Source organism: Pseudomonas sp. P4_B3, from assembly GCF_056402295.1.
On record NZ_JBFUHR010000010.1, the window covers coordinates 171,535 to 229,205 of the forward strand.

The 57,671-nt window shown below is 59.5% G+C and carries 46 protein-coding genes and 1 pseudogene (2 of these 47 only partly in view); 26 read left to right on the forward strand and 21 right to left on the reverse strand.

Annotation, left to right across the window (positions count from 1 at the left end):
- The 7 genes from AC1DWG_RS13810 to tauD form a co-directional block, all read left to right on the forward strand.
- Nucleotides 1-1,694, forward strand: partial view of a Tex family protein gene (locus AC1DWG_RS13810; RefSeq protein ID WP_477763766.1) — the 3' portion only. The gene continues 631 nt to the left of window position 1, outside the view; only the last 1,694 of its 2,325 coding nucleotides appear in the window; its start codon lies beyond the left edge, outside the window; its stop codon occupies nt 1,692-1,694.
- Complete coding sequence (locus AC1DWG_RS13815; protein WP_477753116.1) at nt 1,694-2,077, forward strand: PaaI family thioesterase; 384 nt, start codon at nt 1,694-1,696, stop codon at nt 2,075-2,077. The genes AC1DWG_RS13810 and AC1DWG_RS13815 overlap by 1 nt, the downstream gene beginning before the upstream one ends.
- Nucleotides 2,078-2,309: 232 nt before the next feature.
- Entirely contained in the window at nt 2,310-3,893 is a 1,584-nt protein-coding gene (gene gshA, locus AC1DWG_RS13820; RefSeq protein WP_477753115.1) for a glutamate--cysteine ligase, read from the forward strand.
- A gap of 226 nt (nt 3,894-4,119) precedes the next feature.
- Nucleotides 4,120-5,097, forward strand: coding sequence for a taurine ABC transporter substrate-binding protein (tauA, locus tag AC1DWG_RS13825; RefSeq protein WP_477753114.1), 978 nt, complete (start codon nt 4,120-4,122; stop codon nt 5,095-5,097).
- A gap of 15 nt (nt 5,098-5,112) precedes the next feature.
- The gene (tauB, locus tag AC1DWG_RS13830; protein WP_477763765.1) at nt 5,113-5,907 is read left to right on the forward strand and encodes a taurine ABC transporter ATP-binding subunit; all 795 of its coding nucleotides are present in this window, start codon (nt 5,113-5,115) and stop codon (nt 5,905-5,907) included.
- On the forward strand, nt 5,904-6,737 hold the full coding sequence (gene tauC / locus AC1DWG_RS13835; RefSeq protein ID WP_477763764.1) for a taurine ABC transporter permease TauC: 834 nt from the start codon (nt 5,904-5,906) through the stop codon (nt 6,735-6,737). Before tauB ends, tauC begins: the two co-directional genes overlap by 4 nt.
- A 132-nt stretch (nt 6,738-6,869) precedes the next feature.
- Nucleotides 6,870-7,706 (forward strand): taurine dioxygenase, encoded by an 837-nt coding sequence (tauD, locus tag AC1DWG_RS13840; protein ID WP_477763763.1) that lies wholly within the window; start codon nt 6,870-6,872, stop codon nt 7,704-7,706.
- 117 nt (nt 7,707-7,823) lie between these two features.
- On the opposite strand, the gene mgrA is transcribed toward tauD, so the two are convergent.
- The 3 genes and pseudogenes from mgrA to AC1DWG_RS13855 all read right to left on the reverse strand — a co-directional run.
- Complete coding sequence (gene mgrA, locus AC1DWG_RS13845) at nt 7,824-8,861, reverse strand: L-glyceraldehyde 3-phosphate reductase (protein WP_477763762.1); 1,038 nt, start codon at nt 8,859-8,861, stop codon at nt 7,824-7,826.
- Nucleotides 8,862-9,019: 158 nt separating this feature from the next.
- Entirely contained in the window at nt 9,020-9,484 is a 465-nt protein-coding gene (locus AC1DWG_RS13850) for a type II toxin-antitoxin system HicB family antitoxin (RefSeq protein WP_477753109.1), read from the reverse strand.
- Nucleotides 9,481-9,555 (reverse strand): annotated as a pseudogene (locus tag AC1DWG_RS13855) (type II toxin-antitoxin system HicA family toxin); the annotation flags it as partial. The pseudogene AC1DWG_RS13855 and the gene AC1DWG_RS13850, both read right to left, overlap by 4 nt.
- 239 nt (nt 9,556-9,794) lie before the next feature.
- Here AC1DWG_RS13855 and AC1DWG_RS13860 point away from each other — a divergent pair.
- Nucleotides 9,795-10,055: a hypothetical protein gene (locus tag AC1DWG_RS13860; RefSeq protein WP_477753108.1), complete on the forward strand. Its 261-nt coding sequence runs from the start codon at nt 9,795-9,797 to the stop codon at nt 10,053-10,055.
- A gap of 24 nt (nt 10,056-10,079) precedes the next feature.
- On the opposite strand, the gene betT is transcribed toward AC1DWG_RS13860, so the two are convergent.
- Together betT and epsC are read right to left on the reverse strand one after the other, a co-directional pair.
- Nucleotides 10,080-12,035, reverse strand: a complete 1,956-nt coding sequence (betT, locus tag AC1DWG_RS13865) for a choline transporter BetT (RefSeq protein ID WP_477753125.1) — start codon at nt 12,033-12,035, stop codon at nt 10,080-10,082.
- A gap of 376 nt (nt 12,036-12,411) precedes the next feature.
- Nucleotides 12,412-13,338 (reverse strand): serine O-acetyltransferase EpsC, encoded by a 927-nt coding sequence (gene epsC / locus AC1DWG_RS13870; RefSeq protein ID WP_477753107.1) that lies wholly within the window; start codon nt 13,336-13,338, stop codon nt 12,412-12,414.
- Between the two features lie 190 nt (nt 13,339-13,528).
- Between epsC and AC1DWG_RS13875 the strand changes: the two genes are divergently transcribed.
- From AC1DWG_RS13875 to AC1DWG_RS13925, 11 genes are all read left to right on the forward strand, one after another.
- On the forward strand, nt 13,529-14,521 hold the full coding sequence (locus tag AC1DWG_RS13875; RefSeq protein ID WP_477763760.1) for a D-cysteine desulfhydrase: 993 nt from the start codon (nt 13,529-13,531) through the stop codon (nt 14,519-14,521).
- Between the two features lie 296 nt (nt 14,522-14,817).
- Nucleotides 14,818-15,618, forward strand: a complete 801-nt coding sequence (tcyJ, locus tag AC1DWG_RS13880) for a cystine ABC transporter substrate-binding protein (protein ID WP_223457337.1) — start codon at nt 14,818-14,820, stop codon at nt 15,616-15,618.
- The gene (tcyL, locus tag AC1DWG_RS13885) at nt 15,618-16,283 is read left to right on the forward strand and encodes a cystine ABC transporter permease (protein WP_046040764.1); all 666 of its coding nucleotides are present in this window, start codon (nt 15,618-15,620) and stop codon (nt 16,281-16,283) included. The genes tcyJ and tcyL overlap by 1 nt, the downstream gene beginning before the upstream one ends.
- 4 nt (nt 16,284-16,287) lie before the next feature.
- Nucleotides 16,288-17,043, forward strand: coding sequence for an L-cystine ABC transporter ATP-binding protein TcyN (gene tcyN / locus AC1DWG_RS13890; protein WP_477753105.1), 756 nt, complete (start codon nt 16,288-16,290; stop codon nt 17,041-17,043).
- Nucleotides 17,044-17,526: 483 nt separating this feature from the next.
- Complete coding sequence (locus tag AC1DWG_RS13895) at nt 17,527-18,291, forward strand: hypothetical protein (RefSeq protein WP_477763759.1); 765 nt, start codon at nt 17,527-17,529, stop codon at nt 18,289-18,291.
- Nucleotides 18,292-18,586: 295 nt separating this feature from the next.
- Nucleotides 18,587-19,819, forward strand: coding sequence for an SfnB family sulfur acquisition oxidoreductase (locus AC1DWG_RS13900; RefSeq protein ID WP_477787908.1), 1,233 nt, complete (start codon nt 18,587-18,589; stop codon nt 19,817-19,819).
- A gap of 23 nt (nt 19,820-19,842) precedes the next feature.
- Complete coding sequence (locus tag AC1DWG_RS13905) at nt 19,843-21,036, forward strand: SfnB family sulfur acquisition oxidoreductase (RefSeq protein WP_477787909.1); 1,194 nt, start codon at nt 19,843-19,845, stop codon at nt 21,034-21,036.
- Nucleotides 21,036-22,394, forward strand: coding sequence for an LLM class flavin-dependent oxidoreductase (locus tag AC1DWG_RS13910; protein ID WP_477787910.1), 1,359 nt, complete (start codon nt 21,036-21,038; stop codon nt 22,392-22,394). The genes AC1DWG_RS13905 and AC1DWG_RS13910 overlap by 1 nt, the downstream gene beginning before the upstream one ends.
- A gap of 119 nt (nt 22,395-22,513) precedes the next feature.
- The gene (locus tag AC1DWG_RS13915) at nt 22,514-23,323 is read left to right on the forward strand and encodes a MetQ/NlpA family ABC transporter substrate-binding protein (RefSeq protein WP_477763755.1); all 810 of its coding nucleotides are present in this window, start codon (nt 22,514-22,516) and stop codon (nt 23,321-23,323) included.
- A gap of 2 nt (nt 23,324-23,325) precedes the next feature.
- Nucleotides 23,326-24,447 carry a methionine ABC transporter ATP-binding protein gene (locus AC1DWG_RS13920; protein WP_477763754.1) on the forward strand — a complete coding sequence of 374 codons (1,122 nt, stop codon included), beginning with the start codon at nt 23,326-23,328 and terminating at the stop codon, nt 24,445-24,447.
- Nucleotides 24,437-25,081, forward strand: a complete 645-nt coding sequence (locus tag AC1DWG_RS13925) for a methionine ABC transporter permease (protein ID WP_108216106.1) — start codon at nt 24,437-24,439, stop codon at nt 25,079-25,081. Before AC1DWG_RS13920 ends, AC1DWG_RS13925 begins: the two co-directional genes overlap by 11 nt.
- Here the strand turns inward: AC1DWG_RS13925 and AC1DWG_RS13930 are convergent.
- Nucleotides 25,078-27,738 (reverse strand): RHS repeat domain-containing protein, encoded by a 2,661-nt coding sequence (locus AC1DWG_RS13930; RefSeq protein WP_477787911.1) that lies wholly within the window; start codon nt 27,736-27,738, stop codon nt 25,078-25,080. The genes AC1DWG_RS13925 and AC1DWG_RS13930 overlap by 4 nt on opposite strands.
- Nucleotides 27,739-28,244: 506 nt before the next feature.
- Between AC1DWG_RS13930 and AC1DWG_RS13935 the strand changes: the two genes are divergently transcribed.
- Entirely contained in the window at nt 28,245-28,601 is a 357-nt protein-coding gene (locus tag AC1DWG_RS13935) for a DUF6124 family protein (RefSeq protein WP_477763752.1), read from the forward strand.
- A 173-nt stretch (nt 28,602-28,774) separates the two neighbouring features.
- Entirely contained in the window at nt 28,775-29,404 is a 630-nt protein-coding gene (locus tag AC1DWG_RS13940) for a class I SAM-dependent methyltransferase (protein WP_477763751.1), read from the forward strand.
- Between the two features lie 205 nt (nt 29,405-29,609).
- Here AC1DWG_RS13940 and AC1DWG_RS13945 read toward each other — a convergent pair whose 3' ends face one another.
- From AC1DWG_RS13945 to AC1DWG_RS13955, 3 genes are read right to left on the reverse strand one after another with little or no spacing between them, the layout of a single operon-like run.
- Complete coding sequence (locus AC1DWG_RS13945; protein WP_477763750.1) at nt 29,610-32,660, reverse strand: efflux RND transporter permease subunit; 3,051 nt, start codon at nt 32,658-32,660, stop codon at nt 29,610-29,612.
- On the reverse strand, nt 32,657-33,721 hold the full coding sequence (locus AC1DWG_RS13950; RefSeq protein ID WP_477763749.1) for an efflux RND transporter periplasmic adaptor subunit: 1,065 nt from the start codon (nt 33,719-33,721) through the stop codon (nt 32,657-32,659). The genes AC1DWG_RS13945 and AC1DWG_RS13950 overlap by 4 nt, the downstream gene beginning before the upstream one ends.
- Complete coding sequence (locus AC1DWG_RS13955; protein WP_477763748.1) at nt 33,718-34,821, reverse strand: efflux RND transporter periplasmic adaptor subunit; 1,104 nt, start codon at nt 34,819-34,821, stop codon at nt 33,718-33,720. Before AC1DWG_RS13955 ends, AC1DWG_RS13950 begins: the two co-directional genes overlap by 4 nt.
- A gap of 175 nt (nt 34,822-34,996) precedes the next feature.
- On the opposite strand from AC1DWG_RS13955, the gene AC1DWG_RS13960 reads away from it, so the two are divergent.
- A complete protein-coding gene (locus tag AC1DWG_RS13960; protein WP_477763747.1) occupies nt 34,997-36,193 on the forward strand; it encodes an AAA family ATPase in 1,197 nt (398 codons plus the stop codon).
- A gap of 112 nt (nt 36,194-36,305) precedes the next feature.
- Here AC1DWG_RS13960 and AC1DWG_RS13965 read toward each other — a convergent pair whose 3' ends face one another.
- From AC1DWG_RS13965 to AC1DWG_RS14010, 10 genes are all read right to left on the reverse strand, one after another.
- Nucleotides 36,306-37,088, reverse strand: a complete 783-nt coding sequence (locus tag AC1DWG_RS13965) for a MetQ/NlpA family ABC transporter substrate-binding protein (RefSeq protein ID WP_477755447.1) — start codon at nt 37,086-37,088, stop codon at nt 36,306-36,308.
- A 178-nt stretch (nt 37,089-37,266) separates the two neighbouring features.
- Nucleotides 37,267-41,973 (reverse strand): RHS repeat domain-containing protein, encoded by a 4,707-nt coding sequence (locus AC1DWG_RS13970; RefSeq protein ID WP_477787912.1) that lies wholly within the window; start codon nt 41,971-41,973, stop codon nt 37,267-37,269.
- A 32-nt stretch (nt 41,974-42,005) separates the two neighbouring features.
- Nucleotides 42,006-43,070 (reverse strand): hypothetical protein, encoded by a 1,065-nt coding sequence (locus tag AC1DWG_RS13975; protein ID WP_477763745.1) that lies wholly within the window; start codon nt 43,068-43,070, stop codon nt 42,006-42,008.
- A 195-nt stretch (nt 43,071-43,265) separates the two neighbouring features.
- Nucleotides 43,266-44,192 carry a sigma 54-interacting transcriptional regulator gene (locus AC1DWG_RS13980; RefSeq protein WP_477755162.1) on the reverse strand — a complete coding sequence of 309 codons (927 nt, stop codon included), beginning with the start codon at nt 44,190-44,192 and terminating at the stop codon, nt 43,266-43,268.
- Nucleotides 44,193-44,247: 55 nt separating this feature from the next.
- Nucleotides 44,248-44,829 carry an alpha/beta hydrolase gene (locus AC1DWG_RS13985; protein WP_477755163.1) on the reverse strand — a complete coding sequence of 194 codons (582 nt, stop codon included), beginning with the start codon at nt 44,827-44,829 and terminating at the stop codon, nt 44,248-44,250.
- 269 nt (nt 44,830-45,098) lie between these two features.
- The gene (locus AC1DWG_RS13990) at nt 45,099-45,500 is read right to left on the reverse strand and encodes an ExbD/TolR family protein (RefSeq protein WP_477755164.1); all 402 of its coding nucleotides are present in this window, start codon (nt 45,498-45,500) and stop codon (nt 45,099-45,101) included.
- Between the two features lies 1 nt (nt 45,501).
- Nucleotides 45,502-46,227 (reverse strand): MotA/TolQ/ExbB proton channel family protein, encoded by a 726-nt coding sequence (locus tag AC1DWG_RS13995; protein WP_477763744.1) that lies wholly within the window; start codon nt 46,225-46,227, stop codon nt 45,502-45,504.
- Nucleotides 46,228-46,271: 44 nt separating this feature from the next.
- A complete protein-coding gene (locus AC1DWG_RS14000) occupies nt 46,272-47,081 on the reverse strand; it encodes an energy transducer TonB (protein ID WP_477787913.1) in 810 nt (269 codons plus the stop codon).
- Nucleotides 47,082-47,097: 16 nt separating this feature from the next.
- Nucleotides 47,098-49,458 carry a TonB-dependent receptor gene (locus AC1DWG_RS14005; RefSeq protein ID WP_477787914.1) on the reverse strand — a complete coding sequence of 787 codons (2,361 nt, stop codon included), beginning with the start codon at nt 49,456-49,458 and terminating at the stop codon, nt 47,098-47,100.
- Between the two features lie 134 nt (nt 49,459-49,592).
- Nucleotides 49,593-50,513 carry a TauD/TfdA dioxygenase family protein gene (locus AC1DWG_RS14010; protein WP_477763741.1) on the reverse strand — a complete coding sequence of 307 codons (921 nt, stop codon included), beginning with the start codon at nt 50,511-50,513 and terminating at the stop codon, nt 49,593-49,595.
- A 183-nt stretch (nt 50,514-50,696) separates the two neighbouring features.
- On the opposite strand from AC1DWG_RS14010, the gene AC1DWG_RS14015 reads away from it, so the two are divergent.
- Nucleotides 50,697-51,617, forward strand: coding sequence for a LysR family transcriptional regulator (locus AC1DWG_RS14015; protein WP_477763740.1), 921 nt, complete (start codon nt 50,697-50,699; stop codon nt 51,615-51,617).
- 78 nt (nt 51,618-51,695) lie between these two features.
- Here the strand turns inward: AC1DWG_RS14015 and AC1DWG_RS14020 are convergent, their stop codons facing one another.
- A complete protein-coding gene (locus AC1DWG_RS14020) occupies nt 51,696-52,709 on the reverse strand; it encodes an ABC transporter substrate-binding protein (protein WP_477787915.1) in 1,014 nt (337 codons plus the stop codon).
- Nucleotides 52,710-53,102: 393 nt separating this feature from the next.
- On the opposite strand from AC1DWG_RS14020, the gene AC1DWG_RS14025 reads away from it, so the two are divergent.
- From AC1DWG_RS14025 to AC1DWG_RS14035, 3 genes are read left to right on the forward strand one after another with little or no spacing between them, the layout of a single operon-like run.
- A complete protein-coding gene (locus AC1DWG_RS14025; protein ID WP_477787916.1) occupies nt 53,103-54,701 on the forward strand; it encodes an ABC transporter permease in 1,599 nt (532 codons plus the stop codon).
- Nucleotides 54,698-55,513, forward strand: coding sequence for an ABC transporter ATP-binding protein (locus AC1DWG_RS14030; protein ID WP_477787917.1), 816 nt, complete (start codon nt 54,698-54,700; stop codon nt 55,511-55,513). The genes AC1DWG_RS14025 and AC1DWG_RS14030 overlap by 4 nt, the downstream gene beginning before the upstream one ends.
- A gap of 15 nt (nt 55,514-55,528) precedes the next feature.
- A complete protein-coding gene (locus AC1DWG_RS14035; RefSeq protein WP_477787918.1) occupies nt 55,529-57,139 on the forward strand; it encodes an arylsulfatase in 1,611 nt (536 codons plus the stop codon).
- Between the two features lie 90 nt (nt 57,140-57,229).
- Here the strand turns inward: AC1DWG_RS14035 and AC1DWG_RS14040 are convergent, their stop codons facing one another.
- A protein-coding gene (locus AC1DWG_RS14040; RefSeq protein WP_477787919.1) for a fatty acid desaturase crosses the window boundary here: on the reverse strand, nt 57,230-57,671 show its 3' portion. 632 nt of this gene lie beyond the right edge of the window; the window shows 442 of its 1,074 coding nt (coding positions 633-1,074); its start codon lies beyond the right edge, outside the window; the stop codon is at nt 57,230-57,232.

The window sequence follows — 57,671 nt, forward strand, 5'->3', positions numbered from 1 at the left end:
AACCGCTCAAAAGCATGCCGTCGCACCGCGCCCTGGCGATTTTCCGCGGCCGCAACGAAGGCATTCTCAGCTCCGCGCTGAAAGTCGGCGAGGAACTGCCGGGCACCATGCACCCGTGCGAAGGCATGATCGGCCAGCAATTCGGCATCCAGAACCAGAACCGCGCCGCCGACAAATGGCTGGGCGAAGTGGTGCGCTGGACCTGGAAGGTCAAGCTCTACACCCATCTGGAAACCGACCTGCTGGGCGAGCTGCGCGATGGCGCGGAAACCGAAGCGATCAACGTATTCGCCCACAACCTGCACGACCTGCTGCTGTCGGCCCCGGCCGGCCCGCGCGCCACTCTGGGCCTCGACCCGGGCCTGCGCACCGGTTGCAAGGTCGCCGTGGTCGACTCCACCGGCAAGCTGCTGGATCACGCCACGGTTTACCCGCACGTTCCGCACAACAAGTGGGACCAGACCCTCGCCGTGCTCGCCGCCCTGTGCGCCAAGCACTCGGTGGACCTGATCGCCATCGGCAACGGTACCGCCAGCCGCGAGACCGACAAGCTGGCCGCGGAACTGATCAAAAAATACCCGGCCATGAAAATGACCAAGGTCATGGTGTCCGAGGCCGGTGCATCGGTTTACTCGGCATCGGAGCTGGCTTCCAAGGAATTCCCGGACCTCGACGTGTCGATCCGTGGCGCCGTGTCGATTGCCCGTCGCCTGCAAGACCCGCTGGCTGAGTTGGTGAAGATCGATCCGAAATCCATCGGCGTCGGCCAGTACCAGCACGACGTGTCGCAGCTGAAACTGGCCCGTGGCCTGGATGCGGTGGTCGAGGACTGCGTGAACGCCGTCGGCGTGGACGTGAACACCGCGTCCGTGGCGCTGCTGGCACGGATCTCCGGCCTCAACGCGACCCTGGCGCAGAACATCGTCAGCCACCGCGACGAGCACGGCGCGTTCAAAACCCGCGCTGCGCTGAAGAAAGTCGCCCGCCTGGGTGAAAAAACCTTCGAACAGGCCGCCGGCTTCCTGCGCGTCATGAACGGCGAAAACCCGCTGGACTCGTCGGCGGTTCACCCGGAAGCCTATCCGCTGGTTCAGCGCATCGCCGCCGAAACCGACCGTGACATCCGCTCGCTGATTGGCGATGCCACGTTCCTCAAGCGTCTCGATCCGAAGAAGTACACCGATGAAACCTTCGGTTTGCCGACGGTCACCGACATCCTCCAGGAACTGGAAAAACCCGGCCGCGATCCGCGTCCCGAGTTCAAGACCGCCGAGTTCCAGGAAGGCGTCGAAGACCTCAAGGACCTGCAACCGGGCATGATCCTCGAAGGCGTGGTGACCAACGTGACCAACTTCGGTGCCTTCGTCGATATCGGCGTTCATCAGGACGGTTTGGTGCACATCTCCGCACTTTCGGAGAAGTTCATCAAGGATCCACGGGAAGCGGTGAAGGCCGGTGACGTGGTGAAAGTGAAGGTCATGGAAGTCGACATCCCGCGCAAACGCGTGGGCCTGTCGATGCGCATGAGCGACACCCCGGGCGAGAAAATCGACGGCGCTCGCGGCGCGCGTCCGGGGTCGGCTCCACGCCAGTCCCAGAACACCGCACCGCGCAAGGAAACCACGGCGGCAGCACCGGGCAACAATGCCATGGCTTCGTTGTTCGCCAATGCCAAGCAGTTGAAGAAACGCTGATGGACATTCCCGCCGGGCTGACCGAAAGCGCGTTTTTCAAGCTGCTGGGCTGCCGCTTGCACAGTCTGGAAACCGGGGTGGCGCAAGTCGCCCTGGCGCTGGAACCCGAGCTGCGCAATCGCGGTGGCAAGCTGCACGGCGGGGCCTTGTTCAGCCTGGTGGACATTGCCATGGGGCTGGCCTGTTCCAGCACCCACGGTTTTGACCAGCAGAGCGCGACCATCGAGTGCAAAATCAACTACATCCGCGCCGTCGAAGGTGGCGAGGTGATGTGCACGGCGCGGGTGATCCATCCGGGCCGCCGCACGCTGGTGGTCGAAGCCGACGTGATGCAAGGCGACAAACTCGTCGCAAAAGCACAAGGCACGTTCGCTGTCCTGTAGATAGTCTTCCCCGATTTGAGTTAATTTCGGCGCAATGACCTGTAGGAGCGAGCTTGCTCGCGATGAACGTCAGGGCGCCGTTTTCAATCAGGCACCCCTCGTTATCGTTAACCTCCATCGCGAGCTAGCTCGCTCCTACAAAACCAGGCGAAAACGCCAGTTTTAACTTCACCCTTGTAGACCGTCTTGCCCACCCCCATATTGGGGCGACTGACGCGTGAAGGAATCCAACTTGAGCGAACTTCTCAACCGCCGCCTGGCTCTGCTCGGCGAGCGCGCTAACCTCTCTCTGCTCGAACAGTGCCTTCACGGCATCGAACGTGAATGCCTGCGCGTGACCGATGAAGGTCGCCTGGCGCAAACGCCGCACCCGGAAGAATTGGGTTCCGCGCTGACCAATGAACAGATCACCACCGACTATTCCGAGTCGCTGCTGGAGTTCATCACCCCGGCCCTGCCCGATCCTGCCGATACGCTGGCGAGCCTGGACAGCATTCACCGCTTTGCCTACAGCAAGCTCGGCAACGAGTATCTGTGGAGTCCATCGATGCCGTGCCCGTTGCCGGCCGAGGAAGACATCCCGATCGCCTATTACGGCACGTCCAATATCGGGCAGCTCAAGTACGTCTACCGCAAGGGTCTGGCCCTGCGTTACGGCAAGACCATGCAATGCATTGCCGGCATTCACTACAACTTCTCCTTGCCGGAAAAGCTCTGGCCGTTGCTCAGGCAGGCCGAGGGTTTTGTCGGCACTGACCGCGACTTTCAGTCGTCGTCCTACATCGCCCTGATCCGTAACTTCCGCCGCTACAGCTGGCTGCTGATGTACCTGTTCGGCGCCTCGCCAGCACTGGACGCCGGCTTCCTGCGCGGTCGTTCGCATCAGCTGGAGCAACTGGATCCGCAGACTTTGTACTTGCCTTACGCCACCAGCCTGCGCATGAGCGACCTGGGTTATCAGAGCAGCGCCCAGGCCGGCCTGACGCCGTGCTACAACGATCTGAACAGCTACACCGACAGCCTGCGCAAAGCGGTGGCCACGCCGTATGCACCCTATGTCGAAGTCGGCACCCACCAGGATGGCGAGTGGGTACAGCTCAACACCAACATCCTGCAGATCGAAAACGAGTACTACTCCAACATCCGCCCGAAACGCGTGACCTACACCGGTGAACGCCCTATCCAGGCACTGATGGCCCGAGGTATCCAGTACATTGAAGTGCGCTGCCTGGACATCAATCCGTTCCTGCCGATGGGCATCGACCTCACCGAGTCGCGTTTCCTCGATGCGTTCCTGCTGTACTGCGCGCTCAATGACAGCCCGCTGCTGACCAACACCAATTGCGGCAACGCGACCTCGAACTTCCTCAGCGTGGTCAAGGAAGGTCGTCGTCCAGGCCTGCAGCTGCAACGGGATGGCCAGCCGGTTGACCTCAAGGAATGGGCCGGCGAGTTGCTGGAGAAAATTGCTCCATTGGCCGCGATGCTCGACCAGAGCCATGGCGGCGATGCCCACAGCAAAGCGCTGGACGCCCAGATGGCCAAGGTTCGGGACCCGTCCCTGACGCCCTCGGCCCAGGTGCTGGCAGCGATGGCCGAGCACAAGGAGAGCTTTACCCAGTTCTCACTGCGCCAGAGCCAGGCCCATGCCGAGTTCTTCCGCAGCGAGCCATTGGCGGCTGAAGAACAGGCGCAGTTTGAAGAGCGGGCACGTTCGTCCCTGGCTCAGCAGGCTGAGCTGGAACAGAACGAAGTCGGTGATTTCGATGTGTTCGTCGGGGCGTACCAGGCGAGCATTCTGGCGATCAGTAACTAATCGGCGCCTGTAAAAAAGATCGCAGCCTTCGGCAGCTCCTACATTGGAATGCGTTTCCTGTAGGAGCTGCCGAAGGCTGCGATCTTTTTGTTTCCAGCCCATTCACAATGATTCACCGGGTGTTCCCCTCATAAGCTAATTCTAAAAAGTTATTTATTTTCTAATTCTTAGATCATTTAGTCTCTTTCTCACGCCGACTCTCGGTCGCCTGACAAGGAGCTTTCTGATGAAACTGACTTTCCCTCTACGCTTGCTGGCGGCCGCTTCCTTGGTTACCGCAAGTTTTTTTGCCCAGGCGGCCGACTTCACCGTCGCCTACCAGACCACCGTTGATCCGGCGAAAGTCGCCCAAGCCGACGGCGCTTACGAAAAAGCCACCAAGGCCGATATCAGCTGGCGCAAATTCGACAACGGTGCCGATATCATCGCTGCCATCGCCTCCGGCGACGTGCAGATCGGCTACCTCGGTTCCAGCCCTCTGACCGCCGCCATCACTCGCAAAGTCCCCGTAGAAACCTTCCTCATCGCCACCCAGATCGGCGCCGCTGAAGCCTTGGTCGCCCGCGACGGTTCCGGGATCAAGACCCCGCAAGACCTGATCGGCAAGAAAATCGCCGTGCCATTTGTGTCCACCGGTCACTACAGCCTGCTCGCTGCGCTCAAGCACTGGAACATCGACCCATCGAAAGTCACCGTCCTCAACCTGGCTCCACCCGCGATCATTGCCGCCTGGAAACGCGGTGACATCGACGCCACTTACGTCTGGGATCCGGCCCTCGGTGTCGCCAAGGAAAACGGCAAGGTGTTGATCACCTCCGGCGAACTGGCCAAGTTCGGTGCACCGACCTTCGACGCCTGGATCGTGCGCAAGGATTTCGCCGAGAAGCATCCGGAAATCGTCACCGCGTTCGCCAAAGTGACCCTGGACGCCTATGCCGATTACCGCAAAGACCCGCAAGCCTGGCTCGCCAACCAGGGCAACGTTGACAAACTGGTGAAGCTCTCCGGCGCCAAGGCCAGCGACATTCCGTTGCTGCTGCAAGGCAACGTCTACCCGCTGGCGGCTGACCAGGTGCTCACCCTCGGCGCGCCAACCACCAAAGCCATCACCGACACCGCGGCGTTCCTCAAGGAACAAGGCAAGGTCGAGGCGGTGCTGCCGGACTACGCACCGTACGTCAGCGCCAAGTTCATCACCAACTGATCGGGAGTCAATGCGATGGCCTTGCTACAGCTGGAGCGCATCAGCGCACAGTACCCCGGCAATCCGGAACCGGTGTTGGCGGATATCTCCCTGAGCCTGGGACCCCGGCAATTGCTGGTCGCCCTCGGCCCGTCCGGCAGTGGCAAGACTTCGCTGTTGAATCTGATTGCCGGTTTCGTCGAGCCCAGCGCCGGGCGCATCACCCTCGACGGCGTGCCCGTCAAAGGCCCGAGTGCCGAGCGTGGCGTGGTGTTCCAGGACGACGCGTTGCTGCCGTGGCAAGACGTACTGGCCAATGTCGGGTTCGGTCTTGAGCTGGCCGGTATCGCACGGGACAAACGCGAAGCCCGCGCCCGGGAAATGCTCGCCCTGGTCGACCTTTCCGGTTTTGAACAGCGCCGCATCTGGCAGCTTTCCGGTGGCCAGAAGCAGCGTGTCGGCCTGGCCCGCGCCCTCGCCGCCGACCCGCGTGTGTTGCTGATGGATGAGCCTTTCGGTGCCCTCGACGCCTTCACCCGCGAGCAGATGCAGGAACTGTTGCTGCAAGTCTGGCAACGTACCGCCAAACCGGTGTTCCTGATTACCCACGACATCGAAGAAGCCGTGTTCCTCGCCACCGACCTGATTCTGCTGGCACCAAACCCGGGGCAAATCGTCGAGCGCCTGAGCCTCGATTTCGGTCAGCGCTATGCCGCCGGTGAATCGGCCCGCTCGATCAAATCCGACCCACGCTTTATCGAAACCCGCGAACACGTACTCGCCAAAGTGTTCTCCCAACGCAGTGCCGCCCAGTGGCAGGAGCGCGCATGAGCAGTTACCAAACTCCCGTCGCAGCGATCAAGCCAGGCACTCCCGTGACTCCGGTGCCACGCAGCTTGAGCACGCGCTGGATCAGTGTGCTGACACTGTTCGTTCTCGTTGCTATTTGGTGGGCCGTGACGGCGACCAGCTTGATCGAACCGCTGTTCCTGCCGCCACCTTCCGCCGTGCTGCAAAAAGGCTGGCTGCTGGCGACTTCGGGCTACATGGATTCAACCCTGTGGCAGCACCTCGGCGCGAGTCTGGGCCGCATCGGCCTGGGCCTCGGCTTTGCGATTCTCACCGCCGTGCCGGTGGGCATCGCCATCGGCGCCAACCGTATCGCCCGTGGTGTGCTCGACCCGCTGATCGAGTTCTACCGGCCGATTCCGCCGCTGGCTTATCTGCCACTGATCGTGATCTGGTGCGGCATCGGCGAATTGTCGAAAGTGCTGCTGATCTACCTGGCGATCTTCGCCCCGATTGCCATCGCCACCGCCACCGGTGTGCGTACGGTCGACCCGGCCAAATTGCGTGCCGCGCAGTCGCTCGGTGCAACGCGCGTGCAGTTGATTCGCCACGTCATTTTGCCGAGTGCCTTGCCGGATATCCTGACCGGTGTGCGCATTGGCCTCGGTGTGGGTTGGTCGACCCTGGTCGCCGCCGAATTGATTGCCGCCACCAGCGGTCTTGGCTTCATGGTGCAATCGGCTGCGCAGTTTTTGGTCACCGATGTGGTGGTACTGGGGATTCTGGTGATCGCGCTGATCGCCTTCGCGATGGAGTTGGGCCTGCGCACATTGCAACGAAAGCTGGTGCCGTGGCACGGCCAGGCTCACTGAATACCGACAACCCTGTAGGAGCGAGCCTGCTCGCGATTGCTGATTATCAGGTAACAATGCTTTGACTGATGCACCGCTATCGCGAGCAGGCTCGCTCCTACAGTTGGCACCTCCAGATTGAAGAGAACCACCATGAGCCACCTGACCATCGTCCCCTTAAGCTCCGCCCTCGGTGCGCAAATCAGCGGCGTCGACATCAGCCAGCCACTGAACCTGGAGCAGCGCGATGCCATCGAACAGGCCCTGCTCAAGCATCAGGTCCTGTTCTTTCGCGAGCAGCCGATCACGCCACAGCAACAGGCGCGATTCGCCGCGAATTTCGGCGACCTGCACATTCATCCGATCTACCCCAATGTGCCAGAACAACCAGAGGTACTGATCCTCGACACCGCCGTCACCGACGTACGCGATAACGCGATCTGGCACACCGACGTGACCTTCCTGCCGACCCCGGCCATGGGCGCGGTGCTCAGCGCCAAGTTGCTGCCGGCGTTTGGCGGCGACACGTTGTGGGCCAGCGGGATTGCGGCGTATGAAGCCCTGTCGGCGCCGATGAAAACCTTGCTCGAAGGGCTGACTGCCACCCACGATTTCACTCGTTCATTCCCGCTGGAGCGCTATGGCAACACGCCCGAGGCGCTGGTCCAGTGGGAAGAGGCACGACGCAAGAATCCGCCGTTGTCGCACCCGGTGATCCGCACGCACCCGGTGAGTGGGCGCCGCTCGCTGTTCGTCAACGAAGGTTTCACTTCGAAGATCAACGAACTGTCGGAAACCGAGAGCGAGGCGATTCTGAAGTTCCTGTTCGCCCATTCAACGCGGCCGGAGTTCACCATTCGCTGGCGCTGGCAGCAGGACGACATTGCGTTCTGGGACAACCGCGTGACCCAGCATTATGCGGTGGATGATTACCGGCCGGCGCGGCGGGTGATGCAGCGGGCGACGGTGTTGGGGGATGTGCCATTTTAAGATCAAAAGATCGCAGCCTTCGGCAGCTCCTACATTGACTGCGTTCGCCGCAAATATTACGGTCGAACATTGATCCTGTAGGAGCTGCCGAAGGCTGCGATCTTTTGCTTTTCAGGGTTACTCCGCCGTAGAAGGCTTCTCCCAAAGATTGACCCCGCCCTCCCGGGCAAACCGGTCGATCTCCGCCAGTTCCTCTGCACTGAAGCTCAGGTTCTTCAACGCCCCGACGTTCTCGACGATCTGCTCCGGCCGGCTCGCACCAATCAATGCCGACGTGACCCGTGGATCGCGCAGGGTCCAGGCCAGTGCCAGTTGCGCCAGGCTCTGTCCACGACGCCTGGCGATTTCGTTGAGTGCCCGCACTTGGGCGATGTTGGCCTCGGACAAATGCGATGCCTGCAACGAACCACCGCCCGGACGGTTGACCCGCGCATCCGCCGGCACGCCGTTGAGGTATTTGTCGGTCAGCAGACCCTGGGCCAACGGGGTGAAGGCAATCACGCCGGTGCCGAGTTCGTCGGTGGTATCCAGCAGGTCTTTTTCCACCCAGCGATTGAGCAGGTTGTAGGCCGGCTGGTGAATCAGCAGCGGCACTTTCCACTCTTTGAGCAGCGTCGCCATTTCGCGGGTTTTCACCCCGGAATAGGACGAGATGCCGATGTACAGTGCCTTGCCCTGTTGCACCGCTGTCGCGAGTGCGCTGGCGGTTTCTTCAAGCGGCGTATCCGGATCAAAACGGTGGGAGTAGAAGATGTCGACGTAGTCCACGCCCAGGCGTTGCAGGCTCTGGTCGAGGCTGGCCAGCACGTACTTGCGTGAACCGCCGCCCTGACCGTAAGGGCCGGGCCACATGTCCCAACCGGCCTTGCTGGAAATGATCAGCTCGTCGCGGTACTGCTTGAAGTCTTCGCGCAGTAAACGGCCGAAGTTGATCTCCGCGCTGCCGTACGGAGGGCCGTAGTTGTTGGCCAGGTCGAAGTGGTTGATGCCCAGGTCGAATGCCGTGCGCAATAACGCGCGCTGGGTATCGATCGGCGTGCTGTCGCCGAAGTTGTGCCACAGGCCCAACGACAGCGCCGGCAGCACCAGACCGCTGCGGCCTACGCGGCGGTAAGGGATGGAGTCGTAGCGGTTTTCGGCAGCGGTGTAAGTCATCGAATCCTCTCTTGTCGGTCTTGAATCTGGTCTCGACTGCTTTGCCAGTCGCCCAGCATACGCCCGGACAAACGCCAGAAAACCTGAGACTCGATGAATTGCTGAAACGTTTCACATTTTATTTAATCGGCCCCGACGTTTCGACCAAATCCGCCCCTTTACGCTGACAGTTCGCGCAAGGCGGCAGCAGCCAAAAATCCTGATCTGGAACTGTATCGCTGATCCCGCCTGACCGTTTGGTCGATTCGCTCAAGCAATTGCTCAGGCAGCGTGGCATTGAAGCGCACCGACTTGCCGAAATAGGGCGTGATATCGAATTCGACTACTGCCCACACACCGCCGGCGTAATCGGGGTTATCGAGATGAGCATCGATCTCACGGACCTGCGGCAATGCATCGCCATCGGCGACCAGCCCCTCGTAATGCAGGGACAACGCCTCTTTCACGCTTTCGAGTGCCTGCGCCACAGTGCTACCAGCCGAGAAACATCCCGGCACATCCGGGACGATTACGCCGTACTCTGAGTCGGCATCCTTGTGCAGAACGACCGGAAATTGCATGTGGATAAATCCTTCCTGTGATGTGTCCTCATTGGGACTTTCGTATCCGATGACGGGCTTCATTTCAGACCCGCCTGTTTCAATATGCTGTTGATCGTTCCTTTAGGAAGATCCGAGTCGGGGTGTTTGATCGTCCTGATCATTTCCCGGCTACGCATGTCCTTCGCCTTTTTTCGACAGCAACGGCTGCGTACTTTAAGCGGCGAAGCGCGATAACAATACACACCATACACACTCAGAAAAATATTAGTCGATCATGGCGAGACTGACTTCCTCTCTCAGACTGACGGCGCACTTGCGCAATCAGGCCCGGCAGGAACAAAGTCGCCGAAGCAACGAAGAAGCGATAGCTATCGCAAGGATGGAGCAAGCCATGCACACCACGATCATCATCACCTTCGGCCTGGTCCTGCTCGCGATGATGCTGTTCATCGGCGAGAAACTCGGCTTCAGCCGTCAGACACTCACCTACAGTTTCGTGATCCTGTGGCTGGCGTTGACAGTGATCAACGGCGCCATCGGCGTGGTGACCGCCGGACAGGCATTGAGTACGGAACTGGGGATCGGCACGATGGTGTTCAGCATTCCGGTGGCGGCGCTGGTGTTGTTCATGGTGCTGAGCGCCGAGACCTGAAAAGCCCCGGCGCCCTGCCCGCGATCAACGCACCAGATGCAGGAACTGCATGTGCCGTTCGTACTGGTCGAGGATGTCGTTGATGATCTGCTCCTTGGTGTAACCCACCAGATCGTAGTTTTGGCTGCCCTCGCTCAAATGCACTTCGGCGCGGTAGTAACGACGGTTGTTGAGTTCCTTGGAACCCATGCCACCCCGGGCAAACGACGGCGTAAAGTAGCCGCGCATTTGCACCTGGTAGATAAATGGATGTTCGTCACCGTGACCGATTTCCAGGCTGACGCTGTCGTTGACCGGTTCTGGATGCGTGATGACCTTGAGGCCCTTCTCGATGAATACCGCCGAGACCTCTTCAATCGCCGGGCGCACCGTTGTGTCGAGGAAGCGATAGACCTCATCCCGCGACGGGAAATGCACCGCCTGGCTCAAACGCTGACGCCAGCCGCCCCGCCGTGAACCGGACACCGGTGCCAATGAATGCATCTGCGCAATCTGCTTCTGCGATTCCAGATAAAACGCCTTGTGCAGCCCCCACATCATCAACAGCAGAATCAACGAGAACGGCAGCGAGGTCAGAACCACCGCCGACTTCAACGCATCGATGCTGCCGGAAAACAGCAAAGCACTGGTCACCAGTGCGGTCATCGCCCCCCAGAACACCCGCAGCCATTTCGGCCCGTCTTCATCCGGGTTGCCGCCCTTGGCGGACAGCGTCGAGAGCACCACGGTGCCGGAGTCGGCGGAGGTGACGAAGAACACGAAGCTGATGAACACCGTGACCGCGATGACGGTTTTGCTCCACGGGTAGGTTTCCAGCAGCAGATAGAGCGTCATCGACGGATTGTCGATGGCCGACATGCCGAGCGCGCTCATGCCGTGGTTGAGCACTTGATCGATGGCGCTGTTGCCGAAGATCGACATCCACGCCAGGGTGAAGCCGAGCGGAATCAACAGCACGCCGAAGACAAATTCACGGATGGTCCGGCCACGGGAAATCCGTGCGATGAACAGGCCCACGAACGGCGACCATGCGATCCACCAGGCCCAGTAGAACACCGTCCAGCCGCCCAGCCAGTCGCTGGGTTTGCCGTAGGCGTACAGATCAAAACTCTTCATCGGCAAGGCGCCGAGATAGTCGCCGACGTTCTGGATCAGCGTGTTGAGCAAGTGCTGCGTGGGGCCGGCGAACAACACGAACAGCAACAGCGCACAGGCCAGCAGCATGTTGATGTCGGACATCACCCGCACACCCTTGTCGACGCCGGATACGGCAACAATGATCGCAGCGCCCATCATCAAGGTGATCAGGCCGACCTGAACCCATTGGGTGTGGGCGATGCCGAACAGGTAGTCCAGGCCCGAGTTGAGGTGTAACACGCCGAAGCCCATGTCGGCACCGAGGCCGAACACCGTGGCGATGATGCCGAAGCCATCCACCGCATAACCGATGGGGCCATTGATGCGCTTGCCGATCAGCGGATACAGCGCCGAGCGCAGGGCCAGTGGCAGGTTATGCCGGTAGGCAAAGTAGGCCAGCGCCATGCCGACAAAGGCGAACACGCCCCAGCCATGCAGGCCCCAGTGCAGAAACAGAATCTGCATCGCCTGGCGCGCCGCCTCCGCCGTACCGGCCTCGCCTTGGGGCGGTTGCAGCATGTGGGTCAGCGGCTCGGACACGCAGAAGAAAAACAGGGTGATGCTGATCCCGGCGGCGAACAGCATGCCGGCCCAGGACAAATAACTGAATTCGGGTTCGTCGTGGTCGGCACCGAGCTTGATCTTGCCGTAGCCGGACAAGGCAGTGACCACCACGAAGACCAGATACAGGGTCATCGCCAGCAGGTAATACCAGCCGACCGTGTTTGCCGCCCAGTTTTGCGCCGCCAGCAACCAGGCACCGGCCTGCTCTGGCATGGCGATGACAACGACACCAAACAACAGGATGAAACTCGCCGAGAACCAGAACACCGGCGGATTCATGCGGATCAGGCCGCTTGGAGGGATGGACGATGCACTCACGTTCGGTGCACCTCGGAGGGGAAAATCGTGGCTGTAGAAATCGGACTCAGCAAAGGCAAGCCTCCTGTTGTGAGCGGGCAGCGAACCGCCGGTTTAACTTGAATGAACGTTCAAGTTAAACATGGATAGGGGGCTAAGGACTAATCGCAGGGCTCGGCGGTAGCTTTCCTACACGAGCTTAAGGAAGGGGATGAGGTGGGATTTGGGGGATTCTGTAGGAGCTGCCGCAGGCTGCGATCTTTTGACTTTTGCGGTGCACTTGAAAAGATCGCAGCCTCGTTTCACTCGACAGCTCCTACAGCCAGCGAAAACTATCTCTCACCAAAAAGCCGGGGCATTACTTCTGCGCCCCATCATCCAACTGCAGATTCGCCTGGGTCAGGTTGCTGCCCGCCGGCACGCTACGGGTTAGCCAGACATTGCCGCCGATGGTCGAACCCTGACCGATGGTGATCCGGCCAAGAATCGTCGCCCCGGCATAAATCACCACGTCATTCTCGACAATCGGATGCCGTGGCTGGCCCTTCTGCAACTGACCGTCTTCGTCCGCCGGGAAGCGCTTGGCGCCCAAAGTCACCGCCTGATAAATCCGCACGCGCTCGCCGATGATCGCGGTTTCGCCGATCACCACGCCGGTACCGTGGTCGATAAAGAAACTGCGGCCGATCTGCGCGCCGGGGTGAATGTCGATGCCGGTGGCCGAGTGGGCGATTTCCGCGCTGATCCGCGCCAGCAACGGCAGCCCGGCACGGTACAAATGGTGGGCCAGCCGGTGGTGAATCACCGCCAGAATCCCCGGGTAGCACAACAGCACTTCATCGACACTGCGGGCCGCCGGGTCACCGTGATAGGCCGCGAGCACGTCGGTGTCCAACAGGCTGCGCAACCCAGGCAAAGCGAGGGCGAAGTCCTGAATGATCTGGATGGTTTTGGCTTCGACCTCGGTATCGGCCTGGGCGCTGTGGCGCGCGGCGTAGCGCAATTCGAGTCGCGCCTGGGCCAACAGCGCATTCAGCGCCACATCCAGCGTATGACCGACGTAGAAGTCTTCACTCTCCTCACGCAAGTCCACCGGCCCCAGGCGCATCGGGAACAGCGCGCCGCACAGGGCTTCGAGAATCTCTGCCATGGCCGCCCGGGAGGGCAGTTCGCGACCGCCCTGCTCGCCGCTGGCCCGGCCGTTTTGTGCACGCCACTGCTCACGTGCCGTGCGCAGCTGACTGACGATGGTCTGCAATTGCCAATGGCTGGAACGCTCACTCACGGTAAAAACTCCTCACGGGCGACCGGACTGTCTGGCCGCACTGACGGCGATTACTTTACGGCAAGGGTCACGAGGCAAATTAAGAACCAATAGTGCTGTGCTCAGTTCGATTGGCTATAAGCGATTGACGGTTGCCCAGGCTTTGGGGCCTGCCTATAGTCCTGAGATCTTCCACGGCCAGTACGGACCCATGATCAAACAACAACTCGCCCGCTTTAACCGCCTCGACCTGCTCGGTCAGCCCACCGCCCTGGAAAAACTCGAACGCCTGTCGACCTGGTTGGGCCGCGACGTGTACGTCAAGCGCGATGACCTGACGCCGCTGGCGATGGGCGGCAACAAGCTGCGCAAACTCGAGTATCTGGCCGCCGATGCCTTGGCCCAGGGTGCCGACACCTTGATCACCGCCGGCGCGTTGCAATCGAACCATGTACGCCAGACGGCCGCCATTGCCGCCAAGTTGGGTCTGGGCTGCGTAGCCCTTCTGGAAAACCCTCTCGGCACTAACGACAGCAATTACACCGGCAACGGCAACCGCCTGCTGCTTGACCTGTTCGATGCCAAGGTCGAATTGGTGGAAAACCTCGACAACGCCGACGAACAACTGCAAGCCCTGGCTGACAGACTGCGCAGCAACGGCAAGAAGCCCTATCTGGTGCCGATCGGTGGTTCAAATGCGCTGGGCGCCCTGGGCTACGTGCGCGCCGGGCTGGAACTGGCCGAACAGATCAAGGACACCGGCCTGCAGTTCGCCGCCGTGGTCCTGGCCTCGGGCAGCGCCGGCACTCACAGCGGACTGGCGCTGGCCTTGAGTGAAGCACTGCCGGATCTGCCAGTGATCGGCGTGACGGTTTCGCGCAGCGATGAAGATCAGCGGCCAAAGGTTCAAGGCCTGGCCGAACGCACCGCCGAGCTGCTGGGCGTGAACCTGCCGGACGCTTTCAAAGTCGAGTTGTGGGACGAGTATTTCGCCCCGCGTTATGGCGAACCGAACGCCGGGACACTGGCGGCGGTGAAGCTGCTGGCAGGTCAGGAAGGCTTGCTGCTGGACCCGGTCTACACTGGCAAGGCCATGGCGGGGTTGCTGGATGGGATCGGGCGTCAGCGTTTCGACGAAGGCCCGATTATCTTCCTGCACACCGGTGGGGCGCCGGCGTTGTTTGCCTATAAGGATTTTCTGTAAGCGATTCAGAAGATCAAAAGATCGCAGCCTGCGGCAGCTCCTACATGGATCGGCATGCACCTGTAGGAGCTGCCGCAGGCTGCGATCTTTTCCTATGGCACCGAATATTCAATTAGCGAATAACAAATAGAATATTTATTATTTTATTATCTAACTGTGTCGTCTTATAGTCACGCCGCAGGCGAATTTGCAAGGAGACGCATAAGCTGCATTAAGGCAGGATATTGCAGTCGTCCGAATCCCGAATTTGCCAACTTTCCTTAAGCGTCTTCCATAAGAAAACACAGGGGCTTGTCATGAATTTTTCCGCACTACGTCGCAATCTGCTGGTGGGATCGCTGGGCCTGGCACTGAGCGCCGGCCTGATTGGCCAGGCGGTTGCCGGTGAGCAACTGCAAAAAATCAAAGACGCCGGCGTGATCAACGTTGGCCTGGAAGGCACCTACCCACCGTTCAGTTTCGTCGACGCCGACGGCAAACTGACCGGCTTCGAAGTCGAGTTCTCCGAAGCCCTGGCCAAAGAGCTGGGTGTCAAAGTCAAACTGCAACCGACCAAATGGGACGGCATCCTCGCCGCCCTGGAATCCAAGCGCCTGGACGCAGTGATCAACCAGGTAACCATCTCCGAAGAGCGCAAGAAGAAGTATGACTTCTCCGAGCCCTACACCGTTTCCGGTATTCAGGCGCTGGTGCTGACGAAGAAGGCCGCCGAGCTGAACATCAAGTCCGCCGCCGACCTGTCTGGCAAGAAAGTCGGCGTAGGCCTGGGCACCAACTACGAAGAGTGGGTGAAAGCCAATGTGCCGACCGCTGACATCCGCACCTACGAAGATGATCCGACCAAGTTCCAGGACCTGCGTGTCGGCCGTATCGACGCCATTCTGATCGACCGCCTCGCCGCGCTGGAATACGCCAAAAAGGCCAAGGACACCACCGCCGCCGGTGATGCGTTCTCCCGTCAGGAAGCCGGCATTGCCCTGCGCAAAGGCGAGCCTGAACTGCTGGCCGCGGTGAACAAGGCCATCGATAAGCTGCGCGCCGATGGCACCCTGAAAAAGCTCTCGGAAAAATACTTCAACGCAGACGTCACTCAATAATGGGAGAAGCTTTCCAACTCGCACTGGACTCCGCGCCCTTTCTGCTCAAGGGCGCGTACTACACGGTGATCCTCAGCCTCGGCGGGATGTTCTTCGGCCTGGTGATGGGCTTCGGCCTGGCGCTGATGCGCCTGTCGCGCTTCAAGCTGGTGAGCTGGATCGCCCGCATCTACGTGTCGTTCTTTCGCGGCACGCCGTTGCTGGTGCAACTGTTCGTGATCTATTACGGCTTGCCGCAATTGGGTCTGGAACTGGATCCGCTGCCGGCGGCCCTGATCGGCTTCTCGCTGAACATGGCCGCCTACGCCTGTGAAATCCTGCGTGCCGCGATCAGTTCCATCGAGCGTGGCCAGTGGGAAGCGGCTGCCAGTATCGGCATGACCCGCGCGCAGACCCTGCGCCGGGCCATCCTGCCGCAGGCGATGCGCACCGCATTGCCGCCGCTGGGCAACAGCTTCATTTCGCTGGTCAAGGACACCGCGCTGGCCGCCACCATCCAGGTGCCGGAACTGTTCCGCCAGGCACAGCTGATCACCGCCCGCACCTTCGAAATCTTCACCATGTATCTTGCCGCGGCACTGATCTACTGGGTCCTGGCCACGGTGCTTTCGCACCTGCAGAACCAGTTGGAAGCGCGGGTCAATCGGCACGACCAGGAGTCCTGACCCAATGATTGTCGTGGAAAAACTGACAAAGCAGTTCAAGGGTCAAGTCGTGCTCAACGGCATCGATCTTGAGGTCAAGGAAGGCGAGGTGGTCGCGATCATCGGCCCTAGCGGTTCGGGCAAGACCACCTTCCTGCGCTGCCTGAACTTTCTGGAAGAACCCACCAGCGGCCGGATCAAGGTCGGCGATATCGAGGTCGATACCAGCCGTCCCCTGAACCAGCAGCAGAGCCTGGTGCGGCGTTTGCGCCAGCATGTGGGCTTCGTTTTCCAGAACTTCAACCTGTTCCCCCATCGCACCGCTCTGGAAAACGTTATCGAAGGCCCGATCATCGTCAAGAAGATCCCGCACGCCGATGCCGTTGCCCTGGGTAAAAAGCTGTTGGCCAAGGTTGGCCTGGCGGGCAAGGAAGACGCTTACCCGCGTCGCCTCTCCGGTGGCCAGCAACAGCGCGTGGCGATTGCCCGGGCGCTGGCGATGGAACCGGAAGTGATCCTGTTCGATGAACCGACCTCGGCCCTCGACCCGGAGCTGGTGGGTGAGGTATTGGCGACCATCCGCGGCCTGGCCGAAGAGAAGCGCACCATGGTGATCGTCACCCACGAAATGGGCTTTGCCCGGGACGTGGCCAACCGTGTGGTGTTTTTCGACAAGGGCGTGATCGTCGAGCAAGGCGAAGCGAAGGCGTTGTTTGCCAACCCGAAAGAAGAACGAACCAAGCAATTCCTGAGTAAGTTCCTGAATAACGCCCACAACTAACAACCCTGCGCAACAACGGTAAACTTCCATGGATGGAAGTGACCCCTCCTCGAAATACGCCTCATTAATACCAAACTAAACTCATCTATTTAACATGCAAATCCTGTACGCGCGCACGCTACAAATACAATCATCACAACAATTAAACAGTGCCAATTCGATCAGATCCTCTATCGCAAGACCGAGCCGATGATTTGCACCAATTCACCCATACTCCTCCTCTTTCAGCAGACAAATTCGACGCAAAGACATGGTTTACTTACTTGGGATCGTAGGAGTTTTCTGAATAACCGCACACATCACTCATCACTAACAAATCTTATTGACACCTGATCTTCCTGACTCTTATCTAGTCTCCAGCCAGCGACACACATCACGCTTTAATCATTATTTAATCCCAAAGTAATTAATCGTTTTTTTGCGAGATTATTAGTTTTTGATATTCCAGAAACGGACTTCGTTGCAAGACTTCAAGGAGACTTCATGAACAGCACCTCGAACAAATCCGGGCTTGTGGCCCCGACCCTGGCGCAATCCAACAAGACCGGCATCAACGTCACTTGCGCGGCGCACCTGCTGATCGAGGTCGCGCCCTACCCCGCCATGGACGAAGGCGACCTGATCGAACTGTTCTGGGACAACTGCTACGTGGCCTCCCGCGTGCTGACGACCTGCAATGTCGGCCAACCGGTGCAACTGCGGGTGCCTGAAAGTTTTGTCGCCAACGGTACTTCGCGCATTCACTACCGGGTCATGCAGGTTGGCCGGGGCCCGACGATATCGGCCAGCCGAAACGTGCAGATCAAACTCGACTGTCCAGGCGGCCAACCCTCCGCGCTGTGCGGCGATGAAAACCAGTGCCTGGCACCGGTGGGCATTCCCGAGGCGATTCGTCGTCAGGGGGTCAATCCGAGCCAGGTCAAACGCGGTGTTCCCTTGACCATCGAGCCGTACCTGAACATGGCCGTCGACGACGAAATCACCCTGCGCTGGGGCGATGTGCGCATGGATCTGCCACGGCTCAAGTCCGCCGATGTGGGCCAGCCGATCCAGGTCTGGATACCGCCGGCCATCATCCTCGAAGCCGGCGAAGACCTGCGGCTGGAAGTGACGTACTGCATTCTCGACAGGGTGGGTAATAACTCCCGCTGGGCGCCGGCTCGCACGCTGAAGATCGGTTGTGCCAATTCTTATCTGAAAGTCCTCCCGAAAAAAGTGCTCAAGGCTGCCGAATCCCGCAAGCAATGAGTCCTGGCTTGAAATCAAAGGATCGCAGCCTGCGGCAGCTCCTACGCGCATCGTCGTCAACCCTGTAGGAGCTGCCGCAGGCTGCGATCTTTTGACCTTCTATGCATATTCCTAAAAGTTAGTTCATAAAATATTTATACGCGTTTAGGGTATATACACCGGACCACCGGACATCCTTGTTTTCATGCGCCGCCACAAGCAGCGCTTCCATAAGATGTGAGGTAGGTATGGTCCGGAACACAATCACCCCAGTGCAGATCGCCAGGGCATTGCGTGCAGCCAAGGAGCGGCACTGATGTCCAGTCTGGCAGATGCAATCGTCCAGAGTGACCTGGACATCGCCCCCCCGTTGTTGCCCGCACAAGTCTTGAGCAACGATGCTCAAGCCATCAAGGCGGCCCACGAACTGGCGCAAGTCGCCCGTCTGCAAGCGGCCAAACGTGACCGGCAGCGCAAGCTCCCGTGGTCTGAAATCGAACAGTTCACCCGCAGCGGCCTGGGCAGCATTTCCATCCCCCGCGAGTACGGAGGCCCGCAGGTTTCGTTCGTCACCCTGGCCGAGGTCTTCGCGATCATTTCCGCGGCAGACCCGGCGCTTGGGCAGATCCCGCAAAACCAGTTCGGCATTCTCAACCTGGTGCTCGGCAGCGCCACCGAAGCGCAGAAAAGGCAACTGTTCAAAAGCGTCCTCGATGGCTGGCGCATCGGCAATGCCGGGCCGGAACGCGGCAGCAAAAATACCCTGGAGCTGAAGGCGCGCATCACCGCTGACGGCGTCCTCAATGGCCAGAAGTTCTATTCCACGGGAGCACTGTTCGCCCATTGGGTCGCGGTCAAAGCGTTGAACGACGATGGCAAACAAGTGCTGGCATTCATCCGTCGCGGCACACCGGGCTTGCGCATCGTCGATGACTGGTCCGGTTTTGGTCAGCGCACCACCGCCAGCGGCACGATTTTGCTTAACAACGTGCAGGTCGATCCCGAACTGGTGGTGGATAACTGGCGGATCAACGACACGCCGAACATTCAGGGTGCCGTCTCGCAACTGATTCAAGCAGCCATCGACGCCGGTATCGCCCGAGGCGCCATCGACGACGCCATCGACTTCGTGAAAACCCGCGCCCGGCCGTGGATCGACGCCAAGGTCGAGCGAGCCAGCGATGACCTGTACGTGATCGCCGATATCGGCAAGTTGAAAATCGAACTGCACGCTGCCGAAGCGCTGCTGCGCAAAGCAGGGCAAGTACTCGATGACGTCAGCGCCGCACCATTCACCGCCGAGTCTGCCGCCCGCGCCTCGATTGCCGTGGCCGAAGCCAAAGTGCTGACCACCGAGATCTCGTTGCTGGCCAGCGAAAAGCTGCTCGAACTGGCCGGCAGCCGCGCGACCCTCGCCGAATTCAACCTCGACCGTCACTGGCGCAACGCCCGGGTGCACACCCTGCACGACCCGGTGCGCTGGAAGTATCACGCGGTTGGCGCCTATCGCCTCAATAGCACGCTGCCTAATCGCCATTCCTGGATCTGACGACCAGACATCTGGAGAAACACATGACAAGTTCTCAGCACGTCGCGGTCATTACCAGCGATGAACAAGCCCTGATAGTCGCCAGCGACCTGGCCGAAGATTTCAAACGCGACAGCGCCACACGCGACCGCGAGCGCCGTTTGCCACATCCGGAACTGGAGGTTTTTTCCCGCTCGGGTCTTTGGGGCATCAGCGTGCCAAAGGAATACGGCGGCGCCGGTGTATCCAACGTGACCCTGGCGAAAGTCATCGCTCTGATTGCCCGGGCCGATGGCTCCCTGGGGCAGATCCCGCAGAACCATTTCTATGCACTCGAAGTACTGCGGGTGAACGGCAGCCACGAGCAGAAGCAACGCCTGTACGCCGAAGTCTTGGCCGGCCAGCGCTTCGGCAATGCGTTGGCCGAACTCGGCACCAAAACCGCACACGATCGCGTCACCAGCCTGACTCGCGACGGCAGCGGCTATCGCATCAATGGTCGCAAGTTCTACGCCACGGGTGCGATTTACGCCCAGCGCATTCCCACCTCGGTGGTGGATGAAAACGGCGTGCAGCAACTGGCGTTCGTCCCGCGCAACAGCAAGGGCCTGACGGTGATCGACGACTGGAGCGGCTTCGGCCAGCGCACCACCGGCAGCGGTTCGGTGGTGTTCGAAGATGTCTTTGTTGCCGCCGAAGATGTGATCCCCTTTCAAAGCGCTTTCGAGCGCCCGACTCCGGTCGGTCCGCTGGCGCAGATACTTCATGCCGCCATCGACACCGGCATCGCCCGCGCCGCGTATGAAGATGCGCTGCACTTCGTGCGCACCAAAACCCGGCCGTGGATCGACGCCACCCACGAAAAAGCCACGGACGATCCACTGACGCTCAAGAGCTTCGGCCACCTGAGCATTCGCCTGCACGCTGCCGAGGCACTGCTGGAACGTGCCGGTGAATACCTCGACAAGGCCCAGGCCGACACCCATGCACAGACCGTCGCGGCCGCGTCGATTGCCGTTGCCGAAGCCCGCGCCCTCAGCACAGAAATCTCCCTGGCCGCCGGCAGCACGCTGTTCGAACTGGCCGGCAGCCAGGCGACCCTGATTGAACACGGCCTCGACCGCCACTGGCGCAACGCCCGGGTGCATACCCTGCACGACCCGGTACGCTGGAAGTACCATGCCGTTGGCAATTACTACCTCAATGATGAAAACCCGCCACTGCGGGGGACCATTTGATGACCGCCGCGAAAAAGAAAATCCTGCTCAACGCGTTCAACATGAATTGCATCGGGCACATCAACCACGGCCTGTGGACGCATCCGCGTGACACATCCACCCGCTACAACACGATCGAATACTGGACCGAACTGGCGCAGTTGCTGGAGCGCGGGTTGTTCGACGGCCTGTTCATCGCCGACATCGTCGGGGTCTACGACGTCTACCAGAACTCGGTGGACGTGCCGCTGAAAGAGTCGATCCAGTTGCCGGTCAACGATCCGCTGCTGCTGGTTTCAGCGATGGCGGCAGTGACGAAAAACCTCGGCTTCGGCCTGACTGCCAACCTCACCTACGAAGCGCCGTACCTGTTCGCCCGCCGCCTGTCGACCCTGGATCACCTGAGCCGTGGGCGGGTCGGCTGGAACATCGTCACCGGCTACCTCGACAGCGCCGCCAAGGCCATGGGCCTGAGCGAACAGGTCGAGCATGACCGCCGCTACGACCAGGCCGACGAGTACCTGGAGGTGCTCTACAAACTCCTGGAAGGCAGTTGGGAAAACGGCGCGGTACTCAACGATCCGCAGCAACGGATCTACGCGCAGCCGGACAAAGTGCACAAGGTCGAGCACAAGGGCGAGTTCTATCAGGTCGAGGGTTATCACCTCTGTGAGCCTTCGCCGCAGCGCACGCCGGTACTGTTCCAGGCCGGCAGCTCGGATCGCGGTTTGCTGTTCGCCGGGCGACATGCCGAGTGCGTGTTCATCAGTGGTCAGACCAAGGCATCGACCAAGGCCCAAGTGGACAAGGTGCGCGCCAGTGCCGTCGAAGCCGGGCGCAATCCCGAGGACATCAAGGTGTTCATGGGCCTGAACGTGATCGTTGGCGCCACCGAAGAGCTGGCCTGGGCCAAGCACGCCGAATACCTGAGCTACGCCAGTGCAGAGGCCGGCGTGGCGCACTTTTCGGCGTCCACCGGGATCGATTTTTCTCAATATGAAATCGACGAGCCGATCCAGTACGTGAAGAGCAACGCCATCCAGTCCGCCACCAAACACCTGCAAAACAACGACTGGACTCGGCGCAAATTGCTGGAGCAGCACGCTCTCGGCGGTCGTTACATCACGGTGGTTGGCTCGCCTGAGCAGGTAGCCGATGAACTGGAATCGTGGATCGCCGAGACGGGTCTGGATGGCTTCAACCTGACCCGCATTGTTACGCCGGAAAGCTATGTGGATTTCATTGATTTGGTGATTCCCGAGTTGCAACGGCGGGGCTCGTACAAGACCGCGTACGACAGCGGCACCTTGCGCGAAAAGCTGTTTCAGCGGGAGGCGCATTTGCCTGAGCAACATACCGGCTCGACCTATCGCCGCTAAAAAGCTTCGCTGGCAAGCCTGCTCCTACAGGGGATCGCAGGCCCTTGTAGGAGCAGGCTTGCCAGCGAAGAGGCCCGACCAAACACCACAAATTCTATGCACTGACTGGATTACTCATCATGAAAAAGCACTACCTCTCCCACCCAGTCAAAGCACTGGCCCTGGCCTTCGGTCTGTTCAGCTCGGTGACCTTCGCCGCCGACGCCCCCCTGAAAATTGGCACCACCGCCGCTTTCGCCATTCCCCTTGAAGCAGCTGTCGAAGAGGCCTCCAAACAAGGACTGAAAGTCGAACTGGTGGAGTTCACCGACTGGATCGCGCCGAACGTCAGCCTCGCCGCTGGCGACATCGACGTGAACTACTTCCAGCACATCCCGTTCCTGGAAAACGCCAAGGCTGCGTCAGGGTTCGACCTGGTGCCATTCGCGCCGGGGATCATCAACAACGTCGGCCTCTACTCGAAGAAATACAAAAGCTTCGACGAACTGCCGCAAGGCGCCAGCGTGGCCATCGCCAACGATCCGATCAACAGCGGTCGTGGCTTGCAGCTGCTGGCCAAGGCCGGCCTTATCACCCTCAAGCCCGGCGTCGGCTACAAGGCCACCGAAGAAGACATCATCGCCAACCCGAAGCACATCAAGATCCTCCAGGTCGAAGCCGTGCAACTGGTACGCGCCTATGACGATGCCGATCTGGTGCAGGGCTACCCGGCCTACATTCGCTTGTCGAAAACCTTCGATGCGGGCTCCGCGCTGCTGTTCGACGGCCTCGATCACAAGGAGTACGTGATTCAGTTCGTGATCCAGCCCAAGAGCAAAACCGACCCGCGCCTGATCAAGTTCGTCGACATCTACCAGCACTCACCCGCTGTGCGCGCCGCGTTGGATAAAGCCCACGGCAAGCTCTATCAAGCCGGCTGGGAAAGCTGAGCATGACCGCCGCCTTCCAACGGCGACTGGAGATTCCAGAGCCTCAACGTGCTGAACAAACCGAGCTGCATCCCGAGCTCAATCGTGCCCACGTCCGCTTCATCGGCCTGGGCAAAACCTACAACGGCCAGCAAGGGCCGGTGGCCGCCCTGCACGGTATCGACCTGGCGATCCAGCGCGGCGAAGTGTTCGGCATCATCGGCCGCAGCGGCGCCGGCAAGTCGTCGCTGATCCGCACCATCAACCGCCTGGAACAACCGAGCAGCGGTCGGGTGCTGATCGATCAGGTCGACATCGGCGAGTTCGAGGAAGACCGCCTGGTGGCGCTGCGTCGGCGCATCGGCATGATCTTCCAGCACTTCAATTTGATGTCGGCCAAGACCGTTTGGCAGAACGTCGAACTGCCGTTGAAAGTCGCTGGCGTGCCCAAGGAACAACGCGAGCAGAAAGTCCGTGAACTTCTGGAACTGGTGGGTTTGCAGGCCAAACACAAGGCTTACCCGGCGCAGTTGTCGGGCGGGCAGAAACAGCGCGTGGGCATTGCCCGGGCGCTGGTGCATGACCCGGAGATTCTGCTGTGTGATGAGGCCACCTCGGCGCTCGACCCGGAGACCACGCAGTCGATCCTCGGCCTGTTGCGCGAGATAAATCAGCGCCTGGGCCTGACCATTGTGCTGATCACCCACGAGATGGCAGTGATCCGTGAGATCTGTGATCGCGTGGTTGTCCTGGAACACGGGCGCATCGTCGAGCAAGGGCCGGTGTGGGAAGTGTTCGGCAATCCGCAGCACGAGGTCAGCAAGACATTGCTGGCGCCGTTGCAACACGCATTGCCGAAAGAGCTGCAAAACCGTCTGTTGGCGCAAGCGAAGTCCCACGATGCCGCTGTGGTCCTGCGTTTGCAGTTTACCGGCAGTCAACGTGACGAACCGGACCTGGCCGCGCTGTTCAGCGCCCTCGGTGGCCGCGTGCGGCTGTTGCAGGGTGGCGTGGAACGGATTCAGGGTCATGCGCTTGGGCAACTGCTGCTGGCGGTGACAGGCTCGACTCTCGGTGCCGAAGAGTTGCGTCAACGCGCCTCCCATTGGGCGCAACAGGTGGAGGTATTGGGCTATGTGGTTTGATCGCTTGCTGCAGGGTTTCATCGACACGTTCCTGATGGTCGGCGTCTCGTCGTTGATCGCGCTGTTGGCGGGCATTCCGCTGGCGGTCATTCTCGTCACCAGCTCCAGAGGCGGCATCTACGAAGCGCCAGCGTTGAACCGTGCTTTGGGCGCATTCGTGAATTTATTCCGCTCAGTCCCGTTTTTGATTCTGATGGTGGCGCTGATTCCGTTCACCCGATTGATCGTCGGTACCACCTATGGCGTATGGGCGGCCGTGGTGCCGCTGACCATCGCGGCTACACCGTTCTTTGCGCGCATTGCCGAAGTCAGCTTGCGCGAGGTCGACCATGGACTGATCGAAGCGGCGCAAGCCATGGGTTGCCGGCGCTGGCACATCGTCTGGCACGTGTTGTTGCCGGAAGCGCTGCCGGGGATTGTCGGCGGGTTCACGATTACGCTGGTGACCATGATCAACTCATCGGCCATGGCCGGGGCGATTGGTGCAGGCGGGTTGGGGGACATTGCCTACCGGTATGGGTATCAGCGGTTTGATAGCCAGATCATGCTGACGGTGATTGTGCTGCTGGTGGCGTTGGTGGCGGTGATTCAACTCGGTGGGGATCGGTTGGCGCGGGGGTTGAACAAGCGTTAAGAAGGCAGATTCGTTCGTTCGGCTGCTTGGGCGGAGGATCCTCTTTTTTTATGAGCTAACTGCGGACGTACCTTGACGTAAAAACTGGGAAAATCTGCCCCTTTATTAGTAGATCTCGTCACACTGATTGCGTCTAAGGCCAAAGCTTTTAGTATCTGTGCTGTATTTTTCCCATTCGGAGTCATAAAAAAAGCATTTTTTAGCTCTTCCGTGCCACTTTCAAATTTACTGGTCAGCTCAAGTGTCTGTTCATTTTTAACCTCATTCCGGACAATGATATTGGGATAATCAGAAATACCTAGTAAAGCCACCTGAACAAGCTGAACATCGCTCGCAAAAAAATCTTTGGTATTTGTACGTTTGTAGTTAGTCCGAAAAATCCAGGTGCCGGATGGAAGATATTCGTTGATAAATTCATCCACCAAAGCCGTTCCGCCTTCGTCTGGAATTACCATTCTGCCGGACTGAATCTTCGTATCGCTCAATGGTTGATGTCTGAGCATTTTATTCATTTTCTCTATACGAGCAGAATTCAACTCAAAATAAGTGGCAATTCGATCCGACAAGGATTCCGCCACGGGCAGCGCATTTGCAACAGCTAACTCGCCAACTGAAAACTCATTTGAAATTTGTTCTTCTTCGGAGTTGACTGCTATTCGTTCATTTTGATGTACATCGTCAGGATGTACGGGGACGAGTCCAAACTTTTCTCGCAGGGTGATTGGCGAGTTCCTAAGTGCTCGATAGAAATTCAAACCGTCGATTGCAGCAAGCGGATCCGGGCTTATCCAGCGTTGCAACCACGGCGCGTAATACCGGTAGCCATAGTAATAAAGCCCGGTCGCATCCCGCTCTTTACCCGAATAGCGAATAGTCTTGTACTGCGCCACCAGCGTACTTTTCCCCGCCCAGCACGCCGTGCCGCCAAAGGGGTAATAGTGTTCCTGGGTCAGTACGCCCGCCTCGTCATCCAGTTCCAGGGTGCTGGAGCCGAGGTGATCGCTAAGGCTGTAGTGCAAGTGATCGTCATGAGCACCTTGGGGCCAGTGCAGCGCCCGCACGTTGCTGCGTCCGGCTTCGACGCTGATGACGTGGTGTTCTTCGCCATCGGCCTGGCGGTGGATTTCCAGACCGGGGAGGTAACGGACTTCGGTGCGCAGGGTGCGGCCGCTGCTTTGGGCGAATCCCATTTTGCGCAAGCGGCGGCCGGGGTGGTCGTAGCGGTAGCATTCGTAGTCGTCGGGCTCGGTTTCGCGTTTGACCAAGGTGACCTGATGCAATTGATTGCGGATGTCCCAGACCATGGCTTGCCCGCGTTGCAGTTCCAACTGGTTGCCGCAGGCATCGAAACCCGAGGCGACTTCAGACTCGCCTGGCAGCGAACCGTCGCCCCGTTGCCCGAGGCTGCGGTTGCTTCGTTCCGAGGTAAACATCGAAAACCCGGGCGCGCCGCTGTGGTGGCGGGTGATCAAGTTCCCGGCCCGGTCGTACTCGAAGCACTGGGCGTAATTGCGCCGTTGGTTGGGGTCCAGCGGCGTGGGCAGCAGTGTCGGCAGAGCTGGACCATGGCTCGGCTGGCTGACCTCCCAGCCTTGGGCTTCGACCAATTGATAGAGGCTGTCGTAGCGGTAGCGGTTGATCGGCTCAATGCGCTGGTTGTTGAAATGGCTGACGGGCTGGGACAGGTCGTGCAGTTCGACGATGTTGCCCACCGGGTCGTAGACGTAGTGCAGATCCTGCAAGGGGTTCTGGTTACCGACCGCCACCGTCAGCCGAATCAGCCGTCCGTCATCGGCGGCGTACTCGGCGCGGGTCAGCACGCCATTGCCGGTAGTTTCACGTTCGACCTGATCCAGCGCGTTGTAATGAATGTCGCTGACCAGCCGTTGCGCTCGCCTGCCCTCGCCGGCCATGTGCAGCCAGGCCTCACTCAACTTACCGGCCACGTCGTAGCCAAAGGTTCTAACGTTGCTCATGGCATCGGTTTGCCGCTGAAGCTCGCCGCCGGGGTTGAAGGTGTGGCGGGTGATGAACGATTGATCTTCCAGCCACGCCTCTCGGTCATTGATATCCAAGGGCCAATCAGGGGTTTCGAGGTCAGCGAGAAAGCGTTGCTCTTCAACCAGTGTTGAACTGACGAGCCCGTAGTCGGCAGCCCATTGAGTGCCTGCCGGGTGGTCATGGCGGATCATCTGTCCGCACTGGTTGTGCGCTGCGTACGCGGGTTCGGAACCGCCATAGGTCAAGCGCTCCACCACGCGAGGTCGTTCCCCCACGGCCTGTTCCGTGACGGTGACGGGCCGCTGTTGTTCGTCGAACTCGGTGTGACGCTGACTGCCTCGTGCATCCCAGAATGAACAGGGCGAACCCGCCTGATCCAGCACACTCAACTGCCACCCGGCATCGACGCTGTCCGTCAACAACGGTTGCCCGTTCAAGCCGTAGAGCGTGGTCAGGTTCGGCATCGGCGCCGTGCCCCACAAACGTGGGTCCCACGACTCGAACAACCGCCCCGCCGCGTCGAAGCGTTGCCGGGTGATGCGTGGATCAATCACCGGGCTGTCGGGATGGCGGCAATAGCCGACGCTGCGAACCGTCAGGGCGCGTGGATCGATGACCGACAGCGTCGGTGTCGCGGTGTGGTGATGAGCGTTCACGGCATTGACGGTCCTTCGCTTTGACTGAGGAAAGACTGGGCTTTTTTTGGCCGGACCGAAACTGTAAGAAGTAACAGGTCGATGTCCGTGAAATGGCCATCGTCGGAACGCCGCCCGGAGCAGGCTCGCTCGCCACAGGTGATCACAGACTTCCAGAGGGAAGTTTTCGTACAGGAAAATCAGCGGTTTTGCAGGTCTGTTCCCTTTCTTTTGCAGGACATTTCCTAGATCATTTCGCTCGCTTGCGCCTGCCGAATTCCGTGGCTAGTCTCGGTCCGTCACTGCTCATCAGTGATCGGGTTTAGTCGCCCGGATCTTACCAGGCGTACAGCGCCACCTCATGTCAGGTGTTTTTTATTACCTGAAAGTTATGGTGGCTGTGCGCAGGGCACCCTTGGGTGCGCCGGGTTTCCTGGTGACCGGTCGACTAACCTGCGTGCAGCCGCCACCCCTGTTCGTTTAGTCGCGATATCGGTTGGCTCCAATTAATTCCAGGAGTTTTACCAATGAAGAAATCCGTTCCCGATCCGCCTCCCGAAAATCCCGACAACGAAACCAGCACTGAAGACCCGCTCAGGGATCGATCAGCGCTCTATCGCGCCATCGATTTCTACCTCACCGGTAAACAACCCGCACCAACCGATGAAATGCGTTTCTACAACGTCAGCAAAGACGTGAGTTTTGAAGACACCCAACTCTATGTCGCCGACCTGCTGCGATGCGCGTCAGTCACGGCGTATCAGTGTGGCGATCAACTCAAGGGCGCCGACCGGGCGATGGTGTACTCGATCTGGCATTTGCTGGAGATTGCCAAGGCGATGGTGGATCACTCCATTGAGTGTTTGGGGATGAAAAAGGGCTGACACTCTCTTTGTCTTTTAGATAGCCATCGCGGGCAAGCCCGCTCCCACAGGTATCGTGGCGTTTGAACCACCGCGCAATCCTGTGGGAGCGGGCTTGCCCGCGATGGGCTGCAAAGCAGCCCCAGATCTGATGGCGTATATTCGGCAGATCCCAATGACCTGCGCAGCCGACCATGAAGCAAACACCCGACGACCTCGAACAGATCACCGCCACGACCCTGGGCCACTACAACTCGACGGCGGAAAGTTTCCGAGAAGGCACGCGCGATCACGATGTCAGCCAGAACATCGATGCCCTGTTGCGGCATATTCAGGGTGAGGCGCCTTTCGACATTCTCGATTTTGGCTGCGGGCCGGGTCGCGATTTGCAGACCTTCACCCGTATGGGCCACAAGGCGGTCGGCCTCGACGGTTCGGAAAAATTCGCGCAGATGGCCCGTGAGGACAGCGGTTGCGAGGTGTGGCAGCAGGACTTCCTGAAGCTTGATCTGCCGGCCGAGCGTTTCGACGGGATTTTTGCCAACGCGGTGCTGTTTCATGTTCCGCGTCAGGAATTACCGCGGGTGTTGAAACAGTTGTGGGGAGCGCTGAAACCGGGTGGGGTGTTGTTCAGTTCCAATCCACGTGGCGAGAATCAGGAAGGCTGGAACGGACCGCGTTATGGGTCGTACCACGACCTGGCGGCCTGGCAGCAATTGTTGATCGAGGCGGGGTTTGTGGAGCTGGAGCATTACTACCGGCCGGCAGGGCTGCCGCGGGAGCAGCAGCCTTGGTTGGCGAGTGTCTGGCGGCGCGCTGACTAAAGCGCAGATCAAAAGATCGCAGCCTTCGGCAGCTCCTACAGTAGGTGGGATGTAGGAGCTGCCGAAGGCTGCGATCTTTTGCTTTTGTTGCCAGAGCAGATGTCTTCGCGAGCAAGTCGGATCGCCGCACCGCCGCTCCCACAGGGTTCAGCGCAATCCCTGTGGGAGCGGGCTTGCCCGCGAATAGAGCGCGAAGCGCTCGCCCTTACTGCGCCTCTTTCTTCGGCTCGCGAATCTTGTACCAGGCCACATACAGCGCCGGCAAAAACAGCAGCGTCAACAAGGTGGCGATGACGATCCCGCCGATCATTGCGTAGGCCATCGGCCCCCAGAACACTTCCCGGGCAATCGGGATCATCCCCATGCTCGCCGCCGCCGCGGTCAGCAGGATCGGCCGACGTCGATGCTCGGTGGCCTGCACCACCGCATCCCACGGCGCGTAGCCCTTCTGCTCGTACTCTTCGATCTGGGTCACCAGGATCACCGAGTTACGGATGATGATACCGATCAACGCCAGAATCCCGAGGATCGCCACGAAGCCCATTGGCGTACCGGTAGGCACCAGCGCGATCACCACGCCGATCAGCCCCAGCGGCGCGACGCTGGCCACCAGGAACAGCTTCTGCACGCTGTGCAACTGGATCATCAGGAAGGTCGCCATCAAGAACAGCATCAGCGGCACAACCTTGGCAATCGGCCCCTGGGCCTTGCCGCTTTCCTCCACCGTACCACCGGTGGCGACCTTGTAACCCGCCGGCAGTTTGGCAGCGAAAGCGTCGATGGACGGCTTGAGGATTTTCACCAGGTCCGTCGGCTGGATCTCGTCGCGTATCGCCGCCTTGATGGTGATGGTCGGCAGGCGATCCCTACGCCATACCAACGGCTGCTCCAGTTCGTAGCGCACCGTGGCGAACGCCAGCAACGGAATCGACGTGCCGCTAGGCGTGACGATTTGCAGGTTCTGCAGGGTTTCCGGCGTACCGCGTTCGGAATCTACCGCGCGACCGACCACGTTGATCAGGTAGATGTCGTCGTCGACCTGGGTCACCGCCTGGCCACTGACGATGCCGTTCATCAGGTTGGCCACATCCTCGGAAGACAACCCCAACTGCCGCGCCTTGTCCTGGGCGATGTCGATGCGCAGGACTTTGCCCGGTTCGTTCCAGTCGTAGATGATCTCGCCAACGTGCGGGTTCTTGTCCAGCTCGGTGGCCAGATCGATGGCATGGCGGCGCACCTGATCGACGTCTTTGCCGCTGACCCGGTACTGGATCGGACGCCCTACCGGCGGGCCCATTTCCAGTGCCTGGACATAACTGCCGATGCCGACGAAGTCGTTGCGCAAGCGCTCGCGAAGCTTCTGCATCATGGCCTCACGGGTATGGCCTTTGCTGACGATCACCAACTGCGCGTAGAACGGGTTTTGCAGTTGTTGGTCCAGTGGCAGATAGAAACGGATCGCGCCCTGACCGACATAGGTGCTCCAGCGCACGATGTCCGGATCGTCCTTGAGCGTGGCCTCGAGTCGATCGACGGCCCGGCGGGTTTCGTCGAGCGAGGCGTTTTGCGGCAGGTTCAGGTCCACCAGGATTTCAGGACGATCCGAAGACGGGAAGAACTGGTTCTGCACGTAGCGCATGCTGAACAGCGCCAGCACAAAACACAGCACCGTAATGCCAATGGCCCACCAGCGATTGCGCATGCACCACAGCAGCCCGCCGTTGAACGCCTTGCCGATGCGCCCGGGTTCGCCTTCGTGGGGCTTCACGTTGGTGCTGAGGATGTGCACGCCGATCACCGGCGCAAACAGCACCGCCACCACCCACGACACCAGCATCGCACAGGCAATCACCGCAAACAGGGTGTAGGTGTATTCACCGGCGGAGCTGGCGTTCAAGCCGATCGGCACGAAGCCCGCCACCGTCACCAGCGTACCGGTAAGCATCGGGAACGCCGTGGAGGTGTAGGCGAAGGTCGCCGCCTGCTCCTTGGTCTCGCCCAACTCCAGACGGGTAACCATCATTTCCACGGTGATCATCGCATCGTCCACCAGCAGGCCGAGGGCGATGATCAGTGCACCAAGGGAAATCCGCTGCATGGTGATGCCGCTGTATTCCATGAACACGAACACCATCGCCAGCACCAACGGGATCGAGCACGCCACCACCAGCCCGGCGCGCACACCGAGGCTGACGAAGCTGACCAGCAGCACGATCACCACTGCTTCAAACAACGCGCTGGTAAAGCCGCCGACGGCTTCCTCCACCACCACGGCCTGGTCGGAGACGTTGTAAATGCCGACACCGACCGGCAGGTCGGCGGTCAACTCGTCGATACGGGTGTGCAAAGCCTTGCCGAATGCCTGGACGTTGCCACCCTTCTGCATGGCGATCGCCAGGCCAATGGCCTGTTTGCCGTTGTAGCGGAATTCCGGCGAGGCCGGATCGACGTAGCCACGGCTGATTTCGGCAATGTCGGCCAGACGATAGTAACGGTCGTTGAGCTTGAGGTTGACCTCGGCCAGGTCTTTCTCCGAAGCGAACTTCCCTGAAGTGCGCACCGATATCCGCTCCGGCCCGGCCTCGATGACACCCGCCGGGGTCACGGCGTTCTGGGTTTGCAGGCTCTGCACCACCTGACGCTCATCGATGCCCAGCGCTGCGAGTTTGCGCGTGGAGAAGTTCAGGTACAGCACTTCGTCCTGCTGGCCGACCATTTCGATCTTGCCCAACCCCGGCACACCGCGAATTTCCATGCGCGCCTGTTCCACGTAGTCGCGCAACTGACGCAGCGTCAGGCCGTCGGCGGTGAAGGCGTAGATCGAGCCGAAGACGTCACCGAACTCATCGTTGAATGACGGCCCCTGTATGCCTTGCGGGAACTGGTATTTGATGTCGTTGATCTTCTTGCGCACCTGGTACCAGATCTCCGGGATGTCCTTGGCACTGGTGGTGTCGCGCAGGTACACGTACACCGTCGATTCGCCGGGGCGCGTGTAGCTTTTCACGTAGTCGAGGGAGTCGAGCTCTTCGAGCTTTTTCTCGATCCGGTCAGTGATCTGTTTGAGGGTTTCCTCCTGGGTCGCCCCCGGCCATTTGCTCTGGATCACCATGGTTTTGATGGTGAACGAAGGGTCTTCTTCGCGCCCCAGGTTGAAGTACGAGAACACACCCATCAGCAACGCAACGAACATCAGATACCAGATGAACGACTGATGCTTGAGGGCCCATTCCGAGAGGTTGAAAGGCCCTTTCATTGACTGTCCTCGTCGATTTTCACTTGTTGCCCCGGTTTGAGGCTGTTCACACCGGCACTGACCACTCGCTCGCCGTTCTTCACGCCGTCGGCCAGCACCACAGTGCTTTCGGTGCGGCTGATCACGGTGACGTCACGGGGAGAGACGGTTTTACTCTGTGCATCGATCACCCAGATGCGTGGCTTGCCATCGACCTCCTGCAGCGCGGTGAGCGGCAACTCGATGCGCGGCTTGATCGCCGAGCTCAGGGTGACGCTGATGGCCGTACCCAAGCGGAAGCCCTGTGGCGTTTCGGCCAGGGTCAGGCGGGCACGACGGGTGCGTGTGGCGCTTTGGGCCTGAGGTTCGATTTCACGGATGATGGCGGTGGTATTGATGCTCGGATCGAGTTGCGCGGCGACCAGGAACACCACATCGCTGGGCAGTTGATCGACCAGGGTATCGGGCAGGTCGATCACCGCTTCCTTGATGTCCGGCTGCGCCAGGGTCACCACTTGCTGACCGGCCGTCACCACTTGCCCGGCCTCGGCGCTCCACGCGGTGACCACGGCTTTATGGTCGACACGCAACTCGGTGTAGCCCAGTTGGTCCTTGCTCTGGTTGACGGCTGCCCGGGCCTGATCGAGGGAGGCCTGGGTGGTTTTCAGGTCCGTGTTGGCCTCATCGAGTTGCGCTTGCGCGCCGACCCCGCGGTCAAACAAGGCTTGCTGACGCTGGGCAGTGGCCTTGGCGTTGATCAGTTGCGCCTGGATTTTCGCCAGATCGCCCTGGGCCGAGCGCAATTGGTTCTGCTGATCTGAAGGATCGAGGGTGGCGAGCAATGTGCCCTTCTCGACTTCGGTGCCGACATCGACGTTACGACTGGCGATTCGCCCGCCCACGCGGAACCCGGTATTGCTTTCATAGCGAGCCTGGATACTGCCGGCGAAGCGGCCCAGATCCTCTTCGCTCAAGGCCTGGACCTTGATCGATAGCACCGGTCGTACCGGCGCCGGCGGCGGTTCGCTCTTGGAACAGGCGCTCAGCACCAGCCCGATGGACAACGCCCATAAAGGCTTCATGGCTTTGCTCCCCACGTCAGGTCCTTGTAAGTGTTTTCGGCAATCTCGACTTCCATGTCCGGGTGCAACAGTTGCCCGCCCGCGATGATGACTTTGTCCCCGTCCTTCAACCCGCCACTGATGATGACCTTGCCCGTCAGGTAGCGGCTGACCGTCACCGAATGCAATTGCGCCTTGCCCTTGTCGTCGACAATCCAGACAGCAGGATTGCTGATGTTTTTGGTCAGCGCCGACCACGGCAACTCGATAACCGACTTGCCCGACCCCTTGCCCGTGGCACTCACCACCGAGCCCAATTGCATGCCGTCGGGCAGGCTGTCGAGACCGACCTTGACCTGCACGGTGCCGGATTGCGCCGACACCGACGGGGTGACTTCACGTACAGTGCCAGTGGTTTTGATTGCCGGGTTGTCGAGCAGACTCAGGACGATGGTTTGATCCTTCGGCTTCTCGGCCAGCAGCGATTCATAAACGTTGAACACCGCATCGCGGTCGCCGTCCCGGGCCAGTCTGAAGATCGGCATCGTCGCCTGCACCACCTGGCCGACTTCCGCCTGACGCTCGGTAATGATCCCCGGCGCATCGGCAATCAGCGCCGTATAGCTCAACTGATCCCTGGCATTGGCCAACTGCGCCTGGGCCGCGCTCAGGGCGCTCTGGCTGCTGTGCAAGGCGGCCTGAGCAGAGTCATATTCGCTCTGGCTGGTGTAGCCCTTGGGCAAGAGTTTTTGCTGACGTACGAACGCCAGCTCGCTCTGCTTCACCCGCGCCTGTTCGGCGACCACTTGTGCCTGGGCCGAGTCGACATTGGTCTGCAGATCCTTGGGATCGAGCCGGGCGAGCACTTGCTTGGCGGTCACACGATCACCGACGTCAACCGAGCGCTGGATGATCTTGCCACCGACGCGGAAAGACAGCTCCGTCTGTACCCGCGCCTGGATATCACCGGTGAGGGTGACCGAGGCCGCGTAATCCGCTGGCTTGACGACCTGCACGAACACCCGTGGCAGGTATTCCTGTACGGGCTTTTTCTCCTCGCAAGCCGTTAGCAGGGTGACGACACTCAAGGCCATGACTACTTTCAATCCGGGAACCGCCATGCAAACTCCTTGGCCTTTTTATGGACAACTCGACAGAGAGCTTAGAACAGGATTTCAACGGCGCACGCTCCCTTTATGAAGAAACAATTCATAACGTTTTCCCCCAAAAACACGTGTCATAGACGCCTGCACGTACCTGAAAATGAGCCCGCTCGATCTCGCCTCAGGAACCCATATGCTCAAGACCCTCGCGGTGGCCAATTACCGCTCGATCAACAAATTGGTGATCCCCTTGGGCCGGCTGAATCTGATCACCGGCCCTAATGGCAGCGGTAAATCCAACCTTTACCGTGCACTGCGCCTGCTGGCGGAAACCGCTCAGGGCGGCGTGGTCAATGCGCTGGCCCGCGAAGGTGGGCTGAATTCGACCTTCTGGGCGGGCCCGGAAACCATCACCCGGCGTATGCGCAATAGCGAAGTGCCCGTCGAGGCCACGGTGCGCCAGGGCGTCAAACGCCTGCGGCTGGGGTTTGCCGGGGAAGATTTTGGCTACTCGATCAGCCTGGGCCTGCCCGATTCCAATGGCCATTTCATGCTCCCCGGGCACAGTTCGCCCATACCGTCACGCTTCGGCCTCGACCCGCAGATCAAGCGCGAATGCCTCTGGGCTGGAGCGTTCTATCGTCCGGCCAGTCTGCTGGTCGATCGTGATGGCCCAATGATCCGCGCCCGCGCCGATCGCAAGTGGGATGTGCTGGCGCAGCACACGCCGATGTTCGACAGTCTGTTCGATCAGGTCGGCAGCTTGCGCAGTTCGCCGGAAGTGCTGGAGATGCGCGAGTTCATCCGCCGCTGGCGCTTTTACGATCACTTTCGCAGCGACACCGACGCCCCGGTGCGCCAGCCGCAACTGGGCACCCGCACGCCGGTGCTGCACCACGACGGACGCGACCTGGCGGCGGCCTTGCAAACGATCATCGAAATCGGCGATCCCGAGGCATTGCGAGCCGCGATCAGCGACGCGTTTCCTGGCGCCAGGCTGGCTATCGAACCGCTGCCGGGCGGGCGCTTCGCCATCGAGTTTCATCAGGAGGGGTTGTTGCGGCCGTTGTCTGCGGCGGAGTTGTCGGACGGGACGTTGCGCTATTTGCTGCTGGTCGCCGCACTGCTGACACCACGGCCACCGACACTCATGGTGTTGAACGAGCCGGAAACCAGCCTGCATCCGGATCTGCTGCCGGCGCTGGCGCGCTTGATCATCCGCGCCTCCGGGCAGTGCCAGGTGTGGGTGGTGTCCCATGCCCGGCGATTGATTTCGGCATTGCAGCAAGACCCCGACTGCAACTGCATCGTGCTGGAGAAAGATCTTGGCCAGACCGCAATTGTCGGCCAGCGCATGCTGGATGAACCGGCATGGTATTGGCCGGATTGAACGACGCGTGATTTGCCGGGACGCCAGTCTGAGCAATCCATCGCCCCCAAAAAAACGCCGACGCTAAATCAGCCGTCGGCGTTTGAAACCTTAAAGGGGTTTGCTTCGCGAATCAGAACGCCGGCAGTACCGCGCCGCTGTACTTCTTCTCGATGAATGCTTTCACTTGCGGGCTGGTCAGGGCCTTGGCCAGTTTCTGGATGGCAACGCTGTCCTTGTTGTCCGGACGGGCCACCAGGAAGTTCACGTAAGGCGAATCGGCACCTTCGATTACCAGGGCGTCTTTAGCCGGGTTCAGACCCGCTTCCAGTGCGTAGTTGGTGTTGATCATGTCCAGGTCAACCTGATCCAGCACACGCGGCAACATCGCGGACTCAAGCTCCTTGAACTTGAAGTTGTGCGGGTTCTTGGCGATGTCTTTCGGGGTCGACACGGCGTTTTTCGGGTCTTTCAACTCGATCAGGCCAGCCTTCTGCAGCAGGATCAGGGCACGGCCGCTGTTGCTGCCTTCGTTCGGGATGGCAATGGTCGCGCCATCTTTGAGCTCAGCCAGGGTTTTGACTTTCTTCGAGTAGCCGCCGAAAGGTTCAACGTGCACGCCAATCACGGTTTCAAGGTGAGTGCCTTTGCCTTCGTTGAAGCTCTTCAGGTACGGCAGGGTCTGGAAGTAGTTGGCGTCCAGACGCTTCTGGTCGACCTGCACGTTCGGCTGAACGTAGTCGGTGAAGACTTTGATTTCCAGGTCCACGCCTTCTTTGGCGAGGGTTGGCTTGATCAGCTCGAGAATCTCGGCGTGTGGGACCGGGGTCGCGGCAACCACCAGTTTCTCGCCAGCCTGGGCCAGGCCCGCGGTCAGGGCAGCCGCCAGTGCGGTGAACAACAGAACCTTTTTCATGCAGTGTCCTTATCGAAAATCACAGTCGCTTGTGGCGACGGCTTGAAAACGAGAGTGCCAGTGAAGTGCTATCGCTGGTGTGAAGCGGACAATACCGAGATTTTTTATTCCCGGACAATAACTTTTATTCGCTTTGATATTCCATTTTGAAAGCATTCAAATCTCTGGTCATCATTGCTCAAGTGCCACGCAACGTAGCGATCCGCTCGCCAATCTCATGGGTGAATGACTCCAGAGCGTCCGCTGCATCGCTTCGAAACTTCTGAGCACTGAAATCCTCAGCCAGTGATGGCCAGTGATCTTGAAGAAATTCGTCGACTTTGGCGGCGTACTTTTGCGAATTCGCGACCATGAATGCTGATGTAGAAGCGATACTCACCCCACTGGTTACCGTTTTTGCCGTCAACACGTTGTTGAGCCGGCTCTGCAATTTGACTGTACTTCTCAATGCCTCATTTGCCGTGGAAACAGCACCGTATAGACGCTGCCCCACCGCCACGCGCGCGCCCCCTCGCTGTGCAGTCACCACGTCCGCCAGGGAGCCCACACTTTTCGTCAACGCAAAGCCAATGCCTTTACTGCCAATTTTTGCAACCGCGGTGGCCCCGAGCGACACCACTCCCAGCGCTATCGACGAGTAGGTCAATAGCTGGGCGCCAACGGTATCCGGGGCCAGCTCATCGACAACCGCCGAGGCAATTGAAACCGTCGCGGAAATGACCTCCAGTGTTAACAAGGCGAAGGCGTTAGCCGAGATCGGCACGAGTGGTGCGGTTGCGCCCACGGTAACGACTGTCAGGGCAATCGCGGCGGCGGCCAGGGCGGCGGTCACACCGATTTTCACCCACCCCAAGGTCGAGATATGCCCGGTGGGATCCTTGAGATTGACCGGATCTCCCAGACAATAGGCATAGGCATTGATGCCACCTTCCTCAAAGGGGCTCCAACTGTCGGGGTTGTGAAATCGCATCAATCGGGGGTTGTAGGCCCGATAACCCCTGCCGAGCAGATAGCACCCGGTTGACGGGTCCAGTCGCTCACCCTGAAACCCCAGCAGGGCGCCAAGTCCGCTCGATGCGGGGCGATCACCATAAGGAAGACAAGACAAAACAGATTCGTCTTGAGATCCAAGGCGCGCAAGGGCCGTGCCCTGACCATCAGTGACAAACAAGACAACGTCGTCACCTTGCTGCTCGGCCAAGGACTTGCCGTCGCCTGACAACAGACTGCGTCGGTGGTTACCGGCCACTTCGCTGCACAGTGCATGCTCGCTATAGAAAAGCCTGATCAGCTCTCCGGATTCGGCAGCCACCGCATGCAATTGATCTTCGCCGTCGAATTGATAATGCGCACGACCGCCAGCGCTGGCCACACTTTCGAGCCGACTCAGCGTGTCATATCTGAACGTGCGCCCTTGGTTATCGTTGAGCAGATTACCGTTGGCATCGTATTCGAAGCTCACTTGCCCGGGTTGATAGTGCGCGTGACTGTGAGTCAGTGAACTCAACTGGGTTTTATCAGGGCGATCGTAGGAAAACCTGCACAGGTTCACCTCCCCATCGAACCCCGTACGCACCGTCAACAGGTTATCGAGGTAGTCGTAGGTGAATTCCTGAAAATCAATGCGTTTTCCCCAGGCATCGATCGGTGCCTGCGTGCCCTCACAGTCATAGCGCTTCAGGCGCCCGCGCCTGTCGTAGGCGAAGGTTTCTGTACGTGATTGCGTACCGGACACCAACGATCGCTGTTGAAGTTTGTCATCGACCCCAAACACTTGAAGGATTTCCAGGCGAGATCCGTCGCCGAACTGCGAAATACGCTGGATCTCACGACCGAACTCATCGTGAATCAAGGTGGTCGTCAGCGAACGTTTCGAGGCGGTGTCCTCGACACTCAATGTCAGCAACTGGCCCCGGGCACCGTAGGTGTACTTCGCCAGAACCGGTCCCTGCTTAATTTCTACGGGCCGCGCCGCAGTGTCATAGACATAAGTAGTTTCTACATCGTTAACATCGGTAAAGCTGATGGGCAGCCCATTCAATGAACGGGTAGTGGCGGTGCCGAAGCGGCCTTCTCTGGAGATCCACTCCTGGGACTTCTCTTTGCCCGACCTGGCGTACTCAACCCGGCGCTGGATGGCAGGGCTGGAGGTTTCGACGAGTTGCCCGGTCAATGGATCAAATCGATATCTGGCTGATTGAGCGTGGCTGCCCATCCGCGCGGTCACGGCCCCGTTGAGCATGGGATCAAGAGTGAACCTGAAAATATCGCCCGCCGCCGTCACTTGCTGCACAGCTTGAGCGCCACCACCTTCATAGGTCCTTTTTTCGGTTCTGCCGCCGACGGTCGTACGGGTGACACGTAATAAACCGTCATGAGTCCGGGTGCCCAACACGTAGTCATCGGCACTGATTTCGATCGGATGATCACCCGTGCTCAGAGGGTCATACTTTTTTTTTATCGAAGTACCATCCGGCAGAACCGTCTCGATCAGACGACCGAAAAGGTCATAACGCAAGCGCGTTTCGAATCCTGCCTCGTTGGTTTGCGTCAGGCAACGCCCAAGTCCGTCATAGGAAAAAGTCGCGGTAATAGTGACCACATCTTCGGAATCGATGCGTTCTTCCCGATCTGGCTTACCGAACACGTTCAATACAGAACGGGTTTTTCCAGCGCCGTCGCACCAGCATGTTCGAGTCAATGAAACCGGGTCAAACACATCGTTCACCGCGACACCATCAGGACCTACCGTTCTGCATACGCGCCCCCAGCCGTCGTGGCTGTAGGTCGTGGTTGACGCAGTGGCCTTGTCATCGCACCAATCCTGGCTGACTTCGCTCACCAGTCGACCAAAATTGTCGTAGTGGGCCTCATAGCTCAAACGCATTGGCTTTTCGGGTGAATCGACATCCTGAACTTTGACTTTGGTCGTGCGCCCGACCCCGTCGAGCCAAATCTTGCTCAGCACACCCCGTATGTTAGTGATGCCGATGGTTGCGCCGTCCTCTGACTGGCTTTCGCCGTAGAATTCAGTGATGCGTGACGCGATATCCGTTCCATCGAATGCCGCTGTCTCGCGAACGACACGGTTCAGATTGTCGTACTTCTTCAACAACTCACTGCCGCCCCCATCCCGAAGCTTGACTTCCTGTCCGATAAATCGGTCATGCCAGACTTTGCGATCATGCCTTTCGCTACCCACGTACAATTGTTGACGGGTTTCTACCCAATCCCCATCAATTGAATATTTGAATTCGAGACGGCGGTTGCCGTTGTGCTCGGCTTGCGAGCGACTCTTGAGGCGTCCGTAAAACGTATCGCTGGCATCATCGATGTACTCGAATCGAGTATCCACGCATGGCTTTTCATTCTCCCCTTCAAACAGCTTTTCGCTTTGAGGCAACAAGAACCGGTGACCGTCTTCGCGCATGGAGGGCAAGTCAATGTAGGAAAAACGGACAATGACCGTCGGCGCCGGGGCAAAATCAGGTGAAGGCGTGACCGATCGCTCCTTCAATGCCGTGACGAAACCCAGTGGGTTGGGGGGGCAACCCTCGGCACCTTCTGCCGGATAATAGACGTATTCCTCCCGGGCTCCGCTCGGATTTATCTGCGTTAGCAGATTGCCGGATTCATCATAGGTCGTATGGGTGGTTTCGGTTCGGGGCGCGGCGTTCGTAGAAGTATCGAAATAACTGACGACAGATGTTTTCTGCAGTTGAAAATGGGCGGGCTGATCGGAGAAGTCCAGACTGTCAATATCGTGATAGATAATCGTTCTTTGCTGCACCTTCCCGTCGGAAGCGGACTTTTCCGAGATCATCAGGTGGAAGCGGTTGTAGGTTCTTTCGATGCGACTCAGTTCAACTGTCTTGTCGCCCACACCCGTAACCAGGCATTCGGTACAGGAGTAGGTATAAGGCCCTTTGTGCCCATGCAGATGGTCCCCATCCTGCGCCCAACGAAGTCCCGATTGATAGCCGAGGAAGTTTTTGTCGGAGTATTCATAGGCACGGGTGATCGTCGGCAACCCTGTACCCGGCACCAGAACACTGCGCAGCACAGCCGGCAAAGCATTGATTGGTGCCCCGAGCGGTAACCGATGCTTCTGAGGAGCGTACTCAATACTCTCGACACTGCCACCCGGCGCGCGGACATCCGTCATGACCAGAAAACCATTGAGTAATTGGTAATCGAATGACCATGCAAGGTGCTCGGCGGGACCGTGATCAAGGGTTATCTGCCGGAGCCATCCATCGCGAACCCGCAAAACAAACTTCAAGCGTCTTTGCGGATGATCAGGCCATACGGTAATGCTGGCGGGTTGATCTTTCGTTTCATAACTCAGGGCCACGACACGGTGTTGCTGATCGTGAATTTCGTGCAGGACGCGGCGGCCCCGTACCAACATGTATTTCAGACTGATCGAGCGCCCTTCGTTGGAGTGAACCTGTTCGGGCATCCATTCGTCATACGTTTCATCCGGCCTGACCAACCTCTCGATCAGACCGTTTTTATGGCTGACAACCAGATTGTCGCCGTCGAGCGTGACCAGGGTGTCTTGAAGCTTTTTATCCTTGACGACGAGCCGCCCTCGGCTGATGTAGACACGATAAGAAACTCCGCTTGCAAGGGTCAGTTTACGGGTCTTCCGATTGTAGGAGCTCAAACCCAATGACCAACCGCGTCCCCAACCGAGATCTGTTGTGCGGAAACTATCGAATGAAATACTAAAGGATACCTGCGGACCGTTGATATTGTTAGCCACCCACCCCGCGAGATTAATGCTGGTACTATAAGAGCCGGTACGGACATCAACTCCAGACTGGATAAACTCAGAAAAATTGAATGCGTTGGACTCCACTTCTGGCACTGCTGTACTCATCATCATTCCTTGACTTTGCAGACACAGTAAAATTAAACAACTTCGATCATCGAAGGATTTCGGGTGTTCATTGCGACGTCGACTTCATGCCTGTTCCCATACATATCCCGAACAAACATCTTCACCAACAAATGATCATATCGAACCTGGGACGTTCCGCCATTTCTGGCAAAGTGCATCAAGAAAGTGACTTTGCCTTGCTCATCATGGTAGATCGCAAGTTGATCGGCTGTTTCCCACAATACCGCTGCGCCATGATCAGCCTTGAGCCCTTTAAAATAGCCAACGGCGTAATACCCGAGATAGTCGGGATGCTCACTGCGTGCCTGCAACACGCCGGTAATCGAGCAATTGACGAATTTTATATGGTGCTGATCCACTAACAGGTCCAGAACATATCGATCAACCTTGGCAACGTTCTCTGTCAGTTCACAGTTGCCGGATAGGTGTTTGACCCTGAACTGTTCTTTTCGATAGATCGGCGGTGGAACGGTCCTCAGGCTTATTTCACCGAATTCCGAGGTTTCTTCCGAATAGAACGCCTCCCCGTCCGAACGGGTAATGGCTGCAATCAGCTTGATGGGCTCGGGAGAGTTGCTGCTGACGTAGAACTCCTTGAGAAAGATGGCTTTCCCCCGCACAACCGGGCCATGCAGTTCACCCGTGTGAGGAAACGGCTCGTAGGGTAAGCGTCGTTCCAGCGTGCACTTCCACGCCCGTTCCTCGCCGTCTCGAATGTTGTCTATCGGCAGGGCTATGCCGGAATAGGCATCCAGCAGTTGAATGCTGTCGAACTCGCTTTGGGAAATTCCTACTACCTTTTCCCCATCGCCTACAGCTTGCACAACTACCATCAATTTCAACTGCTGATACCCATTGGCGTAAATTGTATCTCCGCCCGAAGTCGAGAAGACTTGAAATCGTTTGAGGTCTATCCACTCAGGAGAATCAGCCTCTTGAAAAGACAAGGGTGCCATCCCCGGATCAGCGGGCATATGACCCTCGACAAGAGGATTGATATCTTCCAACTCATCGTCGGCACCAGGGGCTATCGCAGCATTATTTTCAACAAGCCTCACAGAAAAATCCTTTTTCATATGATATTTAACAATGACGGATATCAATGTATCCAAGAGAAGTTAAAAGATATATCAAACCCCATCGGCCTGCAAAACGCAAAATTGTCACAACCACACTGCAAATATTACAAAATATAAAACAAGGATCAGCCCCCACAAAAAAACCAAGCAACAATCAATTGCCTGGTTTCGTTATAAATATAATCAATGAGTTTATATATTGATGCTTGTGAAATGTTTTTTCAGCGCCCGGACTTCAGCGACATCTCCTTGTTGAACAAGTTGATCTATCCATCCTTGTATAAGAACCGCAGATGGCCGGGCAACCGACAGATTCAAATGTTCCGGCAATATTTCGTCACCCGTACTGACCAGCAATGCAAAGTGAATGACGTTCTCCAGCTCCCTGGTATTGCCCGGCCAACTGTGCCGTTCCAACACTTGTTGCGCCTCCTCGCTGATCAGCGGTACCGGCAGGTCCAGGCGTTGGCTGTAGATGCCGAGGAAGTACTCCGCCAGCGAGAGGATATCCCCCACCCTCTCACGCAACGCCGGCAATTCGAGCGGGCCTTCGCTGAGGTAGTGATAGAGCCGTTCATGGAATTTTCCGGCGGCAACCGCCTGGGCCAGATCGATGCTGGTGGCCGCTACCAGCCGCACATCCACCGGGCTCGGCTGCTGGGCACCGACGCGGGTGACTTCGTGGTTTTCCAGTGCGGCAAGCAGCTTGATCTGGATCGGCAGCGGCAGGTCGCCGATTTCGTCCAGGTACAGCGTGCCGCCGTTAGCCGAACCGAACCACCCGGCACGACTGCTCGCCGAGCCGCTGTAACTGCCCGCCGCATAGCCGAACAACTCGGCGTCGGCGTAAGTCGGGCTGATGGCGCCGCAGTTGACCGAGACGAATAACCCGCCGCGATCACTGGCGCGATGGATATGCCGCGCCAGCAATTCCTTGCCGGTGCCGGTTTCGCCACGGATCAGCACTGACACTGAACGCGTGGCCAGTTGCTCCAGGTCTTCACGCAATTGCCGCGAACGCGGATCGACAAACACTAGCGCCTTGGCGCGGATGCTCAGGGGACTTTTTTCGGCATCGGGAAAGGTCAGCAGCGGCTGACCGAAGGTTTCAAAGCTCATGGCAGACTCCCGCCCAAAACCGCCGGGAGACGGGGGCGTTAAATAAAGAAAGTGTTCAAGCGCGACGCAGGGCGTGGTGTTCCATGCGGTTCTGCAAGCGATAGAGATAGGCAAAACCCTGCTCCCAGCGCTGGTGACCGGACTTGACGTTGATATGCCCCGCCCCCGCCAGAATCCCCGCCTCGGCCCCCCAATGACGCGCCAGTTCCAGGGCACGCGGTGCACTGACGGCGCTGTCGTTGTCGGAGCTGACAACCTGGCTCGGGAATGGCAGCAGGTCCGTCGGAATCGGCGCGAAGTTACGCAAGGCCGGCACGCAGGCCGGGCGTTCGACATCTGCCGGCGCGACGAGCAAGGCACCGCGTACTTGACGCAAAAACTGCACGGGGGCGCTCGCTGCCCAATGGGCGACGGTGATGCAACCCAGGCTGTGGGCGATCAGGATGACCGGCGTGCTGTCGGCGGCAATCGCCTCGGCCAGCGCCGCGACCCAGTCTTCGCGACGTGGCGTCAGCCAGTCGGCCTGCTCCACCCGCGCACTGTTCGGCAGGCTGTTCTGCCAGTGGCTTTGCCAATGATCTTCCGGCGATCCTTGCCAGCCCGGCACAATCAGGTAGCGAATTGATTCGTTGCGCATGGGGGAGCTCTCCTGCTGCGTGTCTGTTCTCGGTCGAGTATAGGGAGAGGATTTATATTCGTTAAGGAATAAGAAGCTATTTATTAAGACCAACATAGAATATACAACCATCTCTGTAGGAGCTGCCGCAGGCTGCGATCTTTTGATTTTAAAAAAACAAGATCAAAGGATCGCAGCCTGCGGCAGCTCCTACAGGGGTCAATTCTGTTTCGGGAATAAAAAAAGGGCCGCTCCCTGCCAAGGAGACGGCCCCGGAAAACGAAAATCCGTTAACGCGCAGTAATCACCGACAGTTTGGTAATCCCTGCCCGCTCAATCGACGCCATGGCCCGCGCCACCTCGCCGTAATTCACACCATTGTCGGCCTGCAACTGCACGCGCACCTCGGGGTCCTTGGCCTTCACCGACTTGAGGTTGAACTCCAGCAAGTCCGGTTGTATCTCGTCCTTGTTGATAAACAGTTTGCCGGCACCGTCGATGCTCACCACCAACGGATCTTTCTGCTCCACCGGCGCCACCGCTTCGGTCTTGGGCAGGTTGATCGGAATTGCGTTGGTCAGCAGCGGCGCGGTGACGATGAACACCACCAGCAACACCAGCATCACATCCACCAGTGGCGTCACGTTGATCTCGCTCAGCACCTCATCAGAGTCTTGCGTGGAGAAAGCCATATCAGGACGCCTCCTTCACTTTCTGCGCATTGTCCTGGGCTGCCACCTTGTGCGCCTTCGGGTGGATCAGCACACGGAACGAACTCTTCTGCGCCAGGCTGTAGAAGTCATGGGCGAAGTCATCCAGGTCCGCCGCCGTCAGTTTCAAACGGCGCAAAAAATAGTTGTACACCAGCACCGCCGGCACCGCGACGGCGATCCCCACACCGGTGGCGACCAGTGCCGCGCCAATCGGTCCGGCAACCGTTTCCAGGCTTGCCGAGCCCGCCGCACTGATGCCTCTCAACGCTTCCATGATTCCCCACACCGTGCCGAACAAACCAATGAACGGCGAGGTACTGCCAATGCTCGCGAGCACCGCCAACCCGGTTTCCAGCGACCGGCGCTCGCGCACGATCTGCTGACGCAAGGCCCGCTCCAGGCGATCCTGATGGTTGATCGCCTGACTCAAATCCGCCGCTTGCGGCGCCTCGCCCACCTGGATGGCCGCATAACCGGCCTGCGCGACACGGGCCGCGGCACCGGGCCGTGTTTCGCTCAGTTCGGCCGCCGAGTCGAGGCTCGACGCAGCCCAGAACTGTTGATGAAACTTTCGATCCTGTGCCTTGAGGCGACCGAACTGCACGCCCTTGAGCAATGCCAGACCCCAGGTCACGACGGAAAAAACCACCAGCAGCCAGATCACCGCGCTTTCGATGGATTCAAGTGGAGATGCCAGTAAAGTCATGGTGTATTCCTCGTATAAACGTTTCGCGCGAATTTGGTTTCGGTTTAATGAATCTTGAAATCGATGGGCACGCTGACCCAGCCGTCCCGGGCGACATCACCTTGCTTGGCCGGCACGAAACTCCAGCGTTTCACCGCGTTCAGCGCGGCCTCGTCGAGTGCATCACGACCGCTGCTTTTCTGGATCTGGATCTCGCCGGGCTTGCCGCTGGCCAGCACGTGCACGCGCAACAACACCGTGCCTTCCCAGCCGCGACGCTGGGCCAGCGACGGGTATTCCGGCACCGGGTTTTTCAAGTAGCCGGCCGTTGCGGAGGCCGGTGTCACAGGCGCGGGCGCCGGCAGTGCAGGTGATGCCGGGGCGGCGACGGGCGTTGCCGGTGTCACAGGCGCGGGTGGTTGCTCAACCGCCTTGGGCGCCGGTTTCGGTATCGGTTTGGCCACCGGTTTAGGCTTGGGAACCGGCTTCGGTGGCGGTGGTTTCACGGCCAGTTCGTCTTCCACGGGCGGAGGCGGCTCAACCACTGGCGGCACGGGTTGTGGTGGCAGTGGTTCGACCACCGGTGGCGCCGGCCGCGAGAACTCGATGGTCATCGGCGGAATTTCCGGCGGCACGATCGGCAGCACTGGGGTCGGTTGCTGATTGACCCAATAAATCACCGCGCCATGCACCAGCAGCGCCAGCACGCCGAGCAGGATCGTTTCCCTTCGGCTCAAAATGCCCTTGGGCGAACGCTGCAAACGCAACTGGCCCAAGGGCACGCGGTGCGGTCGGCCGAGGTCGACCAACTCGCCACCAGGTGCCTGACGCCACAACACTTCATGCGCACTGGCAGCGGTCTGGACATTGCCCATTGCTGACCCCCCCTTCTTAGAAGTCGTATCGACCGGTCACGCCCAGCGTTCGTGGCGTGCCGAGCAGGCCTTCATAACCGCCATTCGCAGCCGTCCACAGCGTCGTGTAGTAGGTTTTGTCGAAAGCGTTTTTCAGCCATAACGAAACGTCCCACTGCCCCTGGTTGAAGTCGCCGCGAAGGCCGGTGGACAGGTTGACCACTGCATAACTCGGGATCTGCCCGAAGTCGGAATCTTCCACCGTGCCCACCGCTTTGGAGCGGAACGCATAGCTGGCAGTGACGTACTCTTCGAAGCCGTTGCTCAGGTTCCACTTGTATTCGCCGTTAGCGTTGCCGATCCATTTCGAAGCGCCCACCACTTGATGCCCGCTGAGGTCGCAGGATGCCGGAGCGCCCGGCGCTAGGCTGACTTCCGGTGGGCAGGGTGCATCTTTGTACGAGAGGTAGCTCACGTCGTTGTACGAGCCATTGATGTTCAGCGTCAGGCCGCGCAACGCAAGCAGGGTGCTTTCGAATTCCACGCCACGGGAGCGCACCGAGCCGGCGTTGGTCAGGAACTGCACGCGGTTGACTTCGTCGAAGGCGTTGGTCTGATAGCCGTTGACCTGGGTCCAGAACACGTTGGCATTCAGTTGCAGGCGACGGTCCCACAGGGTGCTCTTGAAACCGAGTTCGGCGTTGTTGGCGCGCTCGGTGCCAATCAGCAGCGAATCGGCGCCGGCCACCGGCGCGGTGCCGACAGCCAGATTGACCCCGCCGGATTTTTCGCCGTGGGACAACGTGGCGTAGGTGAGCAGGTCGTCGGTGAGGCGGTAGCTGAGGTTCAACAGGCCCGAGGGACTGGAACTGTACTGGTTAAGATCACCGGAATCGAAGCCCCCCGCACGAGCGCGTCGTGCCGCGGCCGCCGCACCGGTGACCGCGGCACCACCGGCCGGCGCATCACGGGTCACCCTGGCGTTTTTCTCTTCATAGGTGCCGCGCAACCCGGCGGTGAAATCCAGGCGCTCGGTCAGGTGCCAGGTGCCTTGGGCGAACAGCGCGAAGCTGTTGGTTTCGATATGACCGTTGCCGACACTGTCGATGTTGTTCAGCGCCCCGTTCGGCGTGCCGTTCCAGATGTCCGCTTGCGGGCCGTAAAAGGTGAAGGATTTGTTGTCCAGGTCGGAACCGAAGTAATAGGCGCCGAGCACGTAATCGAAGAATCCACCGGTAGGCGAGGCCAGGCGAAACTCTTGGGAATACTGCTTATCCTCCACCGAAACGCCGGCGTTGTGGAAGACGGATACGTTCAGGCCATCATCATTGCGTGGGGTGAAATTCCACCAGCGATAGGCGCTGATGGAGGTCAGGGTGAAGTCGCTCGGCAGCGTCCAGTTGGCCTCGACCGACGTGCCGCCCTGGTGCACGGTGACGTGCTGGTCGCTGTTCAGATTGACCTTGCGGTGCGTGCCGTCAACCAGTGTCGCACCCGCCGCATTGGCCCGACGCTGGTAAAGGTTGGTGCCATTGATGGTCGGCCCGGTGCTGAACAACACGCGGGTGCCGGCGCTGGAATCTTCTTCGTTGTAGTCGCCGATCCAGCGCAGGTTGAATGACTCGTTGGGTTTGAACAGCAACTGGCCACGGAAGCCATCGCGGGAGCCGCCGTTCAAATCGTGGCCGTCGAATTCGTTCTTGATATCACCGTCGCTGCGGGTGCGGTACGCAGAAAAGCGTCCGGCCAGTTCGTCATTGAGCGGGCCGGAAATCGTGCCCTTGGTCTGGAAGTATCCGTCCTCGCCGACCGAAGATTCGATGCTGCGCTCCGGGGTAAAAGTCGGCGCACGGGTGCTGATGTTGATCACGCCCGCCGTGGTGTTCTTGCCGAACAAAGTGCCTTGCGGACCGCGCAGCACTTCGAGCTGCTCGATGTCCATCAGGTCGAACACGGCCATGCCCGGCCGACCGAGATAAACATTGTCGATGTACAGCCCGACACTGCCCTCCAGGCCATCGCTGGCCGGGTTGTTGCCCAGGCCTCGAATCGACACGCTGGACTGACGCGCATGCATGTAGGCGACGTTGACGCTGGGCACCAGTTGCTGCAAATCCTGGATGCGATAGACCCGCTGGATTTCCAGGGTCTGGCCGCTGACCACGCTCATGGGCGTCGGCACATCCTGCGCGCTTTCTTCGCGGCGGCGGGTGGTTACGGTCACGGTTTCCAGTTGTGCATTGTCGGCCGTGGCGGTTTTTGCGGGGGTGGTTTCAGGGGTGGTGCTGTCGGCCGCATAGCCTTGGGTCCAACCGGCGCTTCCTGCCAGCAGCAGGGCCAGAGGCAGGCGTTTGAGCCGTTGGGGTGACGACGTTGGGGCGAGGTACAACGGACTCATAAGGCGGGGTTCCCGATCAAAAGAAATGCTTTATTGCTTGCCAGGCCGCCATCGCGAGCAGGCTCGCTCCCACAGGGGATCTCCAGTGTTCACACGGTCAGTGTGGGAGCGGGCTTGCCCGCGAAGGCGTCGGCTCAGACGCCGCCGATATCCGGCCCTTTCACGGTCTGACTGACCTGCCCATTCACACCCACCGGCACTTCTCCCTTGAGCGTCACCCGCCGCACGATCCGGTCTTGAGTCCCGTAGTCATCCACCGCGTAATGCTGAGTGGAGCGGTTGTCCCAGATCGCCACATCGCCAGCCTTCCAGCGCCAGCGCACGATGTTTTCCTGGCGGATCACATGGCTTTGCAGCAGTCCGAACAGATGCGCCGAATCGGCCTGGGAATAGCCCTTGATGCGTTTGACGAAATGCCCCAGCAACAGGCTCTTCTCACCGCTGATCGGGTGCACGCGGACCACCGGGTGTTCGGTTTCGTAGACGGTCGAAGTGAAGATCTTGCGATAGCGCTCCAGTTTCTCGGCCGAGACGTCTGGCCTGGTACCGGCGTAGTCGTATTCGTTGCTGTGCACGGCGACCAGTTTGTCGGCCAGCTCACGCAGCTCCACCGACAACCCGTCGTAGGCGGTGGCAGTGTTGGCCCACAGGGTGTCGCCGCCGAAAGCCGGGGCCACCACCGAGCGCAGGATCGAAGCTTTGGGGTAGGCCTCGACGAAGGTCACGTCAGTGTGCCAGGAGCTGGCTCGCTGGCCCTCGGCACCGTCCAGTTCCAACAGAAAACGCGTGCCCTCGCGCACCGGTACGGTCGGGTGTGCCACCGGCTCGCCGAGCAGGTGGGCGAACGCCTCCTGGCGCTGATCGTCGAGTTGGGTCTGCTCGCGGAAGAAGATCACTTTGTATTGCAGCAGCGCCTGTTGAATGGCTTCAACAGTGGCGGCATCCAGCTCGCCCGAAAGCTGTACGCCACGAATTTCGGCACCGATGCGACCAGCCACCGGGTGGATTTCAAGCGCGTGAACAGCGGGTTGTACTGCGAAAGCGGCATTGCTCATGGGTAGACCCTCATCAGACTGCTTGCGGTTGAACCGGCCGCGAAACACTGCTCTATCTATATTCAATTTAGATCTAATAGATATATACATGCTTCGTTGACGGAATAAGAGGTTGCATTTAAAACCTCAGTCAACCCTCGTCGCAAATGCCTTCGAGCTATTTTTAGGATGCCGGAAAAGCATATGGATCTTCGCCAGTTGCGTTACTTCATCGCCCTCGACGAACACCGCAGTTTCGTGCGCGCGGCCGAGGCCATGGGCATCACCCAGCCCGCCTTCAGCCGCAGCATTCAGGGGCTGGAGCACGAGTTCGGCTGCGTCCTGGTGGACCGCGGCAACAAGGATTTGCGCCCCACCCCCGAAGGCCTGGTGGTGCTGCAACATGCCCGCAGCCTGGTGCAAGGCGCGGCCCTCTTGAATGCCGAAGTGACGCAGATGACCAAGCTCGATGCCGGTGAGCTGCGTTTCGGCTGCGGCCCGGCACCGGCGGTGAAACTGGTGCCGGATGCAGTGGCGCAATTCATCAACGCGCACCCGAAAGTGCGCACCTGTTTCGAGGTGGATAACTGGGAAAAACTCAGCCGCGCCCTGAGCCGTGAAGAGATCGAATTCTTCATCGCCGACATCCGCCATTTCGAGTCCGATCCGAACTTCCAGACCCAGGCTTTGACGCCCAAGCGCGGCGTGTTTTTCTGCCGCCCCGGGCATCCACTGCTGGCCAAGGAGAGCCTGTCGACCAACGACATGTTCGATTACCCGCTGGCGACCACGATGATCCCGCCAGGCATTCGCAAACTGCTGGCGAACCTCAGTGGCCGGGTGGATTTTTCGCCGAGCATCGAGACCGAACATTTCCCGGCGCTGGTGAAAGTGGTGCTGCAATCGAATGCGATTGGTGTGGGCACCGAGGAGGCGTTTATCGAGGACATTGCCCAAGGTTCGCTGGTGCTACTGCATTGGCGCAACTTGCCGCATAACATCGAGAGCATGAATGCGCGATGCGGGATCGTCAGCCGCACGGGGTTTCGGTTGTCACCGGCGGCGCGGGCGATGATCGAGACGTTGGTGGCGGTGGACAGGCAGCAGATGGCCGTTGCTGTTTGAAGATCAAGAGATCGCAGCCTTCGGCAGCTCCTACACTGATCGATGTAGGAGCTGCCGAAGGCTGCGATCTTTTGAGATTTAAAGCCTGGCCGCAGCCAACTCCGGCGCCACCCAGTCACTGACCTTGAACGACTTGCGAATCAGCTTCTGCTGCGAAGCCAGATCCACGGCATCCTGCAACTTGCCAAGGAACACCGGGTCAAGCGTCGACGGGAAAACCTCACTCAGTTTCTGATCCTTCAAATCCTGAGAAAGAATCACCGGTGGATAACTCGCCAGCCCCGACACCAACTGAATGTAGGCGTCCTTGTTGCTGTCCTGGGTCAGCCACTCAACGGCCTGCTGTTGGGCCTTGAGCAGTTTCGCCACCGCCTCCGGATGTGCATCGACAAACTTCCCGGTCCCTATCAGCACCGCCTGCACGCTGCCGGCACCGCCCAGATCCTTGGTATTGAGCGGCAACTCGGCCAGCCCCTTGGCCTGTAACGCCGTGAGCCCGGAACCGCCCCACGAGGCATCGATCTGCTTCGCCGCCAGCGCCGCGACCGCCGCGTTGAAGTCGAGGTTGATGACTTTCACGTCCTTCTCGCTCAACCCCTGGCTGGCCAGCGCCGAATCGAAGGACAACTGGCTGGCGGTGCCACGGAAGATGGCCACGCGTTTGCCCTTGAGGTCCTGCAGGGTCTTGATCCCCGAACCCGGTACCACGCCGAGGTAATGCTTCACCCCGCGCGCAGAGGCACTGAGCAGTCGCGTATCCAGACCATTGGACTTGCCGATGATGGCCGCCAGATCGCCGAGGTAGGCCAGGTCAACCTGACCGTTGGCGAATGCCTCGTTGATCACCGGGCCTGCGCCCTTGAAGAAGCTCCACTGAATCTTGATGCCTTGATCGGCGAAAGCCTTTTCGAAGATCTGCTGATCGCGCAGCACATCCACGACACCGCCGCCACTGTGCTGGGTACCGGCACTCAGGTCCGGCACGGCAATGCGGATTTCCTTGAGTTCGCTAGCGTTGGCCGTGAAGGCCAGCAGACCCGCCAGGGCCGGTGCGGCGAACAGGCTGATGACACGTTTGAAGGGAAGGTTCATGGGTGCGGCTCCTTGGGGCAACGGGCGTTGAGGAGCCGAAAGTAGGCCGAAGTGGAACCAACACTTAAATACTATAAATTCACATTTTTAGACCATTTAGATCTATATCAACACTTCCGGGCCTCTTGCCCGGGTATGCAGGAACGGCATCGAAAATATTCTTCGAATGCATTGGATGCGGGTCGGCGGTGATGCCTTAAATGACCCTTATTATTTCTTAATAGTTTATTTTTATACATTTATAGATCAATAACGAATAACTGTAGGAGCTGGCTTGCCAGCGAATTCAGACAACCCGGTCTATCAGATACACCGCCTTCGCTGGCAAGCCAGCTCCTACAAGAGACCGTGTGTTTTTGATGACGCGTCCATTCCGACAACGGAGGTCACCTCATGACCCGTGTTTCACTTCTCGATCTGCCACTGGCCGCACCTCAGCTTGAAGGTCGACGACTCTGGCCGACGCTGAGCCAGCGGCTCTTGCCCTGGCTTTTGCCCCTCAGCCTGTTTGCATTGTGGTGGCTCGCCAGCCGCCAGCACTGGATGAGCGAGCAGATCCTGCCGGCACCGAGCCTGGTCTGGAACAGCGCGCTGGAATTGTCCCAAGGCGAGTTGTGGAGTCATTTGTGGATCAGCCTGCAACGCTTGTTCTGGGGGCTGCTGGCCGGTATCAGCGCTGGTGCTGTTTTGGGTGCGGCACTGGGTTTCAGTCGTCGACTGGAGCGCCTGGTGTTTCCGACCTTCGCCGGGTTGGCGCAAGTTCCGACCTTGGCCTGGATTCCATTGTTCATGGTGTTTTTCGGCATTGGCGAAGTGCTGAAACTGGTGGTGCTGATCAAGGCCATCGTGGTGCCAGTGACCTTGCATACACTGGTCGGTGTGCGCGATGCACAACCAAAGCTGCGCGAGGCCGCCGCCGTGTTGCGCTTGCCCAGGCATCTGTTGATCCGACGCTTGGTGCTGCCTGCCGCACTGCCGGCATTCATGGCCGGTGTACGCCTCGCGCTGGCTGCCGGTTGGACCTCGCTGCTGGCTGTCGAACTGCTCGCGTCCAGCGAAGGCATCGGTTACCTGATGGTCTGGGCGCGACAGCTGTTCATGCTCGACATCGTCTTCGTGTGCATCGTGGTGATCGGCCTGATCGGCGTGGCGATGGATCGCGGCATCGGTCTGCTGGACAGGAAACTGGTGCACTGGCCGCACCCGGCCACCGCCGAAATCCGTCGCGGGCCGCATTATCAAGGCTGGCAACGTCTGCAACCGTGGCTGCTGCCATTGGTGCTTCTGGCGTTGTGGCAACTGACCTCGGATCAGCAGTGGATTGACGCGAGCATTCTGGTCAGCCCGCTGGCCGTCCTGCAGACAACCCGGGATGGTTTGTTCGACGGCACTTTGATTGGCAGCATGGCCCTGAGCCTGGGCCGAACCCTTGGCGGGTTACTGCTCGGTGGCGGGCTCGGGTTTGCCTTGGGATTACTGCTCGGGCTGTCGCACACCAGTGAACGCGTGCTCGGCCCAACCCTCGCCGCCCTCCGCCAGATCGCCATATTCGCCTGGGTGCCGCTGCTCACCGCGTGGTTCGGTCTGGGGGAACTGGCCAAGTGGGTGTTCGTTGCCCTCGCCGCCTTTTTCCCGCTGTTTATCGCCACCCAACGCAGCGTCGCGCACCTGTCGCCGCAACTGAACGAAGCCGCGCAGGTGTTGCGCCTGGATCTGCGCCAGCGCCTCGGTCGACTGGTGCTACCGGGCGCGGCGCCGGGAATTTTCGCCGGGCTCAGGCTGAGCCTGATCTACGCCTGGCTCGGCACCATCGGCGCCGAATATTTCATGCCGTCCAACGGCGGCATCGGCAGCCAGATGATCGGCGCCCAACAACTGCTGCGCATGGACCTGATCATGGCCGGCATGCTGCTGGTGGGCCTGACCGGTGCCCTGCTCAACCTCATTGGCCAACGCCTGGAAATCCGCGTCACTCGCTGGAGACACGCATGAACGCATCAATTGTCAGCTTCAATCACGTGGGCAAAACCTTCGATGTCGACGGATTCGAACTGGAGGCCATTCGAGAATTCAACCTGGAGATTGCCGAGGGCGAGTTCGTCGCCATCGTCGGTTCCAGCGGTTGCGGCAAATCCACTTTGCTACGGCTGCTGGTGGGCCTCGACACACAATTTCGCGGGCAGATCCGTGTGGACGGCAAAGCCGTCACCGGCATCGGCGGCGAGCGCGGCATCGTCTTTCAGGAACACCGCTTGTTCCCGTGGCTGAGCGTGGCCGACAACATCGGCCTGGGCCTGGTCAACGAGCCATTGAGCTCTGTGCAAAAGCAAAAGCGCATCAGCGATTTCATCGAATTGGTGGGCTTGAGCGACTTCGCTCGCGCCTATCCGCACCAGCTCTCCGGCGGCATGGCGCAGCGCGTGGCCATTGCTCGCGGCCTGGTGGCCAGCCCACGGATTCTGCTGCTGGATGAGCCCTTCGGCGCCCTCGATGCGCTGACCCGCCAACAGATGCAGGACGAACTGCTGGCGATCCGCGCGCGGGCAAAAATCACCACGGTGCTGGTCACCCACGACGTCGAGGAAGCGATCTTCCTCGCCGACCGCGTGGTGGTGATGGAGCCGCGTCCGGGGCGGATCAAGCAAGTGGTCGACGTTGCCCTGCCCCATCCGCGCCAGCGCAGCAGTTTCGACTTCCACCAGCTGCGCGAAGAACTGCTGCACGAACTCACCAGCGACGATCACTACCAGCCCCCCGTGCCGGTGCAGGTCCGCGATCTGCCGCTGTCCTTCATAGCCTACTGAAAAAGGAAATGCTTGATGCCGCAACGTCCCAACTTTCTAGTGATCCTGGCCGATGACCTGGGCTTTTCCGACCTCGGCGCCTTCGGTGGCGAAATCAACACGCCGAACCTCGATGCATTGGCCAACAATGGCCTGCGCCTGACCGATTTTCACACCGCACCAACCTGCTCGCCGACCCGTTCGATGCTGCTCACCGGCACCGATCACCACATCGCCGGCATCGGCACCATGGCCGAAGCGTTGACCCCGGATCTGATCGGTAAACCCGGTTACGAAGGGCACTTGAACGACCGCGTGGTCGCCCTGCCCGAACTGCTGCGCGAGGCCGGCTACCAGACCTTGATGAGCGGCAAATGGCACTTGGGCCTGACCGCAGAGCTGGCGCCCCATGCCCGGGGTTTCGAGCGTTCGTTTTCGCTGTTGCCCGGCGCGGCCAACCACTACGGGTTCGAGCCGACCTACGATGAAACGACGCCACGGCTGCTGAAATCCACGCCGGCGCTGTACATCGAAGACGACACCTTCATTGATGAACTGCCCAAGGATTTCTACTCCTCCGACGCCTTTGGCGACAAGCTGCTGCAATACCTCAAGGAGCGCGACCAGACCCGGCCGTTCTTCGCCTATCTGCCGTTTTCCGCACCACACTGGCCATTGCAGGCGCCGGCCGAGGTGGTGGAGAAATACCATGGGCGCTATGACGCCGGCCCTGAAGTACTGCGCCTCGAGCGCCTGGAAAAACTCAAAAAACTGGGGCTGATCGAGGCCGATGTCGAGCCGCATCCGTTGATCCAGCTGACTGCACAATGGGATGCCCTGAGCGACGAGCAACGACAGATCTCCGCGCGGGCCATGGAGGTTTATGCGGCGATGGTCGAGCGCATGGACTGGAACATCGGGCGTGTCGTTGACTATCTGCGCCAGCAAGGGCAACTGGACAATACGTTCATCCTGTTCATGTCCGATAACGGCGCCGAAGGGGCATTGCTGGAGGCCTTCCCGAAATTCGGCCCGCAGTTGCTGACCTATCTCAACCAGCATTACGACAACAGCCTGGACAACATCGGCCGCGCCAACTCCTACGTCTGGTACGGGCCGAACTGGGCGCAAGTGGCGACCGCGCCATCGCGGCTGTTCAAGGCCTTCACCACCGAAGGCGGGATTCGCGTGCCGGCGCTGGTGCATTACCCGCAACTGCCGCTCAAGGGACAGATCAGCCACGGTTTCGGCACGGTGATGGACATCACGCCGACCATTCTCGACCTCGCCGGTGTGCGCCATCCGGGCAAGCAGTGGCATGGCAAACCCGTTGCGGAAGTTCGCGGCAAGTCGTGGCTGGGGTTTCTGTCGGGCGAGACGGCGCAAGTGCATGACGAGCAGACTGTCACCGGGTGGGAACTGTTCGGTCGGCGAGCGATTCGACAGGGGCAATGGAAGGCGGTGTACATTCCGGGACCGGTGGGGCCGGCGACCTGGCAGCTGTATGACCTGGGTAGTGATCCGGGGGAGATTCATGACCTGGCGTCGAGCCACCCGCACAAGCTTGGTGCCTTGATCGAACATTGGCAGCGGTATGTGGATGAGACTGGGGTGATCCTGAGTGAGTCGCCGTTTCAACCGGATTGATTCAGCCTGAACCACCGCCATCGCTGGCAAGCCAGCTCCTACAGGTTATGCGCGGCCTTTGTAGGAGCTGGCTTGCCAGCGAAGAGGCCATCAGGCGCGCGCACCCTCCACAGCCTGCCCCTGAACTTCTTCCCGGCGCTCAAACCGGTTAGCCCGCGCAAACGTTCCGAAATCATTGAACCGCACACCCATCTCGCGCATCACCTTGTGCCCCACCGGCACGGTCAACTGGCGGATGTAAAACGGCTCCTTCACCACAAAGTGATGGATCCCGTGGCTGCTGCCGAAGTTGAAGCAGAACGCCTGCAACGGCCACAACCACCACGCGTTCAGTACTTGCGTTTGCTGCATCACGTTGCCCGGCTCCACGTCTCCGTAGTAATGCATGTTCGAGCTGATGAAGTGCAGGCAGAACGTGCGCAACACGTTCGGGCCGATGATCACGACTGCCGCGATGTCGATCACCTGCATCACCGACAACGTGGTCGCGGACCACTCGATCGGTGCGCCCATCAGATGCGCAACGCCGTTC

What these genes read in the sequence shown, in the direction of transcription:
- AC1DWG_RS13970 (WP_477787912.1), bottom strand. Translation starts at nt 41,973, where the DNA reads ATGAGTACAGCAGTGCCAGAAGTGGAGTCCAACGCATTCAATTTTTCT.
- AC1DWG_RS13850 (WP_477753109.1), bottom strand. Translation starts at nt 9,484, where the DNA reads ATGAAGCCCGTCATCGGATACGAAAGTCCCAATGAGGACACATCACAG.
- tauC (WP_477763764.1), top strand. Translation starts at nt 5,904, where the DNA reads ATGAGCAGTTACCAAACTCCCGTCGCAGCGATCAAGCCAGGCACTCCC.
- AC1DWG_RS13980 (WP_477755162.1), bottom strand. Translation starts at nt 44,192, where the DNA reads ATGAGCTTTGAAACCTTCGGTCAGCCGCTGCTGACCTTTCCCGATGCC.
- AC1DWG_RS13960 (WP_477763747.1), top strand. Translation starts at nt 34,997, where the DNA reads ATGCTCAAGACCCTCGCGGTGGCCAATTACCGCTCGATCAACAAATTG.
- AC1DWG_RS14020 (WP_477787915.1), bottom strand. Translation starts at nt 52,709, where the DNA reads ATGAACCTTCCCTTCAAACGTGTCATCAGCCTGTTCGCCGCACCGGCC.
- AC1DWG_RS14015 (WP_477763740.1), top strand. Translation starts at nt 50,697, where the DNA reads ATGGATCTTCGCCAGTTGCGTTACTTCATCGCCCTCGACGAACACCGC.
- AC1DWG_RS13950 (WP_477763749.1), bottom strand. Translation starts at nt 33,721, where the DNA reads ATGAAGCCTTTATGGGCGTTGTCCATCGGGCTGGTGCTGAGCGCCTGT.
- AC1DWG_RS14010 (WP_477763741.1), bottom strand. Translation starts at nt 50,513, where the DNA reads ATGAGCAATGCCGCTTTCGCAGTACAACCCGCTGTTCACGCGCTTGAA.
- AC1DWG_RS14030 (WP_477787917.1), top strand. Translation starts at nt 54,698, where the DNA reads ATGAACGCATCAATTGTCAGCTTCAATCACGTGGGCAAAACCTTCGAT.
- AC1DWG_RS13875 (WP_477763760.1), top strand. Translation starts at nt 13,529, where the DNA reads ATGATCAAACAACAACTCGCCCGCTTTAACCGCCTCGACCTGCTCGGT.
- tcyJ (WP_223457337.1), top strand. Translation starts at nt 14,818, where the DNA reads ATGAATTTTTCCGCACTACGTCGCAATCTGCTGGTGGGATCGCTGGGC.
- AC1DWG_RS14025 (WP_477787916.1), top strand. Translation starts at nt 53,103, where the DNA reads ATGACCCGTGTTTCACTTCTCGATCTGCCACTGGCCGCACCTCAGCTT.
- AC1DWG_RS13815 (WP_477753116.1), top strand. Translation starts at nt 1,694, where the DNA reads ATGGACATTCCCGCCGGGCTGACCGAAAGCGCGTTTTTCAAGCTGCTG.
- AC1DWG_RS13995 (WP_477763744.1), bottom strand. Translation starts at nt 46,227, where the DNA reads ATGACTTTACTGGCATCTCCACTTGAATCCATCGAAAGCGCGGTGATC.
- mgrA (WP_477763762.1), bottom strand. Translation starts at nt 8,861, where the DNA reads ATGACTTACACCGCTGCCGAAAACCGCTACGACTCCATCCCTTACCGC.
- AC1DWG_RS13965 (WP_477755447.1), bottom strand. Translation starts at nt 37,088, where the DNA reads ATGAAAAAGGTTCTGTTGTTCACCGCACTGGCGGCTGCCCTGACCGCG.
- AC1DWG_RS13925 (WP_108216106.1), top strand. Translation starts at nt 24,437, where the DNA reads ATGTGGTTTGATCGCTTGCTGCAGGGTTTCATCGACACGTTCCTGATG.
- AC1DWG_RS13985 (WP_477755163.1), bottom strand. Translation starts at nt 44,829, where the DNA reads ATGCGCAACGAATCAATTCGCTACCTGATTGTGCCGGGCTGGCAAGGA.
- betT (WP_477753125.1), bottom strand. Translation starts at nt 12,035, where the DNA reads ATGAATCCGCCGGTGTTCTGGTTCTCGGCGAGTTTCATCCTGTTGTTT.
- AC1DWG_RS13900 (WP_477787908.1), top strand. Translation starts at nt 18,587, where the DNA reads ATGTCCAGTCTGGCAGATGCAATCGTCCAGAGTGACCTGGACATCGCC.
- AC1DWG_RS13920 (WP_477763754.1), top strand. Translation starts at nt 23,326, where the DNA reads ATGACCGCCGCCTTCCAACGGCGACTGGAGATTCCAGAGCCTCAACGT.
- tauB (WP_477763765.1), top strand. Translation starts at nt 5,113, where the DNA reads ATGGCCTTGCTACAGCTGGAGCGCATCAGCGCACAGTACCCCGGCAAT.
- AC1DWG_RS13940 (WP_477763751.1), top strand. Translation starts at nt 28,775, where the DNA reads ATGAAGCAAACACCCGACGACCTCGAACAGATCACCGCCACGACCCTG.
- AC1DWG_RS14035 (WP_477787918.1), top strand. Translation starts at nt 55,529, where the DNA reads ATGCCGCAACGTCCCAACTTTCTAGTGATCCTGGCCGATGACCTGGGC.
- tcyN (WP_477753105.1), top strand. Translation starts at nt 16,288, where the DNA reads ATGATTGTCGTGGAAAAACTGACAAAGCAGTTCAAGGGTCAAGTCGTG.
- AC1DWG_RS13935 (WP_477763752.1), top strand. Translation starts at nt 28,245, where the DNA reads ATGAAGAAATCCGTTCCCGATCCGCCTCCCGAAAATCCCGACAACGAA.
- AC1DWG_RS13990 (WP_477755164.1), bottom strand. Translation starts at nt 45,500, where the DNA reads ATGGCTTTCTCCACGCAAGACTCTGATGAGGTGCTGAGCGAGATCAAC.
- AC1DWG_RS13955 (WP_477763748.1), bottom strand. Translation starts at nt 34,821, where the DNA reads ATGGCGGTTCCCGGATTGAAAGTAGTCATGGCCTTGAGTGTCGTCACC.
- AC1DWG_RS13915 (WP_477763755.1), top strand. Translation starts at nt 22,514, where the DNA reads ATGAAAAAGCACTACCTCTCCCACCCAGTCAAAGCACTGGCCCTGGCC.
- tauD (WP_477763763.1), top strand. Translation starts at nt 6,870, where the DNA reads ATGAGCCACCTGACCATCGTCCCCTTAAGCTCCGCCCTCGGTGCGCAA.
- AC1DWG_RS13895 (WP_477763759.1), top strand. Translation starts at nt 17,527, where the DNA reads ATGAACAGCACCTCGAACAAATCCGGGCTTGTGGCCCCGACCCTGGCG.
- AC1DWG_RS14005 (WP_477787914.1), bottom strand. Translation starts at nt 49,458, where the DNA reads ATGAGTCCGTTGTACCTCGCCCCAACGTCGTCACCCCAACGGCTCAAA.
- AC1DWG_RS13910 (WP_477787910.1), top strand. Translation starts at nt 21,036, where the DNA reads ATGACCGCCGCGAAAAAGAAAATCCTGCTCAACGCGTTCAACATGAAT.
- tcyL (WP_046040764.1), top strand. Translation starts at nt 15,618, where the DNA reads ATGGGAGAAGCTTTCCAACTCGCACTGGACTCCGCGCCCTTTCTGCTC.
- AC1DWG_RS13975 (WP_477763745.1), bottom strand. Translation starts at nt 43,070, where the DNA reads ATGAAAAAGGATTTTTCTGTGAGGCTTGTTGAAAATAATGCTGCGATA.
- AC1DWG_RS13945 (WP_477763750.1), bottom strand. Translation starts at nt 32,660, where the DNA reads ATGAAAGGGCCTTTCAACCTCTCGGAATGGGCCCTCAAGCATCAGTCG.
- AC1DWG_RS13905 (WP_477787909.1), top strand. Translation starts at nt 19,843, where the DNA reads ATGACAAGTTCTCAGCACGTCGCGGTCATTACCAGCGATGAACAAGCC.
- tauA (WP_477753114.1), top strand. Translation starts at nt 4,120, where the DNA reads ATGAAACTGACTTTCCCTCTACGCTTGCTGGCGGCCGCTTCCTTGGTT.
- AC1DWG_RS13860 (WP_477753108.1), top strand. Translation starts at nt 9,795, where the DNA reads ATGCACACCACGATCATCATCACCTTCGGCCTGGTCCTGCTCGCGATG.
- AC1DWG_RS14000 (WP_477787913.1), bottom strand. Translation starts at nt 47,081, where the DNA reads ATGGGCAATGTCCAGACCGCTGCCAGTGCGCATGAAGTGTTGTGGCGT.